The sequence below is a fragment of the Gemmatimonadaceae bacterium genome (genome assembly GCA_020852815.1).
Classification (GTDB): Bacteria; Gemmatimonadota; Gemmatimonadetes; order Gemmatimonadales; family Gemmatimonadaceae; genus SCN-70-22.
Genome location: JADZAN010000018.1, coordinates 1 through 57,671, shown reverse-complemented (window position 1 = coordinate 57,671; position 57,671 = coordinate 1). Strand labels below are relative to the sequence as shown.

The 57,671-nt window shown below is 69.3% G+C and carries 39 protein-coding genes and 2 pseudogenes (1 of these 41 running past the window's edge); 12 read left to right on the top strand and 29 right to left on the bottom strand.

What is annotated here, in order from left to right:
* The 5 genes from IT359_10270 to IT359_10250 all read right to left on the bottom strand — a co-directional run.
* Positions 1-106: the 5' portion of a cyanophycinase gene (locus IT359_10270; protein ID MCC6929362.1), read on the bottom strand. It extends 791 nt beyond the left edge of the window; the window shows 106 of its 897 coding nt (coding positions 1-106); its start codon is at positions 104-106; its stop codon lies beyond the left edge, outside the window.
* Positions 103-930 carry a peptidase E gene (locus tag IT359_10265; GenBank protein ID MCC6929361.1) on the bottom strand — a complete coding sequence of 276 codons (828 nt, stop codon included), beginning with the start codon at positions 928-930 and terminating at the stop codon, positions 103-105. Before IT359_10265 ends, IT359_10270 begins: the two co-directional genes overlap by 4 nt.
* A gap of 69 nt (positions 931-999) precedes the next feature.
* Positions 1,000-1,497: a MaoC family dehydratase gene (locus IT359_10260; protein ID MCC6929360.1), complete on the bottom strand. Its 498-nt coding sequence runs from the start codon at positions 1,495-1,497 to the stop codon at positions 1,000-1,002.
* On the bottom strand, positions 1,494-2,429 hold the full coding sequence (locus IT359_10255; protein MCC6929359.1) for a CoA ester lyase: 936 nt from the start codon (positions 2,427-2,429) through the stop codon (positions 1,494-1,496). Before IT359_10255 ends, IT359_10260 begins: the two co-directional genes overlap by 4 nt.
* Before the next feature lie 47 nt (positions 2,430-2,476).
* Positions 2,477-3,646, bottom strand: a complete 1,170-nt coding sequence (locus IT359_10250) for an acyl-CoA/acyl-ACP dehydrogenase (GenBank protein ID MCC6929358.1) — start codon at positions 3,644-3,646, stop codon at positions 2,477-2,479.
* 236 nt (positions 3,647-3,882) lie between these two features.
* Between IT359_10250 and IT359_10245 the strand changes: the two genes are divergently transcribed.
* Both IT359_10245 and IT359_10240 read left to right on the top strand, forming a co-directional pair.
* On the top strand, positions 3,883-4,404 hold the full coding sequence (locus IT359_10245; GenBank protein MCC6929357.1) for a MarR family transcriptional regulator: 522 nt from the start codon (positions 3,883-3,885) through the stop codon (positions 4,402-4,404).
* Positions 4,397-6,199 (top strand): chloride channel protein, encoded by a 1,803-nt coding sequence (locus IT359_10240; GenBank protein ID MCC6929356.1) that lies wholly within the window; start codon positions 4,397-4,399, stop codon positions 6,197-6,199. Before IT359_10245 ends, IT359_10240 begins: the two co-directional genes overlap by 8 nt.
* A gap of 60 nt (positions 6,200-6,259) precedes the next feature.
* Here the strand turns inward: IT359_10240 and IT359_10235 are convergent, their stop codons facing one another.
* From IT359_10235 to IT359_10225, 3 genes are all read right to left on the bottom strand, one after another.
* Positions 6,260-7,315: a multicopper oxidase domain-containing protein gene (locus tag IT359_10235; GenBank protein ID MCC6929355.1), complete on the bottom strand. Its 1,056-nt coding sequence runs from the start codon at positions 7,313-7,315 to the stop codon at positions 6,260-6,262.
* A 175-nt stretch (positions 7,316-7,490) separates the two neighbouring features.
* Complete coding sequence (locus IT359_10230) at positions 7,491-9,494, bottom strand: hypothetical protein (protein MCC6929354.1); 2,004 nt, start codon at positions 9,492-9,494, stop codon at positions 7,491-7,493.
* A 74-nt stretch (positions 9,495-9,568) separates the two neighbouring features.
* On the bottom strand, positions 9,569-10,240 hold the full coding sequence (locus IT359_10225) for a DUF305 domain-containing protein (protein MCC6929353.1): 672 nt from the start codon (positions 10,238-10,240) through the stop codon (positions 9,569-9,571).
* A 197-nt stretch (positions 10,241-10,437) separates the two neighbouring features.
* Here IT359_10225 and IT359_10220 point away from each other — a divergent pair, with 197 nt between their 5' ends.
* Positions 10,438-11,223 (top strand): peptidylprolyl isomerase, encoded by a 786-nt coding sequence (locus IT359_10220; protein ID MCC6929352.1) that lies wholly within the window; start codon positions 10,438-10,440, stop codon positions 11,221-11,223.
* 89 nt (positions 11,224-11,312) lie between these two features.
* Here the strand turns inward: IT359_10220 and IT359_10215 are convergent, their stop codons facing one another.
* Positions 11,313-13,886, bottom strand: coding sequence for a carbohydrate binding family 9 domain-containing protein (locus IT359_10215; GenBank protein MCC6929351.1), 2,574 nt, complete (start codon positions 13,884-13,886; stop codon positions 11,313-11,315).
* Positions 13,887-14,011: 125 nt separating this feature from the next.
* Here IT359_10215 and IT359_10210 point away from each other — a divergent pair, with 125 nt between their 5' ends.
* The gene (locus tag IT359_10210; protein ID MCC6929350.1) at positions 14,012-15,331 is read left to right on the top strand and encodes an aminotransferase class V-fold PLP-dependent enzyme; all 1,320 of its coding nucleotides are present in this window, start codon (positions 14,012-14,014) and stop codon (positions 15,329-15,331) included.
* Positions 15,332-15,402: 71 nt separating this feature from the next.
* Complete coding sequence (locus IT359_10205; protein ID MCC6929349.1) at positions 15,403-16,575, top strand: NAD-dependent epimerase/dehydratase family protein; 1,173 nt, start codon at positions 15,403-15,405, stop codon at positions 16,573-16,575.
* 22 nt (positions 16,576-16,597) lie between these two features.
* Here IT359_10205 and IT359_10200 read toward each other — a convergent pair whose 3' ends face one another.
* From IT359_10200 to IT359_10170, 7 genes and pseudogenes are all read right to left on the bottom strand, one after another.
* A complete protein-coding gene (locus tag IT359_10200) occupies positions 16,598-19,060 on the bottom strand; it encodes an ABC transporter permease (protein ID MCC6929348.1) in 2,463 nt (820 codons plus the stop codon).
* Between the two features lie 66 nt (positions 19,061-19,126).
* Positions 19,127-21,151, bottom strand: a complete 2,025-nt coding sequence (locus IT359_10195) for a DUF2961 domain-containing protein (protein MCC6929347.1) — start codon at positions 21,149-21,151, stop codon at positions 19,127-19,129.
* 48 nt (positions 21,152-21,199) lie between these two features.
* A complete protein-coding gene (locus IT359_10190; protein ID MCC6929346.1) occupies positions 21,200-21,946 on the bottom strand; it encodes an ankyrin repeat domain-containing protein in 747 nt (248 codons plus the stop codon).
* 49 nt (positions 21,947-21,995) lie between these two features.
* On the bottom strand, positions 21,996-22,796 hold the full coding sequence (locus IT359_10185; GenBank protein ID MCC6929345.1) for a hypothetical protein: 801 nt from the start codon (positions 22,794-22,796) through the stop codon (positions 21,996-21,998).
* A 94-nt stretch (positions 22,797-22,890) separates the two neighbouring features.
* A complete protein-coding gene (locus IT359_10180; GenBank protein MCC6929344.1) occupies positions 22,891-24,702 on the bottom strand; it encodes an amidohydrolase family protein in 1,812 nt (603 codons plus the stop codon).
* Positions 24,703-26,302: 1,600 nt separating this feature from the next.
* Positions 26,303-26,821 (bottom strand): annotated as a pseudogene (locus IT359_10175) (PD40 domain-containing protein).
* Positions 26,822-27,202: 381 nt separating this feature from the next.
* Positions 27,203-27,526 (bottom strand): annotated as a pseudogene (locus IT359_10170) (PD40 domain-containing protein).
* A gap of 296 nt (positions 27,527-27,822) precedes the next feature.
* Between IT359_10170 and IT359_10165 the strand changes: the two are divergent.
* Positions 27,823-29,265 carry a sulfatase-like hydrolase/transferase gene (locus tag IT359_10165; GenBank protein MCC6929343.1) on the top strand — a complete coding sequence of 481 codons (1,443 nt, stop codon included), beginning with the start codon at positions 27,823-27,825 and terminating at the stop codon, positions 29,263-29,265.
* 59 nt (positions 29,266-29,324) lie between these two features.
* Here IT359_10165 and IT359_10160 read toward each other — a convergent pair whose 3' ends face one another.
* From IT359_10160 to IT359_10140, 5 genes are all read right to left on the bottom strand, one after another.
* Positions 29,325-29,846: a hypothetical protein gene (locus IT359_10160; protein MCC6929342.1), complete on the bottom strand. Its 522-nt coding sequence runs from the start codon at positions 29,844-29,846 to the stop codon at positions 29,325-29,327.
* Between the two features lie 85 nt (positions 29,847-29,931).
* Positions 29,932-30,408 (bottom strand): hypothetical protein, encoded by a 477-nt coding sequence (locus tag IT359_10155; GenBank protein ID MCC6929341.1) that lies wholly within the window; start codon positions 30,406-30,408, stop codon positions 29,932-29,934.
* Between the two features lie 472 nt (positions 30,409-30,880).
* Positions 30,881-32,677, bottom strand: a complete 1,797-nt coding sequence (locus IT359_10150) for a hypothetical protein (protein MCC6929340.1) — start codon at positions 32,675-32,677, stop codon at positions 30,881-30,883.
* A gap of 47 nt (positions 32,678-32,724) precedes the next feature.
* Complete coding sequence (locus IT359_10145; protein MCC6929339.1) at positions 32,725-33,330, bottom strand: DUF305 domain-containing protein; 606 nt, start codon at positions 33,328-33,330, stop codon at positions 32,725-32,727.
* A 52-nt stretch (positions 33,331-33,382) separates the two neighbouring features.
* Positions 33,383-35,197, bottom strand: a complete 1,815-nt coding sequence (locus tag IT359_10140; protein ID MCC6929338.1) for a hypothetical protein — start codon at positions 35,195-35,197, stop codon at positions 33,383-33,385.
* A 295-nt stretch (positions 35,198-35,492) separates the two neighbouring features.
* Here IT359_10140 and katG point away from each other — a divergent pair, with 295 nt between their 5' ends.
* Positions 35,493-37,700: a catalase/peroxidase HPI gene (gene katG, locus IT359_10135; GenBank protein ID MCC6929337.1), complete on the top strand. Its 2,208-nt coding sequence runs from the start codon at positions 35,493-35,495 to the stop codon at positions 37,698-37,700.
* A gap of 99 nt (positions 37,701-37,799) precedes the next feature.
* On the opposite strand, the gene IT359_10130 is transcribed toward katG, so the two are convergent.
* Positions 37,800-38,912 (bottom strand): hypothetical protein, encoded by a 1,113-nt coding sequence (locus IT359_10130; GenBank protein ID MCC6929336.1) that lies wholly within the window; start codon positions 38,910-38,912, stop codon positions 37,800-37,802.
* A gap of 409 nt (positions 38,913-39,321) precedes the next feature.
* Here IT359_10130 and IT359_10125 point away from each other — a divergent pair, with 409 nt between their 5' ends.
* Positions 39,322-40,215 carry an alpha/beta hydrolase gene (locus IT359_10125; protein ID MCC6929335.1) on the top strand — a complete coding sequence of 298 codons (894 nt, stop codon included), beginning with the start codon at positions 39,322-39,324 and terminating at the stop codon, positions 40,213-40,215.
* Between the two features lie 273 nt (positions 40,216-40,488).
* Here the strand turns inward: IT359_10125 and IT359_10120 are convergent, their stop codons facing one another.
* A complete protein-coding gene (locus tag IT359_10120) occupies positions 40,489-41,742 on the bottom strand; it encodes a hypothetical protein (protein ID MCC6929334.1) in 1,254 nt (417 codons plus the stop codon).
* Positions 41,743-41,987: 245 nt separating this feature from the next.
* A complete protein-coding gene (locus IT359_10115; protein ID MCC6929333.1) occupies positions 41,988-42,944 on the bottom strand; it encodes a hypothetical protein in 957 nt (318 codons plus the stop codon).
* A gap of 191 nt (positions 42,945-43,135) precedes the next feature.
* On the opposite strand from IT359_10115, the gene IT359_10110 reads away from it, so the two are divergent.
* Positions 43,136-44,686, top strand: coding sequence for a DUF4173 domain-containing protein (locus IT359_10110; protein ID MCC6929332.1), 1,551 nt, complete (start codon positions 43,136-43,138; stop codon positions 44,684-44,686).
* On the opposite strand, the gene IT359_10105 is transcribed toward IT359_10110, so the two are convergent.
* From IT359_10105 to IT359_10095, 3 genes are all read right to left on the bottom strand, one after another.
* Entirely contained in the window at positions 44,658-45,605 is a 948-nt protein-coding gene (locus IT359_10105; GenBank protein MCC6929331.1) for an SDR family NAD(P)-dependent oxidoreductase, read from the bottom strand. The genes IT359_10110 and IT359_10105 overlap by 29 nt on opposite strands.
* 4 nt (positions 45,606-45,609) lie before the next feature.
* Positions 45,610-46,782, bottom strand: coding sequence for a membrane dipeptidase (locus IT359_10100; protein ID MCC6929330.1), 1,173 nt, complete (start codon positions 46,780-46,782; stop codon positions 45,610-45,612).
* Positions 46,783-46,987: 205 nt separating this feature from the next.
* Positions 46,988-48,181: an Ig-like domain-containing protein gene (locus IT359_10095; GenBank protein MCC6929329.1), complete on the bottom strand. Its 1,194-nt coding sequence runs from the start codon at positions 48,179-48,181 to the stop codon at positions 46,988-46,990.
* A gap of 221 nt (positions 48,182-48,402) precedes the next feature.
* On the opposite strand from IT359_10095, the gene IT359_10090 reads away from it, so the two are divergent.
* The 3 genes from IT359_10090 to IT359_10080 all read left to right on the top strand — a co-directional run bounded on the left by IT359_10090 (position 48,403) and on the right by IT359_10080 (position 53,755).
* Positions 48,403-49,716 carry an alpha/beta fold hydrolase gene (locus tag IT359_10090; protein ID MCC6929328.1) on the top strand — a complete coding sequence of 438 codons (1,314 nt, stop codon included), beginning with the start codon at positions 48,403-48,405 and terminating at the stop codon, positions 49,714-49,716.
* A gap of 22 nt (positions 49,717-49,738) precedes the next feature.
* Positions 49,739-50,281, top strand: coding sequence for a hypothetical protein (locus tag IT359_10085; protein MCC6929327.1), 543 nt, complete (start codon positions 49,739-49,741; stop codon positions 50,279-50,281).
* A gap of 165 nt (positions 50,282-50,446) precedes the next feature.
* The gene (locus tag IT359_10080; GenBank protein MCC6929326.1) at positions 50,447-53,755 is read left to right on the top strand and encodes a PD40 domain-containing protein; all 3,309 of its coding nucleotides are present in this window, start codon (positions 50,447-50,449) and stop codon (positions 53,753-53,755) included.
* A gap of 57 nt (positions 53,756-53,812) precedes the next feature.
* On the opposite strand, the gene IT359_10075 is transcribed toward IT359_10080, so the two are convergent.
* Together IT359_10075 and IT359_10070 are read right to left on the bottom strand one after the other, a co-directional pair.
* Positions 53,813-55,171: a serine hydrolase gene (locus tag IT359_10075; GenBank protein ID MCC6929325.1), complete on the bottom strand. Its 1,359-nt coding sequence runs from the start codon at positions 55,169-55,171 to the stop codon at positions 53,813-53,815.
* Positions 55,172-55,245: 74 nt separating this feature from the next.
* On the bottom strand, positions 55,246-57,120 hold the full coding sequence (locus IT359_10070) for a serine/threonine protein kinase (GenBank protein MCC6929324.1): 1,875 nt from the start codon (positions 57,118-57,120) through the stop codon (positions 55,246-55,248).
* Between the last annotated feature and the right edge of the window lie 551 nt (positions 57,121-57,671).

The following is a 57,671-nucleotide window of genomic DNA, read 5'->3' as shown; positions in this document are numbered from 1 at the left end:
TGAACAGCGCCCCGCGCGGCGCACCGTCGCCCTGCGCGCCGAGCATGCGCGCAGGAGGTGCAACGGCAACCGCCAGCGCGAGGACGAGCGCCAGACGCCACTTCACGAAATCATCTCCGGCTCCATGACTTTCTCCACGACCTTTCCGCCCACGACGCTCACGTAGTACACCTTGGCCGCGGCTCGCGTGTGCACCACGCGCTTGACCTCGTTGTCCTCGAAGTAGATCCCCGCGTCGTTGTCGCACGCGTAGCCCGGCTTCATCTGCCCCGAGCCAATCAGCTTCTGGTACAGCGGGCGCCGCCCGGGCTCGGCGTCATAGTGCGGCGAGTGGCTCCCCTTGAGAAAGCCAAGGCACTGGACGATGGTGAGTTCCCTGGGGCGCGAATCCGTGGTTCCTTCCTCGAACCAGCATAACGAGCCAGCGCTGGCGCCACCGAGGACGATCCCGCGGTCCCACGCCTGCTTGAGCACGAGGTCGATCCCCTGCGCCTTCCAGATGGCCTGCTGGTTGAGCGTGTTGCCGCCGGAGCAGACGATGCCATCGGCCGAGAGGAGGACTTCTTCCCAGCTCTTGTCCTGCCGCGTGCTGGCGATGAACGACGCCTGATGGAACGGTTCGACGTTGAGCGGGGCGCACGACTCGTAGAAGGAGATGATCCCCTGCGGCGAGTCGGCGGAGGCGGTGGGGAGGAAGCAGATGCGCGGCCGCGCCTTTCCCGTCAGCTGCGCCATGTAGCGGATGAAGGCCGTGCGGTAGCCACCGCCCGCAATGAGGATCTTGCGCGTGGCGGCGCGCGGAGCGGCCGTGCGCTCAAGCTCACTCGCCATGCGATCGAGTGGACCGCTCGCGGCGCCGAGCCCGAGGCGTCCAGCCGCGGCTCCCAACGTCCCCAGTGCCGACGATGCGACGAAGTTTCTCCGGTTCATGCTCAGTTCCTCCGCTCGTACTCCGTTGACGTTGTCCCGCGAAGTGATACGTAACGTCCGGCGACAGCGTTAGGCCGCCGGCGTCGGATTGGGGCGCACCGGCGCATGTCCGCGCTTGTAGACGAGGATGGTGCGGCGGTAGGTGATGACGACCGTGCCGTCCTGCTTGAAGCCGGTGGTGCGCACCTCGACGATCCCCATCGTGGGGCGCGACGCCGACTCGCGCATCGCCAGCACCTCGCTCTGGGCGTAGATCGTGTCGCCCGCCACCACCGGCGCGGGGAGCCGCACCTCGTCCCATCCCAGGTTCACGGCATTGCGCGAGATGTCGCTCACCGAGAGCCCGACGACGAGCGCCAGGGTGAAGGTCGAGTTCATCAGCGGCTGGCCGAATTCGGTCTGCGCGGCGTAGTGCTTGTCGAAGTGGATGGGGTTCGTGTTGGCGGTGAGGAGGGTGAACCAGGTGTTGTCCACCTCGCTCACCGTGCGCCCCAGCGGGTGGCGCATCACCAGCCCCACGTGGAAGTCCTCGTAGCAGCGCCCGCCCTGTTCGCTCGAGCCGCTCATCGTCCACGCTCCTGGTCGGCGCGCGCGCGCGCCTCGGCGGCGCGGAGCGTCACCTGCGCCATGCGCAGGTTGGCCGCGTCGATCATGATCCCGCCGGATGCAACGGCGCCCACGCCCGCTCCCGCCGACGCCTCGTAGCGCGCCACCACCTCGCGCGCGCGTTGCACCTCCTGCTCGCCGGGCGAGAAGGCGGCGTTCACGACCGACAGTTGCAGCGGGTGGATGCACTGCTTGCCGTCGAAGCCCATGGCCCGCGCCACGCCGCAGGCGCGCCGCAGCGCTTCCTCGTCCTTGTAGCTGGCGACAGGGCCATCCATGCACCGCAACCCGTGGGCGCGTGCCGCCGCCACGATCCCGTGCATCACCGCGTGCCAGCGGTGCGCCCCGTAGGCGGCGTCGTGCTCGTCCTCGACACCAATGTTGCCCAGCGGCATCTGCATCGACGCCGCATAGTCGCCCATCCCGAAAATCAGCGCCTCCAGGCGCGGCGAGCTGGCCGCGATGGCCGCCAGGTGCACGAACCCCGACGCCGTCTCCACCTGCGCCTCGATCCCGATGCGATGCGGAATGCCGCATCGAGCCTCCACCTGCGTCAGCAGCCGGTCGAGGAACTGCACGTCGGCGGCCCCCCCCGCCTTGGGGAGCATGATCACGTCCAGGTGCGCCCCTCCCCCCTCCACCACCTCGATCACGTCGCGGTACGTGTACATCGTGTCGAGCGCGTTCACGCGCACCATGCGCGTGCGATGGCCGAAGTCGAGCGTCGTCAGCGCCTCCACCACCAGCGCGCGGCTCGCCTCCTTCTGGTCAGGCGCAACGGCGTCCTCCAGGTCCAGGCAGACGGCGTCGGCGTCGCTGCGCGCGGCCTTGGCAACCATGTCCGGGCGCGAGGCCGGGACAAACAACATGCTGCGGGCAAGTCGGGAAACCATCGGCGGCATTGGGGAGAGCGACTCCGTTGGCCCGTTGGGGCCAGGCGCTAGAAGGACCGAGGGAGCCCAAGCACGTGCTCCCCAAGATAGGACAGGATGAGGTTGGTCGAGATTGGCGCCACCTGGTAGAGGCGCGTCTCCCGGAACTTGCGCTCCACATCATACTCGGCGGCAAAGCCAAAGCCACCGTGCACCTGCAGGCACGTGTTCGCCGCCTCCCACGAGGCCTCGGCGGCCAGGAGCTTTGCCATGTTCGCCTCGGCGCCGCACGGTGCGCCGGCGTCGAACAGGCGCGCACCCTCGTAACGCATCAGGTCCGCCGCACGCACGCGGGCGTAGCCCTGCGCGATCGGGAACTGCACCCCCTGGTTCTGCCCGATGGGACGATCGAAGACGACGCGCTCCGCTGCATAACGACGCGCGCGATCGATGAACCAGTAGCCGTCGCCAATGCACTCGGCGGCAATCAGGATGCGCTCGGCGTTCATCCCGTCCAGGATGTAGCGAAAGCCCATCCCTTCCTCGCCAATGAGGTTCTCCGCAGGAACCTCGAAATCCTCGAAGAACAGTTCGTTCGTCTCGTGGTTCACCATGTTCTCGATGGGGCGAACGCGCAGCCCCCGCGACTCGGCGCCGCGCAGGTCGACCAGGAAGACCGAGAGCCCGTGCGACTTCGTCTTCACCTGCTCCAGCGGCGTGGTGCGCGCCAGGAGGAGCATGAGGTCCGAGTGCTGCACGCGCGAGATCCAGACCTTCTGCCCGTTCACCACGTAGCGGTCGCCGCGGCGCACCGCCGTGGTGCGCGTCCGTGTCGTGTCGGTGCCGGTGACCGGCTCGGTGACGGCAAACGATTGCAGGCGCAGCTCGCCAGCCGCAATCGCTGGCAGGTAGCGCGCCTTCTGGTCGTCAGAGCCGTGCCGCAGCACCGTCCCCATCGTGTACATCTGCGCGTGGCAGGCCCCGGAGTTGGCCCCCGAGCGGTTGATTTCCTCGAGAATGACCGAGGCCTCGGTGAGCGAGAGTCCCCCGCCGCCATACGTCTCGGGGATCAGCGCCGAGAGCCACCCCGCCGCGGTGAGCGCCCGGACAAAGGCTTCCGGATAATCGCCGTCGCGCTCGACCTGCTGCCAATAGCGCGAGTCGAACGGCTCGCACACCGCGCGGACGGCGGCGCGGATCTCGGCGTGCTGGTGGGCGAGCGGGTTGATGTCGGGCATGGGGCGATAACATCGCGCGCCGCGCCCGGCGGTGGGAGAGGGAGGCGCCGGGGGGTGGCGGGAGGACGAGCACCGCCCCGGGGCAAGGGCAGCGACATTATATCGGTACCGATGTATCTTGAGGCATGCCGATTTCCAGACGGTCCCCCCGCCGAAGCGGGCTTCCGGCCACCCGCCGCCCTGTCGCGACCGCCGCCGAGTCGCCGGCGCCCGATGAGCAAGCCGGTCGCCGCGCCATGGACGCGCTCCGCCGCCTCGTGCGCGTGTTGAGTGCGTCGGCGCGTACGACGGCGCGGGGGGCGAGCATCAGCGGCGCCCAGCTCTTCCTGCTGCGGCAGATCGCCGCCGCTCCCGGCCTCTCCATCAGCGAACTGGCCGCCCGCACCCTGGCGGGGCAGAGCACCATCTCCGAGGTGATGGCTCGGCTGGTCGAGCGTCGCCTCGTGGTGCGCGCGACCCACGCGGACGACGCGCGGCGCAGCGCGCTGACGCTCACGCGCACCGGGCGCGCTCTCGTGGCGCGGCACTCCGCCACCGCCCAGGAGCGGCTGCTCCTGGGGCTGGCGGCGATGACCGACGCCGAGCGGTGGGCGGTGGCCGGGGCGCTGGAGCAGTGGTTGGAACGGGCGGGCTACGGTGACGTCCCCGCCGCGATGTTCTTCGAGGCGGACGGGAGGGCGCCACTGGCAGACAGGCGCGAGGACTCCCGGCCACGGAAACGGCGCCTTGCATCTGGCGGAGGGGGCGGGAATGACTGAGGAGTGGCGCACGCCGCCCGCCTACGAGCCGGTGCGCGGCCGCACGGTCTGGCTCTCGTGCCTGGCCCTCGTGCTCGCGGTGGCGGCGGCGGTGGCGGCTCAGGGGCTGACGGCCATCATCGCCCTCGTCACCAACGCCGCCTTCTACGGCCGCCTCTCGACCGCCTTCGTTGCGCCTGGCGGCGGCACGCATCGCCCGCTCGTCCTCCTCCTCACCCCGATGGCCGGGGCACTCGCCGTCGGGCTCATGGCGCGGTACGGGTCGAGCGCCATCCGCGGGCACGGCATTCCCGAGGTGATGGAGAAGGTGCTGTTCGGCGAGAGTCGTATCTCGGCGCGCGTCCTCTTCCTCAAGCCGCTGTCGGCCGCCATCGCCATCGGGACGGGAGGGCCGTTCGGCGCCGAGGGGCCGATCATTGCAACTGGCGGCGCCCTGGGGTCGCTCGCCGGTCAGTTCCTCCACGTCACCGCCGACGAGCGCAAGGTGCTTCTGGCCGCGGGGGCCGCCGCCGGGATGTCCGCCACCTTCGGGAGCCCCGTCAGCGCCGTCCTCCTCGCCGTGGAACTCCTGCTGTTCGAGTACCGTCCGCGGTCGATCATTCCCGTCGCGCTGGCCTCCGCCACCGCCACCGCGGTGCGCATCGCCTTTGTCGGTGCCGCTCCCGCCTTCCCCATCCCGCTGCTGGCCCAACCGCGCGGCAGCGCGCTCGCCGTCTACACCCTGCTGGGGCTCATCATGGGGGTCGTGGCCGCGGGGATCACGCGCGCCTCCTATGCCATCGAGGACGGCTACGAACGGCTTGGCCACCGCTTCGGCGTGCACTGGATGTGGTGGCCCATTGCCGGAGCGCTCGTCGTCGGGGTGGTGGGGCTCGTCGAGCCGCGCACGCTCGGCGTGGGCTATGACAACATCGTCGCAGCGCTCGCCGGGTCGCTGACGGGACGCGCGTTGCTCCTCCTGGCCATCCTCAAGTTCATCTCGTGGTCGTGCTACCTCGGGAGCGGGACGTCCGGCGGGACGCTGGCCCCGCTGTTCACGATCGGGAGCGGCATCGGCGCCACGGCGGGAGCGGCGATCGCATCCGTGGCGCCGGCGCTGGGCGTGGACGCGCGCATCGCCGGTCTCGTGGGCATGGCCGCCATCTTCGCTGGCGCGTCGCACGCCCTCCTGGCGTCCATCGTCTTCGCCTTCGAGACCACGCGTCAACCCGTCGGGCTCCTCCCGCTCCTGGGCGCCTGCACCGCCGCCTACCTGTCGTCGCTCCTCGTGAGCCGCAACTCGATCATGACGGAGAAGCTCGCCCGGCGCGGGGTGAGCGTGCAGACCGAGTACGCCGTGGACCACCTGTCGCAGGTGCGCGTGGGCGACGTGGCAACGCGCGCCGTCGTCACGTTGCCGGCGGAGGAGACGCTGGCCAGCGTGCGCGCGCGGCTGGCGGCGGGGGGCGACGGCGCGACGCACCAGGGGTTCCCGGTCGTCGACGCCAGCGGTGCCCTGGTGGGCGTGGTGACGCGGCGCGACCTCGTCGACGTTGCGTCTGGCGACGCCCTGGCTGTCCGCCAGGTGGTGCGCCGCGCACCGGTGGTCGTGCACGAGGACAACACGTTGCGCGACGTCGCTGACGTGATGGTGCTCGAGCACGTGGGGCGCGTGCCGGTGATTGCCAGCGACGGTTCGCGCCGCGTGGTGGGGATCGTCTCGCGCAGCGACCTCCTGGCGGCCCATGCCCCGCGGCTGCGGGCCGCGCACCGCGTAGCACGCAGCCGCCGCGTCTGGACGTTCGGTTCGCGTTAGGCGGTCAGCTCGCAATCGGCGTGACGGCGCCGCAGGGTCGAGACGTCGCACACGACGCAGTCACTCGGCCAGCAGCACCCCCACCGCCCCCTTGGTCGCATCGGCAAACGCGTGGGTGACGAACGGGTACTCCCCGGGCTGCTTGAGGCGGATCTCGAAGATCGATCCGCCTCCGACCGGAACCGCCACCGTCTGCACCCCCTCCAGCGGGGAGCGCTGCGAGCCATCCACGAAGACGCGTTCGAAGATCCCTCCAACGACGTGGAACGACGAGAAGCGGTTGGGACCTGCATTCACGAGGTAGATGCGCACCAGATCGTTCACCTTGACCCGGATGGGGTGCGTGGCGTACTGCGCGGCGCGCCCGTTGAACGTCACGTAGTCTGGCGCCAGCCCCAGCAGGCGATCCCACGCCAGCGACCGGGGACCGGTGGGATTGGCCGTCATGTAGAACTCGCTCTGCACGAAGACCAGTTCCTTCGCCGCGCGTCGCAGCCCCGGCGGGTCCACGATCAGCGCTCCGTACATGCCGTTCGCGATGTGTGCGGCCACCGGTGCGGTGCCGCAGTGGTACATGAAGGCGCCCGCTACCTCGGCCGTGAACCGATAGTGGATCGAGTCGCCCGGGAGGATGTTCACGTAGTACTTGCTGGGCGCGATCTGCGCGGCGTGGAAGTCCATGCTGTGCGCGATGCTCCCGCGGTTGACGAGGGTGAACTCGATCTCGTCGCCCTGCGTCACGCGCACCACCGGCCCCGGGACGCGCGACTGGAAGGTCCACGCGCGGTATTGCACCGACGGCGCGACCGCGATGATGGTGTCGACGATCTCGAAGCGCACGCGATGCAGGCGATCCGTCGAGCGCGGCGGAACGACGGGGTCCACGGGTGCCGAGTCAGCCGCCGTTCCCACCGGCGCCTCTCCATGCGAGATGTTCGCGGGAATGCGCGTAGGCGCCTGCGATGCGGACGACGCCGGTGACGTCGTCGATGACGGTGGCAACCCCGACGGCGTGCGCTCCTCGCCACGCTTCCCGCCCGGCGACTGCTGGCACGCAGCCATGGAGATGACCGCAATGAGCGCGGTCGCGACGAGCGCGAGATTCGGGCGGGACATGGCGTGCTCCGGGGCGAGGGGACGGACGACACGGCGCCATTGATACTTGCATATGCAACAACGTGACGCAAGCGTACGCGGCGCGCCCCTCACGCCCGACGGCCGGGCAAACGCACGTCGGGCGCGACGGCTCATCCCGTCGCGCCCGACTCGTTGTTCCGCTGACGGCGATGCCTTACGACACCGTCGCGTGCTGCAGGTCCTGCACCGCCTTGAGCAGAAGCTTGGCCCGGTTAGGGTCGCACGACGAACGGGCGTCGCTCTCCAACTGCCCGGCCAGCGTCCCCAACTGTGAGGAGCGTTGCATCGGTGCCGCCTTCTCCGCGTTCGAGAGCGCGGTGCGCACCTCGCTGATGCGAGCGGTCGAGAGGCACTTGTTGCGCTCGAGCTGGTCGACAAAGGCGCGGGCCAGGGCAAAGCTCGGCGGCCACGCAATCAGCGGCTGCCCCTGCGCATTGAGGTGCGTCCACTTCACCGTCTTGGCCGCGTCGATTTCGTTCTGCGAGATGTATTGCGACGGCACCAGGTCGGCGACGTCCATGCCGCGCGCAATCTCCGAACTCACGATCGAGCCGTTGTACCAGTACACCGACCACGACCCGCCCATGCGCATCTGCGTCGAATCGACGGGGCCGCGGTCGAAGTAGGCGATCTCCTTCGGGTTCTTGGCATCGGTCCAGTCGAAGACCGAGATCCCGCCCTGGTACCACGCCTGCACCATCACGTCGCGCCCGGGAATCGGGATGAGCGAGCCGTTGTGCGCCACGCAGTTCTCGGCCGAGGTCTGGATGGTCGGGATCTTGTAGTACGACTGGAACTTGAGCTTGCGATTCTCGATGGTGAAGATCGCGTCCGAGCCCCACTCCGCCTTGTCGGTGGCGCGGCACTTCGGGGCGCCGCCGCCGCCCCACTCGTCCGAAAAGAGAAGCTTGGTCCCGTCGTTGTTGAAGGTGGCCGAGTGCCAATAGGCAAAGTTCGAGTCGGCCACGGCGTCGAGACGCACGGGATGCACGGGGTCGGAGATGTCGAGCAGCAGGCCGTGCCCTTCGCAGGCACCGCCGGCCAGCCCTAACGCCGGATAGACGGTGATGTCGTGGCACTGCCGCCCCGGGTTGATCGGCGAACCGGGCTGCGGCGCCGAGCCGAACATGTGGTTCACGATCCCCTGCAGCCCGCTGCGCAGCGCCGCCGAGTCGGCGGCCGTGGGGGCACCGCTCCCGCCGCGCGCCTTCACGATGCTGTCCAGCTGCACCTTGATGAACTGCCCGCCCAGCACCATCTCCTGCCCCGACGACGGGACCTTGGCCGTGAAGCCACCCTTGGCGCGCGCCTCGGCGGCCGCCTTGGACGCCGCCGCGAGGTCTTCCTCACCCGGTGCGTGCGTGGGCGTGTAGGTCAGCCCGCTGAAGATGTCGGCGGCGTTGACCACTTCGGAACGCTCGGGCGCCGCCAGCGGAACCTTGATGATCTCGATCTTGAGCAACGCCGAGTTGGACTCCTTGTCCGGCGTCTCGCGCTTGCAGCGCGACAACTCGTTAGGGGAGCGCACGCCGGCCGAACCGGAGACGTAGATGTAGATGTTCTCCGGGTCCTTCGGGCTCTCGACTACCGTGTGCGTGTGCGAGCCGCGGCACGTCTGGACGTTGGCCACGAGCTTCGGCGTCTTGATGTCGCTGATGTCGAAGACGCGCACGCCGCGGAAGCGCTGCGCGCTCACCGTGTCGGCCACGCCGCCCGGCATGCAGTCCACTCGCCCGTTGTTGGCCTCAGCCGACATGAACATGAGGTTCTTGTAGACCGAGACGTCGTTCTGCGAGGCGGGGCACGGGTACGCCGTGACCAGTTGCGGGCGCGCCGGGTTGCTGATGTCCCAGATCACCGGCCCGTTGTAGTTCCCCTGGATCACGTAGTTCCCCGTGAACGCGAGGTCGGAGTTGGTGATGCCGAGGAAGCCCTCGGGGGAGACGGCCTTGGAGACGACCTTGAGGTTGGAGACCGCTTCGCCGGCATCCATGAGGCCGGCCTTGAGGCCGACGCGCGAGTCCAGGCGCGGATCGCGAACCGGCTCCGGCGTGGTCGCGGGCGGGTTGCTTGCGCACGACGCCATGGCGACGAGCGCCGCGGCGAGCACGAAGCGGGAGGTGAGGCGGGGAGCGTGCATTCGGGGCTTCTCTCTCATGAGGGGGTTGGTGAGCGAATGGGACGAAGCGAACCGTTGCGTGGTGGCCGCGCGGGCGCGGCCGACTGACTAACTCAGGGAAGTTCCAGGAGCATCTGCAGCATGCGGCGAATCTCTGTCGACTGGTCGACCTCGACGTCGGCGGCGAACTTGAAGACGGTCTCGTCCTGGCCGGCGCCGCGCGCGGCGAAGAGTTCCTTCACCATGGTCACGGCACCGCGGTGGTGCTGGATCATGAAGGTCAGGAACAGGCGGTCGAACTCGGTGCCGCGGGCCGCGTCGAGCTGCTTGAGCTGCTCATCGGTGAGCATCCCCGGCATCATCGGCGACGCGCCGTGCTGCATGCCGGCGTGCTGCATTCCCGCATGCGACATCCCGGTACCGAGCGTGTCGGCGGCCGGGGGGAGCTGGTTGCGATCGCGCAGCCAGCCCTGCATGAGGTTGATCTCGTCGCGCTGCGCGTTGATGATGCGCTCGGTGAGGCGGATGATGGATGGTGACCCCCCATGCGAGGGGGCCCACTTGGAGATCTGGATCGCCTGCGCGTGGTGGTGAATCATCCCCGACATGAAGTCGATGTCGGCCTTGGTGTAGGGGTAGCGCAGCGAGTCGGCGCGCGCCCGCTCCTTGGCAGCCTCGGGTCCCATGCGGGACAGGGCTGCCGTCTGCGGATGCTGGCGGCTGCACGCGGCGAGGTTCACCGCGGCGAGTGCGCCGAGTGCCATGAGGACGGCGGGTGCTTTCATCGGGCTGGGGACGTGCGTTCGCAACAGACGCCGGAACGCCGGTTCGAGCGTCGAACCGGAGATCGGGGGAAGCGGCAAATCTCGGACGCGGAGCGCCCGGAGGCGAGGGGGGAGTGATGAATCGTCCGTGAAGTTCTCGCGCTCCGGCGGCGACTCCCGCCTTGCGACGTGCGCGGCGCGATCGCTACTTCGGAGCCATGTCGAATCCCCGCGCACGGTTACTCTCCATCGTCCTCCTCCTGTCGACGACGGCGGCGCTCTCGCTCGCCCCGGCGGCGGCGATGGCCCAGTCCGCCTCGCCGGGGACGACCGGTCCGCAGGCTAAGGCGGCGCTCGAGCTTCCCGCGCCGCTCACGCCGGCGCAGCGGCGCACCGTCCTCATGACGCCCAGCCACGCGCACTGGCGCACACACGCCCCCGACACCGTGGCCCTGGAGATGGAGACGTCGAAGGGGACGCTAACGCTCGAGCTGATTCGTGAGTGGGCACCGCACGGCGTGGACCGCTTCTACAACCTGGTGCGCGCCGGCTTCTACGACGACACGCGTTTCTATCGCGTCCTTCCGTTCTACATCGCGCAGTTCGGGCAGCCGGCCTCCCCCGCGGTGGGCGCGCTCTGGCGCGAGCGCAAGATCCCGCGCGACTCGGTGCGGGCGCATAACGAGCGCGGGACCATCACCTACGCGCAGTTCAACCCGCGCGACCGCTCCACCACGCTCTTCATCAACCTCAACGACAACTTCGGTCTCGACTCGCTCCGCTTTGCCCCCATTGGGCGCGTGACCGCGGGGATGGAGTTCGCCGACCAGCTCTACGCCGGCTACGGCGAGATGCCGTCGTCGCCGGCGCCAATGGGGAACCCGCGCCGCTTCTACGGCGAGTCGAACCGCTTCCTGGACCAGGAGTATCCCAAGCTCGACCGCATCATCTCGATCAAGGTGAGAGCGCCGGCCGCGGCGCCCCCGGCGCCTCCACAGCCGTGACGCGTTAGGCGCCGGCGCGCTGGCGCCATGTGGAGGCGCCGCGCGCCGAGTGGCGGCGCCGCGCGCCATGTGCGGGCGCGAACTTCTGGTCAGAGCGGGTTCACCCAGTAGTTGACTTTGACGACGACGATGTTGTCGGGGCGCGTGTGGAAGAGCGCGCTCCGGTCGCGCGCGAAGTCGAAGTCGCCCACCGAGGCAATGTCGCTTCGCCGCTGCTGCCAGGCCACGTAGAGCGTGGACCCGCGCGTCCACTCCCAGCGGAGCACGGCGTTGCCGCGCAGCGAGCGCAGGTTGAAGTCGAGCTCGGGGATCGTTCCGCTGTAGGGGATGAAGTCATACGTCTGCGGCGCCGCGAACTGGCGCGCATTCCCGTAGTCCTGGCTGGAGAGGAGTGGCTGCAGGTACGTCTCCAGCGACAGGCGCGGCGAGAAGGTGGCGTTGAAGCGCGTCTCCATTCCCAGTGACACCTGGTGCAGCGGCGCAAAGACATAACGGCGCCCGAAAGTGGCGGTGTACGTGGGGTCGGCGACCGAGGTGACGAACTGCGCCGGCGTGTACAGGCGCGACAGGACCGGCCCGGCCGACAGGTTCCAGCGCGACGACGTCTTGATCCCGACGCGCCCTCCCGCCGACCAGCTCCACCCACCGGACTCGTAGTCTTGCAGCTGCAACGTCGAGGTGAGGGTCACCGGCTTGCGCACGTCGGAACTCGCGTTGACCTGGTACACCACCCACGCCGGGCGCGTGGCCACGGGCCCCCCGCGCGTGAGGCGGTCGTCGATGGCGCGGAAGTAGCGCTGGACCTGCGCCGTGAGCGTCCAGTAGTTGGCCGTGGTGGTTTGCAGCTGCCCGGCGGCGGTGGTGAGGATGGGCTGCCAGGCGTAGTTGTGCTCGGAGCGGACCGAGGCAGTCAGCGCCCAGCGGCGCAGGTGCTCGCCCGGGACGTTCTGCAGGTACGTGACCGCCCCCTGCACGTCGCGCCGGTCGGTGCGCACGGCGAAGCCCAGGTCGTTGACCTCGTACGTGGGGCTCGTGAGCGCGGCGCCGACCTGGCCGCGCCAGTGCATCCCCGCCTGGCGAAAGACGGCGAGGCTCATGGCGTATCCCAGCAGCGACGTCGCGCTGCTGTCGACCTCGAGGTGATCGGCGTCGGGGCGCTGGAAGAAGTGATTGGAGCGCCGCTGCGTGGCAGTGATCGCCCGCGCGTCGCCGGCCACACGGCTCAACTCGACGTCGCCAAGGGCGAGCCAGCTCCGCCGCCCCCACTCGTGCCGGAAGTCGATCCCGCCGGCCAAGGCCGAGCGGTGCAGCGACGCCTGCAACGCGTCGGTGGAGAGGTCGCGCTGCACGCTGGTGACGACGCCCCCCACGAAGCTTTGCCCCTGACGGAACTCCCGGCGCGCCCGCCCCACCACGTAGTTCGCCATCGGCTCGACCTCGAACGCATCGTCGGTCCCGTCGGGGCGACGATAGCGCGCCGTCTCGCGCGCCGTTACCGCTTCCAGCAGCCCCACCGACCATCCCCCCACCTGCCCCGACAGCTTCGCCGAGCCAAGAATCGTCGTCGCTTCCGGGACGTCGCTGGCCGCGGTCGGCGGCTGCAACGACGGCGCGCGCCCGATGCGGCGCGAGTAGAAGAGCTGCCCGCCGCTGATGCTGTTGGCGCCAAAGGCAAAGACGTCGCTCCCCTCGATGAAGAGCGGGCGCTTCTCCTCGAAGAACGTCTCGTATACGCCGAGGTTCACGATGGCAGGGTCGACCTCGACCTGCCCGAAGTCGGGGTTGATGGCCGCGTTGAGCGTGAGGTTGGACGTCGCGCGCAGCACCATGTCGAGCCCGGCCGAGGTGCCGAAGTCGGGGTTGTGCTTGAACGGGTCGGCGCCGGGATCGACGTACGAGCCGCGCTCCACGACATACGGAAGGAGTTCGATGCGCTTGCCCGGGCGCAGGTCGCGCAGCCCGTCGAGCAGCCCGTACTTCGGCACGCCCCCCACCTCCGACTTGGGCATCGGCGTGGACGTGGCATACTCGTGGCGACGCCCGATCACGCGCTCGAACTGGATCCCCCACACCTGCACGGGAGCCCCGGAGAAGCGCAGCTGCGAGAAGGGGATGCGGTACTCGGCCGTCCACCCCTGGCGATCGATCGACGTCGCGACGTCCCACACCGGGTCCCACGAGTTGTCGTCGGTGTTGATGATCTTGACCTCGTCGCGCCTAACGCCAAGCGGGTTCACGTCGAAGCCGAAGGCGGTACGGCGGTCGTGGTACGAGTCGATCATCACGCCGAACCAGTCGGAATCGCCGAGGTCCATGTCGCGGCGCCCGAGCCGCCCGGTGATCGCCCCCGTGTCGAAGAGGCGGACGCCCACGTAGAGGTACGTGTCGTCATACAGGACGCGGACCTCGGTGCGTTGCGACGCCGGCGCCCCTTCCTCGGGATCGACCTGTGTGAACGAGGTGGTGGGCTCGGCCGCGTCCCACGCCGGCTCGTCGAGATGCCCGTCGAGCTGGATGGTGGCCGTGGTGCGCGCCGCGTGCGACACGGGAAGCGTGCGCGTCGAATCGGCGGCCGGCGCCTGACGAGCCAACGGGCGGCCGCCCTGCCCGAGAGCCACGAGCGGATATGAGAGAACGAGTGCGAGCGACAGCATGATGCGCATCGACGCGAACTTAGTCGGTGAGAGTTGTCGAGGCGAGCGCTCGCCACCGGCCGCAACGCGCGACATGTTCATGCCGCACCGCCAACACCTTCAACGAACGTCCCGTCCCCGCACGCAGGACCCTCATGACCGACCAGCTTCCGCGCCGCGACTTCCTCACGCGTCTGGCCGCCACGTCGTTCGCGGCCGGCTTCGCCCCGCCGCTCACCGCCGCGGCGCTGCCATCACTGGAGGGACTGGTGTCCGCCCCCGCGGGTGGGCGCTTCACCCTCCCCGCCAGCGACGACGACGCCGCGGTCTTTGCCGCCGCGCGCAAGCGATTTCTCTTTCCCACCAGCGTCACCTACTGCAACACCGGGACGTTAGGCGCCATCCCCAAGGACGTGATGGACGTGGTGGTGCAGGGGCTGCAGCAGCTGGAGCACGACCTGCCGGACTGGCCCTACTTCCAGGCGGACGGCGAGCCGCTGACCGGCTACCAGCAATTGGCCGAGTATCGCGCCGAGGCTGGGGCGTTCATCAATGCGCCTGTCGAGGAGGTCGCATTTACGCAGAACGCGACGATGGGGATGAGCTTCCTCGCCAACGGCTGCGACCTTGCGGCTGGCGATGAGGTGCTCACGACGGACCAGGAGCATAGCGGGGGGATCGGCGGCTTTCGGCTGCGGGCCAAGCGACACGGTGTGGTGGTGAAGGAGTTGCCGCTGGCGAGTGCGCTGGAGCAGGGTCCCGACGGGATCGTGAAGCTCTTTGCCGACGCCATCACGCCGCGCACGAAGGTGATCATGTTCTCGCACATCACCTCGGGGCGCGGGGTGGTGATGCCGGCGCGCTCACTCTGCGACCTCGCGCACCAGCACGGCGCGCTCGCCCTCGTGGACGGGGCGCAGGCGGTGGGGCAGATCCGCGTCGACGTCAAGGCGCTCGACTGCGACGCGTACGCCGCCTCGCCGCACAAGTGGCTGCTCGCCCCCAAGGGAACTGGTGTGCTCTACATCAAGCGCGCGGTGCAGCCGCGCCTGTGGAACACGCTGGCCTCCGGCGAGATCGACGACAGCAGCAAGGGAGCGTTCCGCTTCATGCAGTACGGCACGGGGAGCCCGGCGGTGATCTGGGGGCTGCGCGCCGCCCTTCGGTTTGCCAACACGCTCGGCATCGACCGCATTGCCCGATGGGACGCGATGCTCACCCAGCGGCTGCGCGACGGACTGGCGACGATGCCGCACGTGAAGATGGTCTCGCCCAGCGACGCGCGCCTCGCCGCCGGTATCACCACCTTCGGCATCGGGGGAAGGAACGGCCGCGAGCTGCAAGACGCGCTCTGGGCGCGGAAGATCCGCGTCCGTTCGCAGGGCGACCCCGGCGTGCGCCTTTCGGCGCACTACTACGTGAGCCCCGCCGACATCGATCGCGTCCTCGAGGTCGTAGCCGGGCTGAAGGCGTGAGGTTGCCGCTCACGGCTTTGCCAGGTGACGACCACGCGAATCTCCCGAAGAATCCCCCCACGCATTCCCCCATGACCGACACACGCCGCGACTTCATCCGCTCCACCGCCCTGGCCGGCGCTGCCCTCGCCCTGCGCCCCGCCACTACGCTGGCCTCGGTGCCTAACGGTCACGACCTCACGGCACCCGCGCGCGCCCCCTCCACCACACCACGACCGGGCGCCGCCAAGAAGCTCCTCATCCTCGGCGGGACCGGCTTCATTGGCCCGCACACCGTGAAGTACGCCCTCGAGCGCGGGCACCAGGTCACCATCCTCACACGCGGGCGCAGCAGCACCAAGGTGGAAGGGGTCGAGCACATCATCGCCGATCGCGAGGGCGACCTGGCCGCGCTTTCCGGACGACGATGGGATGCGGTGCTCGACAACAACGCGCGCGACTACCGCTGGGTGCAACGGAGCACGCGAGCGCTCAAGGACTCGACAGACTACTACCTCTTCGTCTCCTCCATCTCGGCGTACAAGACGCCCGCGTTTTCCTACGCATCCGCCAGCGACGTGCGTACCACGCCGGTGCTGGAGAATGCCGAGCGCTTTGCCGCGACCGCCGATTTCAAGGATGGGCAGGAGGTGCCTTACGGGCTCACCAAGGCGCTCTCCGAGAACATCGTGAACGCCGCGTTCCCAGGGCACGCGGCAATCGTTCGCCCTGGACTCATCGTGGGACCCACCGACCCCACCGACCGCTGGACCTACTGGCCCGTGCGCATCGACGAAGGGGGCGAGGTGCTGGCGCCAGGCAACCCCGAGCACTCGTCGCAAGTCATCGACCAGCGCGACCTCACGGAGTTCATTGTGCGGCTGGCGGAGGGGGGCGTGACGGGCGCGTTCAACGCCACCGGCCCCGCGACACGACTGACGTTCGCCGAGATGCTTGCCGGGTGCCGCGCCGCGACGTCGGCGGCGGTCTCGTTCACCTGGGTCCCCGAGTCATTCCTCGCCGAGCAGAAGCTCGGAATCTGGAGCGACATCCCGGCGTGGGCGCCTGGCGACCCGATCATGTACGTGAGTGTGGCGCGCGCGGTGGCGGCCGGGCTCACCTATCGCCCGCTGGCGGTGACGGCGATGGACACCATCGCGTGGGACAAGGGGCGCCCTGCGGCCGAGCGCGAGAAGCGGCAGGCCGGGATGCCGCGCTCGCGGGAGCGCGAGGTCCTCGCGGCGTGGAAGGCGAGACGCCGCTAAGCGTTGGAAACCGGGAAGTGCGTCATCGCTTCCCGTCGATCGCCGAGCGCAGCGCATCGGCAGGCGCAATGCGCAGCGCCCGGCGGAGCGGGATGGCGGCCGCCACCCCCGAGGCGAGCAGCAGCGCGCCCCCTACCGCGGCGTAGCTGACCGGGTCGGTGGGCGGCACGTCGTGCAGGAGCGAGGAGAGGAGCGGGGTGGTGAGGCGCGCGGCCAGCGCGCCGATGACGAGGCCAAGCAGGACGAGCCAGGCGAGCCCTCCCAGCACCAGGCGCACGATGTCCCACGTCGAGGCGCCGATCGCGGCGCGTATTCCGATCTCGCGCGTGCGTCGTCCCACCACGTAGGTCAGGACACCGTACACCCCAACGATCGCCAGCAGGAGGCCGACGGCGGCAACGGCCAGCGCCTGTGACGCGTTGGCCCGCGCCCCGCCCACCTGGTCGTCGATGGTGTGCGCCGCCGGTTCCACCGAGAGCGGGCGGTCGGGGACGGCGCGCACGAGAATATCGCGCACCGGCGTCACCAGCGCCGCGGCATCGCCGCGCGCCATCACCACGAACGCGGGGTACGGGGTATGCGCCTGCAGCCACGGGCGATAGAGCTCCGGCCCCTGCTGCGCGAAGAGGAGCCCTGGGCTGGAGGCGCGACTGTCGGCCGCCACGCCGACCACCGTCAGCTGCACCGATAGCTGCGGCGCGGTGTCGATGCGCACCGTGCGACCGATGGGGTCGGTCCCCGGCCACCAGCGTCGCGCCGTCCATTCGCTCACGATGGCCACCGGCGCACCCCCCGCCACGTCGTGCGTGTCGAACGCGCGCCCGCGTCGCACCGCAATTCCGGTTGCGGCGAAGTAGTCGGGCCCCACTGCCGTCACGCTCGCCGGAACGAGCGCATCGGCCAGCGGGGCGCTCCCGCCATCGACGACGACCGCCGGTGCGCTCCCTGCTCCACGCAGCGGGACGCGGGCGCGCATGGCGACGGCGCGCGTCCCGGGAATCGCCGCCAGGTCGCGCACGATCGCCTCGGTGACCGGGAGGTACCTCTCGGGGACGCGCCAGGGATGGGGAAAGGAGGGCGAGGCGGTGATGACGTGCGCGGCGTCGAATCCCACGTCGACATCCGCCAGCCGCAACGCGGCGCGGGAGAGCAGCGCCCCGGCCGTGAGAAGAACGAAGGCCGCCGCCACCTGCGCCACCACGAAGATGCGCTGCGTCGTCGCCTGGCCGCCGCCCCCCAGCGCGCCATCGCGCAGCACCGCGCGCGGTTCGGTCGACAGCGCCACGCGCAACGGTGCCACGGCCAGCACCGCGCCCACGACGAGCGCCGCGACCACCGCGAACGCCACCGCTCTCGCGTCGAGCGCGAAGCTCATCCGCGTGGGACGCAGCGAGGCGAGCGCCGCCGCCTGCTGCAAGACTTCGAGCAACCACCCCGCCACCACCAGCCCCAGCACCGTCGACACCACCACCAGCACGGCGTGCTCGATCAGCAGGTGGCGCACCAATCGGCCGCGCCGCGCGCCGAGTGCGCTGCGCATCGCGAACTCGCGCTGCTGGTCGAGGGCACGTACCAGGGCAAGGTTGGCCAGGTTGGCGCAGGCGAGGAGCATGAGGCACCCCACCATTGCCGCGAAGATGGCGTCGTGCGACTGCGTCGCGGAGACGTAGCGCTCGCGCAGCGGTCGCGCCTCGAGCTGCATCGCCACGCGCGTCCCGCCGCTCGTCGCCAGCGGCAATTCGACCGCCGCAAGCTCGGCGCGCGCCTCGGCGATCGTGCGCCCAGGGGCCAGCCGCGCAAGGACGGTGAGCGAGCGAATCGACGGGCGCGTGCTGGGGTCGAGCGTGGGGACGGCGGGGAGCCAGAACTTCGATCCCGACTCGAAGTCGAAGCCCGGCGGCATCACGCCAACGACCGTGTACTGCGAGTCGCTGAGCTTCACCACCTTTCCGATGATGGCCGGATCGGCGCCGAGAAAGGTGGCCCACATGTCGTGGCTCAGCACGGTGACCAGCGGGACCCCGAGCTGGTCATCGGCGGCGGTGAGCGCGCGGCCGAGCTGCGGCACGGCGCCCATCAGCGCGAAGACGTTAGGCGAGATCACGCCCCCCGAGACGGGGACCGGTGCGCCGCCCGCCATGTAGACCTTGCCACCGCTGGTGAAGCCGGCCAGGGCCTCGATGGTCGAGAATGTCCGCGGCCGCAGCACCTGGCTGAACGTCGTGTACGATACATCGCAGCGAAGGGCGCAGTCGGGCGCACCCTTCCCCTGGCCGGCGGGAACCTCGGAGACGACGACGAGGCGCTCGGCCGCCGGGAATGGGAGCGCGCGCAGCCGGATGGCATCGAGGACGCCGAAGGCGGCCACGCTCCCGCCGATGCCTAACGCCAGCGACCCCACGACGGTGGCCACGTAGCCGGGGCGGCGCCGCAGGGCGCGGAGCGCCTGCCGCAAGTCAAAGGCAAAGGCGTCGAAGGGATGCATGTCCCAAGACTGCGGCGCGAAGGTGCGCCTCGCCAGTCTCCGCCCTGATCGGGGGCGTTGTCCGTGCTACCGCGGCACGCGTTCCAGCACCACCCGCACGAGGTCGAGCGCGGCGCGCCGTGAACCCGGCACCGAGGGCGTGATCCGCAGGTGCAAGACAGCGTCACCCGCCCCCAGCTCCAGCTCTCCCAGCGGCATGGGCGGCGCAACGCGCCGCGAGTCGGCGCGCGTGTCGACGGGCGAACCCGTGGGCTGGTCGTCGCGCAGCAGCTGCACCACCCCCTGCGCCGGCCCCGTCACCGGGATGATCGAGATGCGATAGCGCCCGGCAACGGCCACCGGGACACCGAGCGACAGGACGTGTCGCCCCAACTCCGGCGTGCTGTCGCCCACGAAGGAGAGGAAGCGCCCGACGCCCGTCTCCGATTCCTTGGAAATCCTGGCGAATCGCGTCGAGAAGAAGGTGATGCTCGACGACCAGCCGGCGTTGACGGTGATGCGGTCAGGTGCAACGCGCTGTCGCGAGGCCGCGGTCCACGGCGTCGAGCGCATGGTGAGCGGCGCCGTCGCGTAGAGGTACGTGACCGAGGCATAGTCGCCCGCGACCTCGTTGCGCACGGTCTCGCCGTGTTCGATCGTGAAGTCGATGCTGCGTGCCCAGGGATAGGCGTCGCCCAGGAAGAAGCGGTAGCCGCCAGTGCGCGCCAGCGCGTTGGAGTAGCCGAGTGCGCCGGAGAGCGGGAACGAGCGCCGCGCGTCCCATCGACCGGGAATGTCGTACCATCCGCCGTTGAACGAATCCTCGGACCCCGTCCCCTTCACGATCGTGTCGCCATCCACCACCACGCGGTCGTCGCCCTCGAAGAACGGCGTCCCGTCGGTCCCGATCCCTTGCACCTGCAGCGTCACGCCGACCACGTGCCCGCGCCCCTCGCTCCGCAGGAAGGTGAAGGGGCGCGCGGGGGTGGTGGGGTTCTCGTGCCGCCAGATGGCATGGAAGCGCCCCTCGCCCGCGCGCCGTGCCACGTCGCTCGTGAACACCTCGGCAAAGACGGTGCGCGGTGTGGCGTTAGGCGCCTGCACCAGCTCGATGCGTGCCGCGCGGTCGTACGGCATGGGGAACCAGAGGTAGGCGGTGTCGCGCACCGTGCCGGCGAGGAGTCCGGCCATCGCCGGCCTCCCCCACGCCCCGCCAAACAGGTCCTCCACCGGCGCCTCGATGGCGGGGGTGCTGGCGCCATCCCAGGTCACGCGCACCAGCGTCGCGCGGTCGTCGCCCATGAGCGCGGCGGCCGGCGCCAGGCGCAGGCCGACGATGCGCCCGCCGCGCGTGCCCTCGAAGACCGTCGTCGCGCGCCCCGGTTGCAACGTGCGCGTCGCCAGGTGCCGCGTGACCACGCTCCCCGGCGGGGCCACGCGGCGGCTGAGGTTCGTGCCGACAGCCGCAACGTTCCCCGCGGCAGCTACCAGCCCCGCCGACACGGTATCGCGAGGGGTCCAGCTCTCGATGGTCGAACCCGCCGGGTACGCAGCCCAGTTGATCTGGTGGAATTGCACCCGCGCCCCGCGCACGATCACCTTGAGCGAGCGGGCGTATGCAATCGGGACATAGCTGTAGTAGCCGCCAGCTCCAAAGCCCACCAGCGGCTCGCGAAACGGAGGAGCCCCGTCCACGAAGAGGCGACGGAAGGGGACCACCAGGCGAGGGGTCGGCTCGCCGTCGAAGTAGAACTCGACCGGGTCGTCCGTGGGCGTGGGCGTCCAGATGCGCGTCACGACTCCCGGACCGGTAAGGTCGGCGATCACGAACCCATCCCCCTCGCGGCGCAGGAACGAGTGCTTCCCGCTGAAGCCGTCGTCGTTCTCGCCCGACGGGTCGGCGCTGGAGAAGGCCCCCACGCGTGCCGCCGTGCGCGGAAGGGCCAGTTCGTCCAGGCGCGTGAGGGCACGCACCCCAATCCCCACCGCCTCAGCGCCGACACTGGCCCGCTGCGCCGCGAGCGGTATCGCGATGCAAACGAGCAACGGCGCGGCCAGCGACACCAGGGGGCGCCGGATGCCTAACGGGAACGAGCGCGGTGCACAAAGCATGGCGGTGCGTGCGTGGTGGGTGTGGGGGATGTCGACCGGTTCGCGGAGCTACAAATCCGCTGCGCGGCGCGCCCCGTGCGCGCGCAACCAGTCGATGAGCGCCGGATCATCGGCATCGTACGCCGCGTCGAGCGGCGTCTTGTGATCATGTCCGAGCCAGTTCACGTCGGCTCCGCGCGTCACCAGGTACTCCACGACTTCCCGTGCGCCGCCGCGACAGGCATGCCACAGCGCGTTGGTGCAGTCGCGCGCCGATGGCGGATCGTTGCCCTCGCAAGCCGCGCGCACGCGATCGAGCAGCGCGAGGTAGGCGGCCTGCCACAGCGTGGTGCGCGCCCCGCGTGCGAGCAACGCACGGGCCGATCGCCGCTGCGCGAAAACGACCGCGTCCGACATCGCCGTGCCGCCCGTCAGGATCGCCCCCGGCGCCTCGAGGTCGGCGCCTGCATCGAGGAGCGCCTCGAGTACGGCAACATCGCCGCTGCTAGCGGCCCAATGCAGCGGCGTCTCGGCAGCCATGGTGTCCGTCGGATGCGTGACCGCCGCGTTCACGTCGGCGCCGGCAGCGGCCAGCAATTCCACCAACGCTCCACCGCGCGCGAGATGCCCGGGCCAGTCGGCCACCACGTGCAGGAGCGATCGCGCCACGCCATGCATATCCACAATGCGCATCGTTGCCAGTTCCGGGCGCTCGTCGAGCCGCTCACGTAGCGTCTCCACCGCGCTTTCCCGAATCAGGCCGCAGATGCCGACCGCGACCACGTCATCGTGAGATACCCGCAACATTCGCTGCATGAAATGGGGACTATTGGGAACAACGCGCGCGCTTCCAACGACCACCCAACTACGTCAGCTGTTGCTTCATCGTGCGATCGCAATCGGGACACATCCCGTGTGTCAGGGTGTGATCGCCGCGCCGAGCGATGTAGCGATCGGGTGTCACCCATCCTTCCGCGTCGTCATGCACGCGCCGGCACCAGGCGCACACCGCAAGCATGGTGCGAAGCGTCCGCAGCTCGTGCTCCATTCGGCGCAACGCCACGCGATGCAGCGAGAGGAGCCCCGCCACGCTCAGGACAAACATCGCGTAGTCGATGATGGCGACGACCGAGACGCCATGGACCTTTGTGTCGGCGTGGTCGAAGTGCGCCGTCCACCCCAGGCGATTGGCGATCAGGATGAAGGCGGCGAGCACCAGGGCGAGGGCAGTGCCACCCCAGAGCGCCCGCATGGGCCGCTCGTCCTGGCGTTCGTTCTGCGGCGCATCGGCCAGAAGGAGCGCGATGAGCGGGAGGAGCGTGAGCCACTTGAGCGTACTCGGATCGAACTCGACGGTCTGCAGACTCTGCACCGTCAGAAAGCCCCCCACCAGGACCAGCGACGCCCTCCGCAACGTCGTCAGCCGACCGCCGGCGCGCGTCGCCACGAGCAACGCGGCACACCCGATGCCGAAGAGCACGATGACGGTGGGCGGAAAGTTGGTGTAGAAGGCGACGGTGACGAGCGCCGAGATCAAGGCGACGGCGAGCCCCAGCAACGCACCGCCGGCGAGCACCCGCAGCTGCAGCGCCTCGTGCGGCGAGAGCGGGCGCGGTGGGGTGAAGTAGTTGAACGCAGCGTGCAGCCGTACCGTCATGTTCGACATGAAGTCCGTTGCGTCGGTTCGTGGTTAGTCGAGAAGTAACACGTTGCAGCTCCTGCCCGTTCCTCCAGCACGCCGGGACGCTCGCGATCGTCGCTCACCGCCGACGCAGGAACTCCCCGGGGGTCGCTCCCGTCATCACTCCATCCTGCAGCACGATCACGCCATTCACCACCACCGCGTGGATCCCCGTGGGGTCATGGTGCGGATCGGTGTACGACCCGGCATCGCCGACCGTTTTCGGGTCGAGGAGCACCAGGTCCGCCCGCATCCCCGGGGCAATGCGCCCGCGATCCGCCACCCCCCACCAGTCGGCCGCCTGCGCCGTCATCTTGTGCACCGCCCCCTCGAGGGTGAGGACGCGCCGCTCGCGCACGTAGCGCCCCAGCACGCGCGGGAACGATCCGATGCTGCGCGGGTGCGGAACGCCGAGGCCGCGCGCCGTGAGGTCGCCGTCGCTCTCGAACATCGACAGCGGGTGGCGCATCACGCGCTCCACGTCTCCCTCGTCCATGCCGTGGAAGATCCCGATGAACCCTCCCGCCAGTTGCAACCGGATGAGCGCATCCACGGCCCCGGCGACGGTGACTGGCTCGCCACGCCCCCGCAGGTACTCGGCGAGCGTCTTTCCCTGCAGCGTGGTATCGCCCGGCACCTCGCGGAACTGGATGCTCTCCGGGCCGCGCCCCGCCTGCTCGGTGAAGCGCGGGATCATCTCGGCCACGAGCCGTGCGCGCGTCGTGGCATCGGCCACCCGCGCGGCGAACGCCGACGCGCCGTCGGCCAGCACCCAGGGCGGGAACATGATGTCGGAGTAGGTGCTGAAGGCGGTGTACGGATAGAGGTCGTGCGCCACGCGCTGTCCGGCGCGCACGGCGGCGTCGATGTGCGCGAGTGATTCGCGCGTCCGGCCAAACTGCGCCGCTCCCGTCACCTTGTGATGGTTGATGAGGACGCGCAGGCCGGCGCGCTTCCCGATCGCGATCGCCTCGTCCACCGATGCGAGCAGCTGCACCCCCTCGTCACGCATGTGCGTCACGTAGCCGCCGCCGTACGACGCCGCGACACTGGCCAGCGCCACCAGCTCGTCGGTCGTGGCGTAGGTGGCCGGGACGTACTCGAGCCCCGTCGCCAGCCCGAAGGCCCCGCCCCGCATCGTGGAGTCGACGAGCGCCTGCATGTGCGCCAGCTCGCCAGGCGTGGGGGGCCGGTCCGCCAGTCCCATCACGCGCTTGCGAATCCAGGTGTGTCCCGCGAACAGGCCCACGTTAGGCGCCATGTGCACGCGCCCCACGTACGCGTCCATGGGCCAGGGCTGCTCCTGCGAGTGCAGCGACGCCATGATCGTCGTAATCCCCTGCCGCACGAAGTTCTCGGCCAGGGGGTGCTGCTCGAGGGTGACCATGTGCGCGTGGTTGTCGATGAAGCCAGGCGCCACCACCAGAGCACGCGCGTCGATCGTGCGCGCCCCGTTGGGCGCGATCGCTGGTGCCACCTTCACGATCTCAGTCCCGGCGACCGCCACGTCGGCGCGGTAGCGCGCCGCACCCGTGCCATCGACCACCGTCCCGCCGCGAATGACGAGGTCGTACGGGACCGGCGCTGCCTGACGAGCCTCCCCCCCGATGCCCCCCACACGCCACCACATGGACGGTGCCGGGCGTGCCGCGGGCCAGACCGTGGCCAGCGTTGCCGCGTCGTACAGCGTCCCGTTCTGCATCACCCAGCGCACCGAGGCGCTGTTGCGGATGTCGGCGAGCGGGTTGCGGTCGAGGATCACCACGTCGGCGAGCTTTCCCGGTTCGAGCGACCCCAGGGCACCCTCCAGCCCCAGCGCGCGCGCGCCGTTGATCGTTGCCACACGCAGCACCTCGTGCGGTGTCATCCCGCCGGCCGCCAGGAGGCGCATCTCCCAGTGTACCTGGAGCCCCTGCATCTCGCCGTGGCCGCCTAACGCCACCAGCCCGCCGGCGCGCAGCACGCTGGTCGCCCCAGCCGCCGTCTCGCGATCGTTGTAGTCCTCGTCGGCAAAGGCCAGCAACCGCGTGGCCGTGCGCGTGTACAGCTCGTCCGGCGGGAAGAAGTGCTGCAGGCGAGGATCGCGATACGGGCGCTCGTCGTGCAACAGGCGGAAGATCGGGAGCGCGCCGCCGAACGACACCAGCAAGGTCGGCGTGTAGGCAATCCCGCTTTGTGCCAGCAACTGCGTCGCGGTACAGCGGTGCCGTGGGGAGCGCGTGCTCGTTCCCGGCAAAGCCGTCCAGCGCATGCGTCAGGTCCATCCTGGTGTCGGCGCCCCCCTCGGTGGTGGGGAGCATCCCCAGCTCGCGGCTCGCCTGCACCACCCATTGCCGCTGCGCGCGGTTCCCCACCATGTACGACTTGAGGTAGCGCGTCCCGTAGTCGTCGCGATAGCGCCGCAGCTCCTCCCGCGTTTCCGCCAGCGACTGGAAGTTGCGCTCGGCGAACAGTCCCGGGCCGGCGGAAAGGATCCGCGGGCTGGGCATTGCCCCCGTCTCGGCCAGGTCGGCATAGGCAAAGATGTCGGCCGTCGTTTGGGGATCGCGGATCGTCGTCACACCGTACGCCAGGTTGGCCAGCACCGACGGCGCCTCCGGCTCCAGCAGCTCGTGTCGCAGCTGCCAGTGCGCGTGCACGTCGACATACCCGGGGACGATCGTCTTTCCCGTGACGTCCACGATGCGTGCAGCTGGCGGGATCGCGACCGTCCCGCGCTTCCCCACCGCGACGATCCGGTTGTCGGTCACGACGAGGTCGGCGTTCGTCACCACCTGGTCGCCCTTCATCGTGATCGCGCGCGCCCCCCGCAGCACCACCGTCCCTGTCGCGCGTGCGCGAGGGACGGCGACCTCGAGCGTCACGTCGCGCGGCGCGGTGCCGTCGGCGCCGGCCCGGAACCAGCGCCGCCCCTCGAACCAATGCACCGCCCCGTCGCTCCCCCACGCGAATCCTGCCGGCGCGCGGCGCGACAGCTCTCGCGCGCTCGCCGGTGCCAGCGCTGGGGGCGCGCCAACGTCGGGAAGGGGATACACGGCGAGGCGGTCACCCTGCAGGACGAGGACCGCGCGAGCGTCGGGCGACACGCGGTAGTCGGCGGCGAGCGGGAAGCCGCCCGGGCCCGGCATCGACGGTAGCTGCGCCGCCACGCGGCGCCCCGTGCCGTCGAGCGGGAGGCGGACAAGGCCGTCAGGCGCAACGAGCCACACGCTCGCCGTGTCGCCGGCGAACTGCGGATGCCGCCCCCCACTCGCCTCCGCCACCACGCGCGGCGCGCCCCCGTCGCCGGGGATGCGAATCACCTCTCCCCCCACGGGAACCGGGACCGGCTGCGCGCGCGCCACGCCAAGCGGGGCGCGAATCGCCACCACGTCGCGACCATCGAGGGTCCACACCGGATCGATGTAGTAGCCCGGCATCGTGGTCAGTCGCTGCGGCACCCCACCCCCCGCCGCCACCTTCCACACCGCGCCCCCTGTCGAATCCCACGTCACGAAGGCGAGCCACCGCCCGTCGGGCGACCAGGCCGGCATGAACTCGCGCGGGTGCGCCGCCGGCGTCACCCGCCGCACCGTGCGCCCGTCGGCCGACGACACGTACAGCGCCGCCAGCGTGGAGAAGGCCAGCTCCCCGGCCGCGCTCACCGCCGGCTGCAACAGGATGCGCGACCGCACGGCACCGCTGTCCACGGCGACCGCCAGGCGCAGCGGCGCCGGCACCGTCATCGCCACATCGGCCTCGAACGGGATGACGTCATCGCGCCCCGAGGCCACGTCGAGTCGATGGATCTTCCCCCCGAACGCGGCCATCACCGCACGTCCGTCCGGCGTGAACGCCACGTTAGGCAGCACGTCGCGCGAGGCGCGCGCCTCCAGCTCGGAACGTTGCGTCGGCCAGGCCAGCCAGCGCTCCTCGCCCGACGCCAGGTCGCGCAGCCGCAACCCGGCGCGCCCGCGCGAGTCGGCACCATACAGGAGCCAGCGCCCATCCGGCGACGTGAGCGGCTTCATTGCCGTCGCCAGGTCCGTCGCCACGGGAGCGTCGCGCCCCGAGCCCAGGTCGCGCCTGACGAGTCGGCTCGACGCCCCGCTCCGGCTCCCATAGGGGCGCGGCGTCACGCTCGCATAGTACAGCCAGCGCCCGTCGCGCGTCGCGTGTGCCCCGTACACGCCTGGCGCCGGGCTCGACACGAGCGGCGACGGCGCACCCGCGCCGTTCGCCACCACGCGGCTCCCCTCGCCGGTGGTCGCATCGAATCGCCACAACTCCGCCACCCGAGCGTCGATCACCGTGGCGAAAATCGACCGGCCGTCGCTCGACCACTCCGGCGACAGCACCGTCGCGCGCGCAAGTCGCGTCAGCGCGCGTGCGCCACTGCCGTCGCCCGCCGCAACCCAGATGTTGTCGGAGCCGGAGCCATCGCTCACATAGGCCAGGCGATTCCCGTCAGGCGCAAACCGCGGTTGCGACTGAAATGCCGCGCCATCGGCCACGCGCCGTGCGCGCCCCCCGAGCGAGGGAATCGCCCACAGGTCGCCGAGCAACTCGAAGACGATCGTCCCACCATCGCGCGAGACGTCGAGTGAGATCCACGTCCCCTCGTTGGTGGTGAAGCGCACGTCGCGCGTGGGAACGTCCTGCGCGCGAGGCGCACCGTGCGGGACGGCCACGGCAAGGAGGACGAGCGAGAGGAGCTGGGTCGGGCGAGGAGGCATGCGGGGCGCTGTGGGGCGGACGAGTGCAGAGCGAGCGGAGCGGAGCGAGCGAACGCGGGCAGAGCGAGCGGAGCGAGCAGATGAAATCGGACGCGCGCGCGCCGACAGGCGCAGTACCCGCACGACGGCGCGCCGCGAACGGCTGCACGCTGCGGAAAAGAGAGCCGGGGCGCAACCGGCGAAGCGGTCGCCATGGCGGGGCGCAGCGCCGATGCGTCCGGGGTCGGCGCAACTGGCGTGACAACCCCCGTCATCGACGCTAAGCTTGCCGCGCCTCACCTCCCGAGCCCCCAACCATGCGCCTGCGCCCACCGCCGCTGCCGCCGCTGCCGCCGCTGCTGTCGCTCGCCACCTTGCTCGTCCCGCTCGTGGCGGTCACCCCCCTCGGTGCCCAGCGCGCCAGCCGGCAGCCGCAACGCCCCAACATCGTCCTCATCTTTCCCGACAACCTGGGGTGGGGCGAGGTCGGGGCCTACGGGAGCGTGCGCGGTGTCCCCACCCCGCATATCGACAGCATCGCCGCGCAGGGAGCTCGCCTCGACAACTTCAACGTGGAGTTCTCCTGCACCGTCTCGCGCGCCGCGCTCATGACGGGACGGTATGCGATTCGCACCGGCGCCACCCAGGGCGCCGGCTTCACGCTCTGGGAAGTCACGATCGCCGAGGCGCTCAAGGGACTCGGCTACGCCACCGCACTCTTCGGCAAGTGGCACCTGGGTGGGACCGACTGGGTACGCGGACGCACACCGGTCGACCAGGGCTTCGACGAATGGTACGGGATCCCCAATACCTCCAACGAAGCGCAGTGGATGCAGGCCCCCGAACTGCGCCCCGCGCCCAACGACTCGTCGTTCATCTGGGAGCAGAAGACGGGCGAGGCGCCGCGCCGCGTCTCGATCTTCGACACGCAGACCAGGCGCCTGGTCGATCGTGAGGCAGCGCGGCGCGGCGTTGCCTTCATCGAGAAGAACGCGCGCGCCGGGAAGCCGTTCTTCCTGTATTACCCCATGACGCAGATCCACTTCCCCACCCTGGCGCATCCCGACTTCGCGGGGAAGACCGGGGCCGGCGACATCGGCGACTCGATGGCCGACGTCGACTTCAACGTGGGGCTCATCACTGGCGCACTTCACCGCCTGGGGCTGGATCGCAACACGCTCCTCTTCTGGTGCACCGACAACGGCGCCGAGGGGCGGCGCCCGTGGCGCGGGACCTCGGGGCCATGGCGCGGCTTCTACAACACGGTGATGGAAGGCGGCGTGCGCACGCCATGCGTGGTGCGCTGGGTGGGGCGCATCCCGCGTGGACAAACGCTGGATGGCATCATCCACGAACTCGACCTCTTTCCGACCATCGCCGCCGCGGTGGGCGGCGCCATCGTCCCCACCGACCGCCCGTTCGATGGCATCAACCAGCTGGCGTACCTCACGCGACAGCAACCGCGCTCCGCGCGCGAGTCGGTCCTCATGTTCACCGGCAACCAGGTGCGCGCGGTGAAGTGGCACGACTGGAAGTTCCACTACGCCTTCCAGCCCGAGCCGCGCGTCACCGAGCCGCCGCTGATGCGCCTGTTCAATCTGCGCTCCGACCCGCGCGAGGAGACCGACATCAAGGACGTGAACCCGTGGGCCATCGCGCGCTTCGACTCGCTGGTCGGGATCTTTGACGAGAGCGTCCAGCGCTTCCCCAACGTCCCCATCGGCGCGCGCGACCCGTACCAGCCGCCAGCACGGAAGTAGCAACAGAGCGCCGCGCCGTACGCCCGCATGGTACGCCGGCGCCTGACGCACGCGCCCCGTCAGCGCCTGGCGTAGCTGGTGCGCACCACGTTCGCCCCGCGAAAGCCGGGACGCGTGGTCTCCACGACCAGGTGCCCGCTCGCGTCAAGCGACAGCACCTGCTGCACCTGGGTTGGGGTGGACGACACGTCGGCCGGCGCCGGATGCAGCGTGGTGATCACGAGTTCGCTCCCGCGCCACGTGGCCCGCGCGCGCTGGAGGGACTCGGCGTGCCCCACGATCACGCGGTTGCGCGTCTCGCTCCCGTCAAGTGCAAAGGCAAGGCGCTGCCGCGGCTGCAAGTCGTAGGTGGAGAACTGCACGTACTCGACAACCAGCGAGTCGTGCGTCTGCCGGATCGTGATCGGCGCCCCCCAGCCGCTCCCCATGTCGCCGGTCCGGAAGGCGGCGTCGCCCGTGGCAGCAACGGTGGGCCTGGCGGGGGCGCTATCCACGCGCACCCACTCGCCGGCAAAGCTGGGGGGCGACTGCGCACCGGCCGTGACGGCGCAAATGCAGATGAGGGCGAGGGTGCAGCGCATGGTTGGTCCAGGAATCGAGCGCGATGCAGCGCGCTCCGGAATCATGCGGCACCAGGCACGCCCTGCGCCAGAGCGCACCGCCGGCTCACAGCAGGTGGCGCAACTCCGCGAGGTCGGCGACGCGTCCCATGCGCGTCTTGTAGGCGATGAGGTCGCGCAGTGGGATGGCCCAGATCGAGAAATCGCTCCAGTCGTGGAGTTCGCGCCGGCTCGGGTCGGCGTCGAGGGCGACCCATGCGCCGTCCTCCTGCACATAGGCATCCTCCAACTGCGCGATGTCGACGCTCACCCCCTCGATGATCGCATTCGCCAGGACCACCCGGCATTCGCCATCCTCGTATGGCCGCGGCGCCGTCTCGACAAAATCGCCCACCGCCGAGAGCACGAGCGGCCAATCGTCCTTGCGGACGTCCACGTCGATGTCGTGCAACGGCCAACGCGATCCGTGGACATTCCCCGCCAATCCTCCGGTCGCGCGATACCAGACGCCTGCGTCGTCGAGGCAGGCCAGCAGGATCGAGAGGGCGTCGTGTTGCGACTGTGAGAGCGCAGGCGAGCGCATGATGGGAGGGCTACGCGGAGAGGTGAGTCGCGCGGGACTGCAGCGCGGCGGTCGGTCGGGGGGCGTCAGGCGCGTCTGCGCTCAGGACGAACCCGATGGGCACACGAGTGAGACACGCCCATCGCACTCAGGGAGGGCGACACCTCCTCGCGATCACCGCGGGCGACACCCAAATCGTGCGTGGCGTTTCGCTCGGGTTGCACCTGGACCGTATCACCACTCCACACCTCCCCCCTCAGCGTAAGCCCTCCCGAATTGCGGCTGCAAGGCGGTCAGTGCCCCGAGCCGTCGTCTTCTCCTCCACAGGAATCTGCACCGTCTGGATGGTGACGGAAGGGGGGCAGCCCAACGACGCGACGCGCATCTGCCCACCGCTGTCGCGCTCGCTTGCACCTGAAGGCCGAGCTGACGACTTCAGCGCCTCGTTATGGAGCCCTCACGTCCCGCGCCATTCCCGGCGTACAGTCGACGGCTATCGCGTGACCCGTGCCAGCGCCTTGATCGCGTCCGCCAGCAGCTTCACGCGCGCCGAGTCCTTCGCGCCGGCAACGTCGCGCTCCACCTGCTTCGCCAGCGCGCCCAACGCCGCGCGGCGCGCCCCCCCTTGCTGTGCTTCCGCGGCGTCGAGCGCGCTCCCGATCGCCGTCGTGCGCGTCGCGTCGAGCCCCTGCCACCGCACCAACTGGTCGAGATACGACCGCACCACCGGGAAGGCGGCCGGCCATTCGAGTCTGGGTTGGCTCTGCGGGTTGTACTCGCGGAACTGCACCAGCTTTGCCGCTTCGATCTCGTTCTTCGACAGCTGGTCGCTCGGCGTGAGTTCGAGAATGTCGAAGCCGCGGTCGAGTTCCGACGAGTAGATGTAGCCGTTCCAGTAGTACGCCCCCCACGACCCGCCAATCGTCCCGCGCTGGCCGCGACGTGCCCCCTCGGGCTGCGGCGTCACCGGGACGTCGACACCCGGCGGGTTGTCGATCGGGCCGCGGTCGAAATAGGCGAGTTCCTTCGGGTGATCGGGGTCGGTGAACTCCATCACGCTCACCCCGCCCTGGTACCATCCCTGCACCATGATGTCGCGCCCCGGCACGGGAATCAGCCCGCCGTTGTGCGACACGCAATTCTCCTCGGCCGTCTGTGCGGTGTTGATCTTGAAGTACGCGTGCGGGGTGAACCTCTTCTTCGCGTCGAGCGTGAGGATCGTGTTTCCTCCCATCTCCATCGGCGAGTTGGCCTGGCACATGGGCGATGTCCCGCCCCCCCACTCGTCGGTGAAGACGACCTTCTTTCCGTCGTTGGAGAAGACGGCGGTATGCCAGATGGAGAAGTTGGTGTCGGTGCGCGCGTCGAGCCGGATCGGCTTTTCCGGGTTGGAGATGTCGACGAGGATCCCGTGCGAGCCGCACGCCCCCGCCAGCAGCTTCGCCGCCGGGTACACCGTCACGTCGTGGCAGTTGCGCGGCCCCGAATTCCCGAAGAACGACTCGCGCCCCTGCACCGCCGGCGCCGCATCGAGTCCCGTGAAGACGCGCGCCCCGGTGATCACCTCCGACCGTTCGGGGTGCGCCAGCGGGACCTTGATGATGTCGAGGCGATAGAGCGAGTTCGTCTCGTCCGCGGCGTCCGTCCCCTCGCGGCATCCCGGCATCTCCGCCTCCGGGCGTGCCCCCTGGAAGCCCGAGACGTAGAGATAGATGATCCCCTTGTCCTTCGTGCTGGGGACGATCGTGTGCGTGTGCGACCCCTTGCACGTCTGCACGTTCTTGATCAGCCGCGGCTGCGCCGGGTTGGAGACGTCGTAGATGCGGACCCCGGCCATGTGGTCCTTGGGGTCCTTCCATCCGCCCTTCGCGCAGTCATTGCGGTTCCCCGCCCCCTCGGCCGACAGGAAGAGCAGGTTGCCATGGATGGACGGATCGCCCTGCGAGGTCACGCACGCCACCGCCGAGACGATCGTCGGCTTTGCCGCGTCGCTCACGTCCCAGATCGTGAAGCCGGAGAAGTTCCCCTGGTAGACGTACTTTCCCGCGAAGGCCAGGTCCGAGCTGATGAAGGTGAGGCCGCGCGTGGAGTCCAGGATCCCCGGCTTGGGTGTGGTGGAGATGAGGCGCATGTTGCTGGCCGCCTCGCCGGCGTCGAAGCGCCCGGGCTTGAGCCGGGAGCGCGGGTCGGTCTTGCTCGGGTACGTTTGGGCCGCCAGCCGCAACGGGAGGAGCGGCGACGCGAGGAGGAGCATCGCAGCCAGGGCGAGCGAGCGTCGGGCGTTAGGCATCGAGTCCTTCGGTTGAGGGGGGCGCGAACGCCCGGCGAGAGCGTCGGTCACTTCGCGGGGAGCTGCGACAGCATCTGCCGCATCGCCCCGATCTCGGCCGTCTGCACGCTCACCACGTCATTGGCAAAGACGTTCACGTCGACTTCCTGCGCCGCCCCCGGGCTGGCCAGCAGCTCCTTCACCATCTGCAGCGCCCCTTCGTGGTGCATGATCATGTAGCGCAGGTACAGGCGGTCGAACTGCACCCCCGCGGCCGCGTCCAGCTCCGCGAGCTGCTCCGTGGTCAGCATCCCCGCCATCCGCATCGTGCGCCACGACGACGTGTCGGGCGCCACCTGCCCGTTGGACTTGAGCCACTCCTGCATGATCCGAATCTCCGACACCTGCGACTGGTCGATCTTGATCGCCAGCCGCAACAAGCGCGGGCTCGCCTTGTGCGACTCGGCCATGCGCGACATGTGGATCGCCTGCGCGTGATGCGCAATCATCCCCTGCATGAATTGCACGTCGGCCACCGTGTACGCGGCGCCGGGCGGGACCTTGATCTCCGCCATGTGATGCCCCTCGTGCTGGGCGGCGAGCGATCGCGGTTGCCCCGCCAGGCTGGCGACGACGACAAGCGTTGCGATGACTAAACTGCGAATGGTGCACATGGCCGGTGCCCTGATGGAATCGGTATGAGATCGGTGTGGTAGTCGCGCCCTGCTAGCTGGCCTTCGCCAGCGCCTTGATGGCGTCGGACATCGCCTTCACGCGCGCGGAGTCTTTCGCGCCGGCAACGTCCTTGTCCACCTGCTTCGCCAGCGCGTCGAGCGCGTCGCGGCGCCCCTTCCCCTGCTGCGCCTCGGCCGCGTCGAGCGCGCTGCCGATCGCCGTCGTGCGATCGGCGGCGAGCCCCTGTGCGCGCACCAACTGGTCGAGGTATGATCGCACCACCGGGAAGGCCGCCGGCCACACGATCCTTGGCTGGCTCTGCGGGTTGTACTGCACGAAGCGCACGAGCTTGGCCGCTTCCAGTTCGTTTTTCGACAACTGGTCACTCGGCTCCAACTCGAGAATGTCGAAGCCGCGGTCGATTTCCGACGAGTACACGAGTCCATTCCAGTAGTATGCCCCCCACGACCCGCCAATCGTCCCGCGCTGGCCGCGACGCGCCCCTTCCGGCTGCGGCGTCACCGGGACGTCTACACCCGGCGGGTTGTCGATCGGGCCGCGGTCGAAGAAGGCGAGTTCCTTCGGGTGATCGGGGTCGGTGAACTCCATCACGCTCACCCCGCCCTGGTACCACCCCTGCACCATGATGTCGCGCCCCGGCACCGGAATCAGCCCGCCGTTGTGCGATACGCAGTTCTCCTGCTCCGTCTGCGCCGTGGGAATCTTGAAGTAGGCGCGCTGCTTGAACGACTTCTTCCCGTCGACCGTGAGGATCGTGTTCCCCCCCATCTCCATCATCGAGTTGGCCTGGCACATGGGCGACGTCCCGCCCCCCCACTCGTCGGTGAACACCACCTTCTTGCCGTCGTTGCTGAAGACCGCGGTGTGCCAGAGCGAGAAGTTGGTGTCGGCCTTCGCATCCAGGCGCACCGGCTTTTCCGGGTTGGAGATGTCGACGAGGAGTCCGTAGCTGGCGCAGGCGCCCGCCAGCAGCTTGGCTTCCGGATAGGCCGTCACGTCGTGGCAGTTCCACGGCCCCGTCGGCACGGGGGCCTGGGTGGTGTCACCCGCCGCGCGCGGACGCATGCGTGCCGGCCGGCCGGCCGCGCGAGGCGCGGCGCCGAGCCCGGTGAAGATGCGCGCCCCCGTCACCACTTCTGCCTTCTCCGGCGCGCGGAGGTCCACCTTGATCACGTCGAGGCGGAACATCGCGTTCGACTCGTCGGCCGGGTCGGTCCCCGCCTTGCACCCGGCGAGGTCGCTCTCCTGCCGCGCCCCCTGGCTCCCCGACACGTACACGTAGAGGATGTTCTCGTCCTTGTAGCTGGGGACCAGTGTGTGCGTGTGCGACCCCTTGCACGTCTGCACGTTCTTCACGAGGCGCGGCGCCGCCGGATTGGACACGTCGAAGATGCGAACTCCCGCCATGTGGTCCTTGGGATCCTTCACCCCGCCGTTGCCGCAATCGTTGCGGTTCCCCATTCCCTCGGCGGAAATGAAGAGCAGGTTGCGGTAGATCGACGGATCGCCCTGTGAGGTGATGCACTGCACCGTGGAGACCAGCTTCGGCTTTGTCGGCTCGCTGATGTCCCAGATGGAGAAGCCGGCGAAGTTCCCCTGGTAGACGTACTTGTCACCGAACGCCAGGTCCGAGTTGGCGAAGGTGAGGCCGCGCGTGGTGTCGAGCCCCGCGGGGCGCGGCGTGTTGGAGACGAGCCGCATGTTGCGCGCCGCGACGCCGGCGTCGGTCTTGCCCGGCCTGAGGTTGTTGCGCGGGTCGGTCTTGCTCGGGTAGGTCTGGGCCGCGAGCAGCGAGGGGAGGAGCAGCGTCGCGGCAAGCGCGAGCGTCCGGCTGACGTTAGGCATCGACGAGGAGGGGTGACGGAGGAGGGCGGGCGCGTCGGCGCCCCCCGGTGTACGCGCTGGGGGCAGGGGATGTTGCAGCACCGTACGCCAGGAGGAAAGGTGGGCGCGTGGCGCACGGGAGCTTTACCCGCGCGATTCCCGTTCGCCATTTGCCGCGTTTCCCCGGGAAACTCACCATCGCGTCGATCGCTTTATCATCCGGTTGTCGCGCACGCGTGCTGTGCCCCCGAGCGCGACATCCCCTACCGAACCCACCGACCGAACACCCTCCGGTCGATTCCGAAGGAGCAATCCCATGGAAGGACACAACGGCAGCAGCACCGGCAAGTGCCCGGTCATGCACGGTGCCCACACGACGGCTGGCGGCCGTTCCAATCGCGACTGGTGGCCCAAACAGCTCAACCTCTCGATGCTGCACCAGAACGGCCCCCTGGGCGATCCCATGGGCGCCGGTTACGACTACGCCGCCGAGTTCCAGAAGCTCGATCTCGACGCCGTGGTGAAGGATCTCCACGCGCTGATGACCGATTCGCAGGACTGGTGGCCCGCCGACTTCGGCCACTACGGTCCGCTCTTCATCCGCATGGCGTGGCACTCCGCCGGGACGTATCGCACGGCCGACGGGCGCGGCGGCGCCAGCACCGGCACGCAACGTTTTGCCCCGCTCAACTCCTGGCCCGATAACGGGAACCTGGACAAGGCGCGCCGCCTCCTCTGGCCCATCAAGCAGAAGTACGGCAAGTCACTCTCCTGGGCCGACCTCTTCATCCTCGCCGGCAACGCCGCCCTCGAGTCGATGGGGCTCAAGCCCTTCGGCTTCGCCGGTGGGAGAGCCGACGTGTGGGAGCCGGAGCAGGACATCTACTGGGGCGCGGAAGCCGAATGGTTAGGCGACAAGCGCTACTCCGGCGAGCGCCAGTTGGAGAACCCGCTCGCCGCCGTGCAGATGGGGCTCATCTACGTGAATCCGGAAGGGCCTAACGGGAAGCCCGATCCCCTCGCCTCGGCGCGCGACATCCGCGAGACGTTCAAGCGCATGGCGATGAACGACGAGGAGACCGTCGCACTCACCGCCGGCGGCCACACATTCGGCAAGATGCACGGCGCGGGCGATCCATCGCTCGTGGGCCCCGAGCCCGAAGGCGCCCCCATCGAGGCGATGGGACTCGGCTGGATCAACGCACTCGGCACGGGCAAGGGTGAGTACACCACCACCTCCGGGCTCGAGGGGGCGTGGACGCCGACGCCGACCACGTGGGACAACGGCTACTTCGACACGCTGTTCGGCTGGGAGTGGGAGTGCGTCAAGTCGCCGGCCGGCGCGTGGATCTGGGAACCGACCGACAAGGAGAATGCGCGCACCGTTCCCGATGCGCACGTCGCGGGGAAGAAGGTCCTTCCCGCCATGTGCATCGCCGATATCGCGATGCGCATGGACCCGGAGTACGAGAAGATCTCGCGCCGCTTCCATGCGCACCGGGAGCAGTTCGCTGATGCGTTTGCGCGGGCGTGGTTCAAGCTCACGCATCGCGACATGGGACCGCGTTCGCGCTACCTCGGCAAGCTCGTCCCGTCGGAGGTGCTCATCTGGCAGGATCCCATCCCCGACGTCGATCATCCGTTGATCGATGCACGCGACGTCGCCACGCTCAAGGGCAAGCTCCTCGCCTCGGGGCTTTCCGTCGCGGAGCTCGTCTCCACCGCATGGGCATCGGCGTCGACCTTCCGCGGTTCGGACAAGCGCGGCGGTGCCAACGGGGCGCGCATCCGCCTAACGCCGCAGGTTGGCTGGGAGGTCAACCAGCCCGACCAGCTCGAGCATGCCCTGAGGATCTTCGAGACCATCCAGCGGGAGTTCAACGCGAGCGTGGGCGGGGGGAAGAAGGTCTCGCTCGCCGACCTCATCGTCCTCGGCGGCTGCGCGGCCGTCGAGGCGGCGGCGAAGAAGGCGGGCGTCGACGTCCAGGTCCCCTTCACCCCGGGGCGCATGGACGCCACGCAGGACCAGACCGACGTGGAGTCGTTCGACCTGCTGGAGCCCATCGCCGACGGTTTCCGCAACTACCAGCGGCAGGCCTACAGCGTCACAGCAGAGGAACTGCTCGTCGACAAGGCGCAGCTCCTCACCCTCACCGCGCCGGAGATGACCGTCCTCGTCGGCGGGTTGCGCGTGCTGGGTGCCAACCACGCCGGCGCGGCGCACGGCGTCTTCACCACCACGCCGGGAACGCTCACCAACGACTTCTTCGTCAACGTCCTCGACATGAGGACGGCGTGGAAGCCGCTCAGCGAGGGGCTCGGCCTTTACGAGGGTCGCGACCGCACCACCGGCGAGGTGAAGTGGACGGCGACGCGCGTGGACCTGATCTTCGGCTCCAACTCGCAGCTGCGGGCGCTGGCCGAGGTGTACGCCGGCAATGATGCGAAGGAGAAGTTCGTCGGCGACTTTGTGCGTGCGTGGGCGAAGGTGATGGACCTGGATCGGTTCGCGGTGAAGCGGTAGCGGTTCGCCAGTCGCATGACGTGAACGGAAAGGGCGGCCCGCGGGTGGGTCGCCCTTTGTCCTTGTGATCGATCGCGGCGCGCGCTAACGCTTCGCGCGCTATCGCATCGCGCGCAGCACGATCACGGTATTGGCACCGGTGTCGGCATCGATGCCAATGGCGGCGACGCGCGTCAGGGAAAGGACTGGTGTCGGTTGGACGACGATCGGTCGCGGGAGGATCACGACGTGTCGAAGCGTGCCGTCGCTCGCGAAGACGTCGAAGACGCTCTCCCGCGGATTGAGCGACCAGCGTCGGATCCAGAGCATCCCGTCAGCGGCAGCGTGCACGGCCATGAATGCGGGAAAGCGTTCGGGTATGCGTCCCTCGCGAACGTCTGGCGGCATCCCTTGCACGCGCTCCAGCGGGACGGGGACAGAGTCCAGGCGTTGTCGCAGCGCCGCGAGGCTGTCGCGCCGGAGGGGAGGCGGTATCGGTTCCGGCGGGAGGGCGCGCGTATACCGGCGCACGAGCGCCCCGCGCGCATCGGTTTCCTGCACCTCGTAGCGGTTCCCCATTCCCGACACGAGTGTCCCGCGTGGGGTGACGTCCCAGCTGGGGAGCGGGGCGAACGGCGCATGACTCAGCCCGCGAAGCATGCGACCGCCCGTCGCGCTCGTCTGCACGCGTGCCGTCGGGGCGGGGGCGCCTGGGAAGGGTGGAACGACGAGCGAGTCGGTAAGGCGGCCGTCGGGTGCAAAGATGTAGAACACACCGCTTCGCTTGGTCCGGTTGGCGACATTGAATGCCGGATAGTACAGGCGGCGCTGCGCGTCGAAGCGCGTGGCGAACGTTGAGCGCCAATCGGCCATCGACGGACCGGCAAACGCGCCCTCGTACTTCGCGAGGCGCCCTGTGGCCGGGTCAGGCGCGAAGGTCGTGACGCGATTGATGTCGCGCACCACGAGGTTACCGTCAGGCGCAACTGCAATGCCCGTGGGGGCCTCGAACTCGCCCGGGCCTCGCCCCTTTCGCCCCACGCGCCCCACCGAGCGCCCCCCGGCGTCGAGGATCCAGACCGTTGTCGCGCTGAAGTCGGAGACGTAGACGTTACCACGCGCGTCCAGCGCGATTCCCGACAGCTCGCCGAGGGAATCGGCAAGCGGATGCCTCCCCTCGACCACCTCCCACTCCACGCGAAAGCGGAGCGTGTCGACGCGCTGTGCCTGCACAGAGGTGGGCCGCGATGCAAGGACAAGGGCGACGCCTACGCGAATGCAGGCGGCGCGCGAGGGCCGTCGAAGAAGGCGCCGTTTCGGTGGCGCTCCGGCAATCCGGCGCTGGACCTCCGCGCCATTGTCGCCGGTGGCGCACACGTGATGTTGTCGGTCCCGCATATGCAGCTCCGCGTCGTGGTTCGTCTTCGAGCCCTCGGCGCGTCCCTTCCCGAACGCCGTCCGTTGCGCCGATGCGTCGGAATCTCATCAGCGTCTCGCACACGTCCAGTGCCGACAGTAGCCATTGACGCCCTGAGACGTCACGGCGATGCTGAGGTAACCTGCGTCGCCAACTCCTCGCCCACCTCGCCAGGAAGGTACGATCTCCGTGACATCGTCCCGAAGCGGAGCCCTGCACGCCGGCGTGCTTGCGCCGCCTCATCGCGTCATCGTCGACAGCATCGACGCCCCCATCGGCATCGCGGTGCGCACCTCGCGGGCCGGCCGCCCCCCGCTCCTCCTCCTCCACGGCCATCCGCAGACCAGCGCCATCTGGCACCGGGTGTGGGATCGCCTGGCTGAGCGTTTCACCCTCGTCGCGCCGGACCTGCGCGGATATGGCGCGTCGGACAAGCCCGCTGGTCGCCCCGATCACACCAACTATTCAAAGCGCACCATGGCGCACGACCAGGTGGCGCTCATGCGGCAGCTGGGCTACGAACGATGGAGCGTCGTGGGGCACGACCGCGGCGGACGCGTCGCGCACCGGTTGACCGCCGATCATCCGCAGTGCGTCGACCGCCTCGCCGTGCTCGACATCGCCCCCACCCTCGCGATGTACGAGCAGACCGACGAGCGCTTCGCGCGCACATACTGGCACTGGTTCTTCCTCATCCAGCCTGCGCCGCTCCCGGAACGACTCATCGGGAACGACGGCGCCTTCTACGCGCGCAGCATCCTCGCCGGGCGCCATGCCGCTCTCGCGCCCTTTGCGCCGGAGGCGCTGGCCGAATATGAGCGCTGCGCCAGCGACCCGGCGACAATACATGGCTTCTGCGAGGACTACCGCGCCGCGGCGACGATTGACCTCGAACACGACCGCGCCGATCGCGACACCGCGGCGCGGCTCACGGCGCCGCTCCTCGCCCTGTGGGGGGCGCATGGGTGGGTGGGGCGCGGCTACGACGTGCTGGCGGAGTGGCGCCGCGTCGCCGCCAAGGTGCACGGCGCAGCGCTCGATTGCGGTCACTACCTCCCCGAGGAAGCGCCCCAGGCGCTATGCGACGCGCTGCTCCCCTTTCTCACGGGTGAGGAGTAGGGCGGGCGGGCGCCGTCCGATGTGTCATTTTGCCACGAAACACAAATTGGGGTCAGAGTCAGCGAACCAAATTCTCGGTGACTCTGACCCCAATTCTGCCAGGCGCTATGCGACGCGCTGCTCCCCTTCCTCACGGGTGAGGAGTAGGGCGGGCGGGCGCCGTCCGGTGTGTCATTTTGCCACGAAACACAAATTGGGGTCAGAGTCAGCGAACCAAATTCTCGCTGACTCTGACCCCAATTTGCCGACCTGACCCCAGGCGCCCCCCCAGACCTACGGGTTGGCCTTCAGCCAATCGATCGACTTCTGCAGCAGCTGCATCGCGTACACCGGGTTGTGCACCCCCATCGAGAGCTCGCTGTTGATGTAGCCGTAGTTATACGCCGCCCCCAGCTCGCCCATCTTCCACGGCCGCCCGATGCGATACTGCCAGTTCGCGTCCGTCGCCATGGTCACGGTGTTCCCGTACACCACCAGCCCGGTGGTCGGCGACACGGTGTTGGCACCGGCGAGCGCCGTCGCATAGCGCGTGCTGCTCTGCGTCGTCGGGAAGAGCGTTCCGTAGAAGTCGTGCGTCTGCATGGCGGAGTACGACGCCACGCCGCTCGCGTTCACGGTTTTGCGGAAGACCTTGCGGGCACTCAACAGCTCGGCCAGCTCGATGCGCTTCGCGTCGATCTTGGCCCGCGTCGGCGCAATGTGTTCGTCGGTGTGGCACTTCTCGCACTCGACTTCGTTCGGCTTGAGCGAATGACCACCGACCTTGGCCACCGGATCCCACTTGTTCATGTGGCACGTGGTGCAGTTGGCGGCGGAGTGCTGCCACACGCGGGTATACGTCTGCCCGTTGTACTCGTAGCCGTTGATTCCCTTGAACAGGTTGGACTGGTTCCCATCATGGACCGAGAAGCTCCGACCCACCGGATACGTCACCGCGGCGTTGTCGTCCTTCGTCTTCGAGAACGGGAAGTACGGCATCTGGTCATACGTCTTCACCGCGCCGAGCGAGTCGGTGTAGTTGATCGACGTCACGCCGCGAATCTGGTGACAGTTCACGCACAGGTTGTTCATCTTCCCGAAATCCGTCGCGACGGCGTTCTTGTCGTAGTTGAGCATGACGGGATCGGTGGCGCGCAGGATACGGAGGTTGGTGTCGACGGCGAACTCGAAGCCCGAGTGCTTGTGGCACGTGGTGCAGTTGATGCGCGTGGCATTCGGCATGTCGTTCGACACGACGTACTTGTTGGCGCCGGTCACCTCGAGGAAGCCCTCACTGGTATGACAACGCGCACAGTACTTCGTATTGCGCGCGCTGGTGTTGCCGGTGAAGTGCTTGGACAGTTCGTACTCGGTCGTGCGGGCCAGCATGGTCGCATTGCTGTGGCACGTCATGCAGACCGAGTTGGCGTCCTTGCCGTTGGTGCCGTTGGTTCCGTTCGTGCCATCGGCGCCGGCAGGACCGGCCGGCCCTTCGCACGCGGCGAGCAGGGCGGCGGAGAACAGAATCGCGAATTGGAGTTGTTTCATGGGGCGAACCCGCTGTTGGGCAGGGGGAGCACGCGCGGCGGATCCGCGTGCCGTGGGGAAGTTGCGTACCCAAGGTTCGGCCCAAACGATGTCCGTTGGCGTCAAGGACTCGCCTGTCCCTACGTAGGTGAAGTCAGCGCGAACTTTGCGCCTGGCGAGACTTGACGTCGCGCGGTGCGCGACATGTCAGGGGATCCCCGCCCACTGGTGAAGAAATGCCGTGGAATCCGTCGGGGAAGGCCGCATCACGGCCGAACGGTGGCGAAGGCGCGCAGCACGCGCATGGCGCGCAGGGTGATCCATCGGCTGGGCGCCCCGACACCGTCGTCGAGCGCCACCAGCATGTTCCCCGCATGCTGCACGCCGGTCACCCAGCGTCCATCGGCGCCGCGTTGCCCCGCCACGCGCGCCACCGCTTCCTCCAGCCGCCCGTCAGACGCAACACCAGCCATGCGCAGGACGTCGAGCCCGCGCAGGATGTCGTAGTGCCACCAGGTCGGAAAGGCAAAGCGCTGCCAGTCGGCGCCGTTGCGCTTGCGGTCGACGACGAGCTCCCCCGTCGACCGACGGCGCATCAGGCGCCGCTCCAGCAGGTATTCCGTCGCCCGCTGCCGCGACTCGCCGACATCCGCCCGAGCCCCCGCTGACCGCTCGAACTCGAGCAGCGCCTCGAGGACACAGCTCGTCGTGTGGAACGACGACCGCGTCGACCCGCGCTCGGCGTCGCAGTTCCATCCCCCGTCGGCGAGCTGCTCACCCAGCAGGCGATCGATGAGCGGTGCCACGTCCTCGCCGAAATACGCCCCCACCATCGCGACCTGCGCGTTGATGCACGGCTCCACCTCGCCCTCGAAGAAGCGATGGTGTTCCGTCTCCCCGGGGCCGCACCCGCGCCACGTCACCTGCGTGCGCACGCGCGCAAGCGCACGCTGCGCCGACTCGCTCGCCGGGTCGAGCCCCAGCTCGCGCAGCAGTATGAGGACGTGCATGGTCGAGTCGAAGCCGCGGTTCCAGGCGACCCCGCCCCACGTCCCATCGTCGCGCTGCGCCGCGAGGAGCTGCACGCCCCATCCGTCAGTTGCAACCCTGGCCCGCGTGGCGGCAAGGAGCGACGCCGGCGCGTCCAGCAGGTCGCGTTGCACCTGCCAACGGATCGACGGATCGGAATCGAGGAGCCAGTCGAGGACTGTCGTCGCGGACATCGTCACGGCATCTCGGGAGAACGCCCTGGCCGCTCGAGCGGCGGTCGTGCCAATGTATGCGCTCGCCACCCCGTCCAAGCGGGAACGGCACTCACGCCTCGCCCCTCCCAGCCAAGCGGCAACTACTCCCCCTTGCGCCTTCGCACTTTACAGAATAAAGTGCTTTCCAGCCACCACCCCACGGTCCCCGAATGGCCACCACCGTCACCGCCGATCACGACACCACCCGAGACCTCGCCGAAGAACGCCCCCGACTCGCACGGCGCATCCTGGTCGAGGCGCTCTCGCTCGGTTTCCTCGCCGACGTCGCCATGCGCACCGCGCCCGGCGGGCTCGGATGGACGCTCTGGGTCGCGGCACTCGCCCTCGCCGCGCTCAACGTCGCTCGCCATCGCGGGCTCCGCATCACCAGCGAACAGGTCACCTGGCTCACGGTCGCCGTCCTCTGCGCGGCCGCCTTCTCCTGGCGCGATGCGGAGGCGCTGCGCGTCGCCAACGTCCTCGGCACGTTGGTCGCCATCGCCATGTTCGCCATGGCCGCGGCCGGTGCGCCGGCCGCGACGATCCTCGTCGCACGCCTGCGCGACGTCATGGTCGGCGGCGTCTATACGGTCCGCGATCTCGTGGTCGGCGCGCCGCTGCTCGTGACGCGCGACGCGCAGTTGGGAGCGCTCCCCGCGGTTCGCGGCGGCGCCTCCTGGCCGGCGCTTCGGGCGGTGCTGGTCACGGCACCGATCGCCTTCGTCTTCGCGCTCCTCCTGTCTCGTGCCGACCCGGTCTTCGCCTCGCTCTTTCGCCTTCCGCAGGTCGACCTCGCGCGGATCATGCCGCACGTCGTGGTCTCGGGTGCCTTTGCCTGGTGGTCGGCTGGATGGTTGCGCGGTGCGCTGCTCGGCGTCTCGCGCCGCCCCGCGCTGCCGGCGCGCCTCCCGATGCAGCTGGGCATGACCGAGGTCACCGCGTCGTTAGGCGTGGTGATCGCACTGTTCGCCATCTTCGTCACGTTGCAGCTGCGGTGGCTCTTTGCCGGCGCCGATGTGGTCCTCGCCACCACGGGACTTACGGTCGCCGAATATGCGCGTCGCGGCTTCTTCGAACTCGTCGCCGTCTCGGCGCTCGTCCTCCCGCTCATCCTGGGGACGCGCGCCCTCACCGAGGACCGCGCGGTCGTACAGCGCCACCGCTCGCTCTCGACGGCGCTCCTTGCGCTCGTGGCGGCGATCATGGCCTCGGCGCTGCTGCGCATGTCGCTCTACGTCGGCTACTTCGGCCTCTCCGAGGACCGGTTGTACGCGACGGCGATCATGGTGTGGCTGGCGATGGTGTGCGGGGCGTTGGCGCTCACCGTGCTGCGCGGCCGTCCGCGCACCTTCGCCGCGCTCACCGCGCTTTCGGGGTTCGTCACGCTGGGCACCCTCAACGTGCTCAACCCCGAGGTGCTGATCGCGCGCGTGAACCTCGCGCGGGACACCGACGCGCGCACCGTCGACCTTCCCTACCTCTCGCACCTCAGCGGCGACGCCATGCCCACGCTGGTGAAGGCGTTGCAGGTGGCGGAGCCGTCGGAGGAGGCGTGCATCGCCGCGACCACCATGCGCACGCGCTGGATGGTCGAGCAGGGCGACCCGTCGTGGAACATCGGGGCCTGGCGGGGGCGCACCGCGGTGATCGGCCGTCTGCGCCCCGCCGACGTGGTGCGCCTCTGCGGCGGCGCTAGCGACCGCCCGTCAGCTGCTCACTGATCGCGCGCAGCCGTGCGCGCGCCGCCGCGTCGTAGGCCTGCGGATGCGCGCGGATGGGGGCGAGCTGGTTGAAGTAGGTCCCCGTGGGTTCCGTGGTGCTGATGGCGTTGACGACCGACTCCACCCCTTCGGCGATGGTGGAACGCGGCGTGACATGGAGGGCGCGCGCCATCGTCGTGGCCATCGTCGTCGCCGGGTGCAACGAGTAGGTCAGCACCCCCTGCCGTTCCAGGGCAGGGGCCATGTCGATCGTCATCATCACCTGCGCCAGCTTGCTCTGCGCGTAGCCGCGACCGCCGTTGTACCCCTTGGCCATCATCACATCGTCGAAGTCGATGGCGACCTGCGAGCCGGAGGCCACGTTGATGATGCGCGACGGCGCGCTGGCCACGAGGAGCGGAACGAGGCGCTTGGTGAGGAGGTAATGCGCGAGGTAGTTCACCGCGAAGTGCATCTCGTACCCTTCGGCGCTGAACTTCCGCGTGCTGTCGAAGACGAAGCCGACGCCGGCGTTGTTGATCAGGTAGTCGAGCCGCGGGTTGTCGCGCGTGACCTCGTCGGCCAGGCGGCGGACCTCGTCGAGCGAGGCCAGGTCGGCGCGATAGAACCTCGCGCTCCCCTTCCCGCTGCGCGAAATCTCCTCGACCAGCGAATCGCCGCGCGGCGCGCTGCGCCCGGTAATCAGGACGCGCGCCCCGGCCGCCGCCATCCGCCGCGCCACGTCGCGCCCCAGGCCATCGGTCGAGCCGGTGATGAGCGCCACCTTCCCCGACAGGTCGGGGAGTGGCGGCGCCTTGGCGTAGGGCTTGGTTTCGTACTGCGCGGCGGCGGCTGACGGCAGGAGCATCGCCAGCGCCACAAGGACGCGGCGGGCGCGTGAACCTAACGAGCGTCCGCTGGCGGCGTTGGCGAGCTGCATCGTCCTATCGCCCGGGCATCCCGGCCCAGATGTCGGCCAGCACGCGCTGGAAGTTCCCCCCCAGCACGCCGATGATCTGGTCGTCGGTGTACTTGCGACGGATGAGCCCTTCCGTGACGTCGAACATGCGCTTGGGATGGTCGATCCCCTCGATGTCGATCTTGTCGCGAAAGCCGTAACTCCCCTTGTAGCTGTCCTTGAGGCGCTTGTACTCGTCAGGCGGCATGTCGTCGTAGCCCTGCAGGTCGCTGTCGCTCCCGATCCCGACGTGCTCGATCCCGATCATCTTCGCCACGTAGTCGATGTGGTTGAAGAAGTCCTCGACGGTGGTGGGCTCGTTCCCCTTCACGAACATGCGCACGCCGGTGATCCCCATCACGCTCCCCGCCTTGCCCACGGCGCGGATCACCTCGTCCGGCTTGCAGCGCGGGTGATTGTTGGCCAGCGCGCGCGCATTGGAGTGCGTGACGAGCGCCGGCTTCTTCGACAGCGCCAGCGCATCGAGCGTGGTGCGGTCGCCGCAGTGCGACGTGTCGACCGCCATCCCGACCTTGTTCATTCGCTCGATGAGCGCCGCCCCCAGGTCGGAGATCCCGCCGTCCACGCGCTCGGTGGAGCCGCTCGCGAACCAGTTCTGCGAGTTGTACGTGAGCTGCGAGACGCGCTGCCCGTACGTGAAGAACTCGTCCACGGTGCCGAGCATGTCGCCGCGGGAGTCCGGGCGCACGAAGTGATCCGAGTTCTGCGCGCCGAGCAGGATTCCGATGCGCCCAGACCCCTTGATCTTCGCGAAGTCGTCGGCCGAGTCGATGCGGAGGAACAGGTCCGGACGCTCGGCGATCATCGAGTTCTGCCGGTGGAAGAACTGCTGCCCGCCGATGTACGCGTTAGGCCCGCCGAAGCCGACCGCAGTGTGAAAGACGTTGATCCCCGACGCGAGGAACGGGGCAAAATCGTCGGCGGTGATCGACGACGGCTTCTGCAGCCACTTGTTCCCGTTGGAGCCGATGTGCAGCGGCGCGAGCATGTCGATCACCACGGCGCGCTTCATGAGGTCGATGGCGCGCGTGGAGTATTGCTGCTGCGGGATGTGCGGAAGCGTGAAGCGCCCGCGGTTGATCATCGGCGCGAAAACGGCGGCGGCGCCGAGCTTGATGACGGAGCGACGGGAGGTCATGAGTCGGGAGGGATGGAGCGGCAGGCCAGCGGACCCCACCATATTCCGCCTCGGAAAGGCGCGGCGCTACCCCGGGAATGGGGGAGGGGTGATACCGTGTTCCATCCCACGCCTCGTCATCGGTCCACACGGCGCCCGGGGCACGGTCGCAGGCGCCGCGCCGCCGGTTGGCGCGGGGATGCGTCGGTCGTGCGCGCGGCGGCGGCTAGTGACAGTTCGCGCTCCCGCTGTCGGCAAACGTCCCTCCGGCCGCGCCGATGAACGCCCAGCGGTACGTCCCCACGCCTAACGTCAGTTGCAGGACGCCGAAGGTGTCGTTGTTGCGCACCTCCGAATTCGGTTGCGGCGCGCCGATCGAGTAGAGCGCGCGCCCCCCCGTCCCCACCACGAACTCGCGGACCCCGCGGGCCGAGTCGGCCGCGCCGGAGGGCGCCTGCGGGGCGAAGCGTTCGTACAGGTGCTCGTGCCCGTTCAGCACCACCTCTGCGCCGTGTTGATAGAGCGCCTCCCAGAAGGCCCCCACGTCGCCGTCGTTGCCGTGCCGATTCCCGGAGTTGAAGCGCGGATGGTGCCAGTAGGCGAGGGTGCAGCGCCTGGTGCTCGCCGCGAGGTCGGCGCGCAGCCAACGCTCCTGCGGCGATCCCGCGGCGCAGGAGACAAACGAGCAATTGCTGTTGAGGACGACGATGTGCCAGTCGGCGACGTCATACGAATAGTAGCCCTTGCCGCGCTCACCGGCGGCGGCGCCGAAGTAGTCGAAGTAGCCGCGCGCCGCGGCCGTCTGGTACTCGTGATTGCCGACCGCCGGCATCGTGCGCCCCTTGAAGGCCCCCCACGACTGGGCGTAGCAGTTGGCGTAGTCGCGCGCGCTCCCGCTCTCATAGGCGTTGTCGCCCAGGACGATGACTGTCCCGGCCAGTCGCTTCACCACCGCCGCCGTCGCTTCATCGTTTGGGTTGTCGCACTGGGCGATGTCGCCCGCGGCGATGAGGACCGTCCCGTCCGGCGGCGCTCCCCCGGTCACCGTGACGGCGGCATCGCCGTGCGTGGTGCCGGCGGAGGCGGAAACGGTCGCCACTCCCCCAGCAACGCCGGTGACCAACCCGCTGGCCGTCACCCTGGCCACGGCGGCGTTGCGGCTCGCCCACAGCAGGGGCACGTCGACGTCCGCTCCCGCGCCATCGAGCGCCGACGCCGTCAGCTGCACGGAGTCGCCGGCGGCGATGGTTGCGCCCGCCGGCGACACGGTGATGGCGCGAATCGTCGCGCCCGGCGAGTCCGCCAGCGACGAATCCGCCTGGACCGATCGGCCACCCTCCTTCGCCTCTCGAGCGCAACCCACGCCGGTGGCGCACACGGTGATGCAGGCGATCGTCGGCAATCGCCGCCAGTTCAGCATCTCGAACTCCCTCGTGAGTACTTGGCGCCTCATCGACTGCGCCGCACGGCGTCGCCCGGGAATCGACTACGGGACCAGGGGTGTGGGAAGGGCCTTCAACACGGCGACTCGTGTCGGGGAAATCCCGCATGGCGTATGCCGCGCAACGCGGCGCATGTTATCGGCGACCGTGCATGCCGCGCCGCAACGGCGCACCTCACGCCCGCGACTCCCCCGCGCCGATGCCCACGCTCATTCGCCGCCTCGTTGCGCTGCTTGGTGCGCTGCTCTGCGCCATCGCCGTCTTTGTTCTCGCCTCGGCGTTAGGCATCGGCTTCTGGCCGCTCGCCCTCGCGGCGCTCGCGGCGTTCCTCGCGTCCGGCTGGTTCCTCCTCCGCCTGGCCGGCGGCAGCGGCGCCGAAGCCGGGCGCTGGCTGGTGGCCGGCGGGGTCGCGTACGTCGTCGTCGCCCAGCTCCTCGTCGGGCGCCCGCCGGCGCGCACCCTCGCCGAGGTCACCGCTCCCCCCGACACGCGGTATTGGTCGTTAGGCAACGGCACCCGCATCGCCTACCAGCTCGTCGAGCCGCGCGCCGACTCGCAGGGCGCCACCGCGCCACGTCCCCCCGTCGTCGTCCTGCACGACGGCCCCGGCACCCCCCAGCTCCCCTTCCTGCTCGCGCTCGGCAAGCGCCCCTACGATTTCCTGGCCTCAGAGGGGCGTGCCGTGTACTACTACGATCAGTTAGGGAGCGGCTTCTCGAGTCGTCTCGACCTCGCGCACGACGCCCCGTACACCGTGGCGCGACACGTCGCCGACCTCGAGGCCATTCGCGCTCAGATCGGCGCCCCGCGCCTCGTCCTCGCCGGCACCGGGTGGGGAGCCACGCTCGCCGTCCAGTACTTGCTCCAGCACCCCGACCACGTCGAGCGACTCATCCTGGAATCGCCCGCCGCGATCTGGGCCCCCGCATGGCCGGAGACGATCAACCCCGCCGCGCGCGCCAGGATGAGCGACGTGCAGGCTTCCACCATGGCGGCGCTCGAGCGCCCACCGCTACGCCTGGTGCTGGGGCGCATGATGTCCGACTTCAGCGCCCCGGTCGCGCACCGATGGATCGCCGAGTGGGAGGGCGACCAGTGGTGGACGCAACGCACCGAGGAGGCGATGCGCCTGGGGCAACCCAACCTCACCTGCAAGAGTGACCCCGCCGAGTCCGGGCTCCCCGCTCCCGCCGGTTTGGGCTTCTTTGCCAACAGCTACACCCTGGCCAACGCCCTCGAGCTCCCCGATCCGCGCCCCGCACTGCGCAAGCTCCACATGGAGACGCTCATCATCCGCGGAACGTGCGACTACTTCAACTGGGACGTCTCCGCCGAGTACCTGCAGGTGATCAAGGGGGCGCACTACGTGGCGATTCCCGCCGCCGGCCACAACATCTGGCTGGAGCAGTCGCTCATGTTCTCCGAGGTCGTGGGCGCCTTCCTGCGTGGGGAGAAGCTCCCGTTGGAGGCGTACGACCCGCAGAGCGTGAGCCAGGCGCCGGCGAGTCGTTAGGCACCTCACTCGGCGAACCCACGTGACAGGAGGACCGGTGCAATCGTGGTTGCGGCGCGCACGCGGCGTGCTGGGCATGGGCGTGCTCTGGGGCGTGGCGGGCGCGGCGATCGGTGGCGTGCTGGAACTCATCGACAACGTGCTGCCGGGCGCCCTCCCCTTCATCTCGCGCGTCGACATGTGGCCGCAGACGCTGGCCATCCCCGGCTTCATGGGGGGCGTCATCTTCGCCCTCGTCCTGATGATCGCCGGCGGGCGCCGGCGCTTTGACGAACTGTCGGTCCCGCGCTTCGCGACGTGGGGGGCGCTGGCCGGCCTGCTGCTGGGGACCATCGGCGTCGCCAACGGGCTCCCGCTCTACGTGCTTGGCATCACGGGGTTGGGTGGCGCACTTGCCGCCTCGGGAGCACTCACACTGGCCCGGCGCGCCGGCGATCGAGAGCGCCTGATGGCCGAGCGTGACGCGCACGAGCTGCCGCCAGCGCCTAACGCTTATCGCGCGGCCGCCGACACGGCGCCGCCAGCCAATCTCCCACCGGCAGGTAGCGACACGCACGATCGGTGAACGCCTGGTCCCCGCCGCTCGGCGTTGCGTGCGGACCGAGGTAACGCGCGACGATTGCCGCTTCGCGCGCCTGCAGCCAACACTCGACGAGTGCGCGTGACCGTTCCGCGCCGGGGCTCCGCGCGCCATGTTCCGGGCATCGAACCACCGTCCAGAGGCACTCGCATGCGAACTTCCCTCATCGCCGCCTGGCTCGTCGGCGCCCTCCTCGTCCCCATCACCGCGTTCGCCCAGGCAGCGGCGGGGGGCGCCCGCGGCTTCTACCGATTCCCAGCCGTCAGCGGCAACACGGTCGTCTTCGCGGCAGAGGGTGACCTGTGGTCGGTGCCGCTCGGCGGAGGAGTGGCCCACCGCCTGACGAGCCACGCCGCCGAGGAGACCGATCCGACGATCTCGCCGGACGGGAAGACGCTGGCGTTCACCGCGCGCTACGAGGGACCGGCGGCGCTTTACACGATGCCGCTGACCGGGGGCGCGCCCACGCGCTGGACCTACGACGGCGACGCCGCGATCGCCACGTCATGGACGCCGGACGGCAAGCTCCTCTACCGCACCATGCAATACACGGGCATCCCCAAGCAGGCCATGGTCCAACTCGATGTTGCCAGCGGTGCGCGCTCGCTCGTCCCGCTCGCCGGCGCCTCCGAGGGGTCGTACGACGCCAGCGGGCGCACGCTCTACTTCGCCCGCCCCGGCTTCCATGGCAACGTGACCAAGCGCTACACCGGCGGCACGGCGCGCCAGATCTGGAAGTACACCACCGGCTCGGCGGAGGCGGTGCAGCTGACGGGCAACGACTATCAGGGGGAATCGCATTCCCCGATGTGGTTCAATGCTCGCGTCTACTTCGTGACCGACCGCGACGGCCAGATGAACCTCTGGTCGATGAAGGAGGACGGGAGCGACCGGCGACAGCTCACGCACCACGAGGGGTGGGACGTGCGCGACCCATCGCTCGGCGGCGGCCATATCGTCTACCAGCTCAAGGCCGACTTGTGGGACCTGGACTTGGCGAGCGGCCAGTCGAAGATGATCGACATCGCGCTCGCCTCGGACCTGGACCAGCTGCGCGACAACTGGGTGAAGGACCCCATGACGTTCCTCTCGGCGGCGCACCTTTCGCCCGACGGCGACCGCGTCGTGCTCACGTCGCGCGGGCGCGTCTTCGTGGCCCCGGTCAAGGGCGGGCGCTTCGTGCGCGCCACGCGCAAGGACAGCGTGCGCTATCGCGACGCCGTGTTTGCGGCTGACGGTAAGTCACTCCTCGCCTTCAGCGACGAGAGCGGGGAGCTGGAGTGGGTGCGACTCCCCGTGAATGGCGTCGGGAACGACGAAGCATTGACGAAGAAGGGGCGCATCCTGCGTTTCCGCGGCTATCCCTCACCCGACGGCAAGTGGCTCGCCTGGGACGACAACAACCGCGACCTCTGGGTGATGAACGTCGCCAGCGGAGAGATGCGAAAGGTCTCCGAGAACCGCCAGGGGATCGGCTCGATGGCCTGGTCGCCCGACGGGCGGTGGCTCGCCTACCAGATGTCGGCCCCAAACTCCTTCCAGCAACTCAAGCTGTACAGCGTGGAGAGCGCGCGCAGCACCGCGCTCACCACCGATCGCACCAACTCCTTCTCGCCGGCGTGGGACCCCAAGGGGGAGTTTCTGTACTTCCTCTCCGACCGCAACCTGCGGACCCTGGTCTCCGCGCCGTGGGGGAACCGCCGCCCCGAGCCGTACTTCGACAAGGAGGTCGAGATCTACCAGCTCGCGCTGCGCCCAGGGCTGCGCTCGCCCTTCGTGGCCGATGACGAGCTGCGCAAGGCGGCAGGCGCAACGCCGCCCGCCCGCGGCGCCAATCCTTCGCCCGCCGCGACGCCGGGGGCGGCGGCGCCACAAACCGCGCGCAGCGACAGCGCTCCCCGGCCGGTTGTTATCGCCCTCGACGGGCTCCCGCTGCGCATCCGCCGCGTTCCCCTCCCCTCAGGCAACTACGACGCACTCTTCGCCAACGGCGAAGCACTCTTCGTCACCTCACGCGGCTCCGGCGCCGAGGCGAAGACCGACCTCGTGGCCCTCAAGATCGGCAACGACAAGCCGGAAGGCGTGGTGGTGGTCGACGACATCCGGTCGGCGGAGCTGTCCGGCAACGGACGGAAGCTCCTCGTGCGCAAGGGAAACGCGCTGCACGTCGTCGATGCGCGCGCGGCGAAGGTGGCCAACATCGCCGACGCGCGACTCGACCTGGCGGGTTGGTCGTTCGACATTGACGTGCGCGACGACTTCCGCCAGCTCTTCGTCGATGCCTGGCGCCTCGAGCGCGACTGGTTCTACGACCCCAACATGCACGGCGTGGACTACCAGGGCACGCTCGACAAGTACGCCCCGCTCGTCCAGCGCATCACCACGCGCGCCGAGCTGAGTGACCTGATCGGATGGGCCGTTGGCGAGCTGTCGGCGCTGCACACCTCCGTTGGCGGCGGCGCCATGCGCCGCGGCGATGACCAGGTGCAAGTCGCCTCCCTCGGCGCGCGTCTCTTCCGCGACCCTGCCAAGGGTGGCTATCGCATCGACTACATCTACCGCAACGATCCCGAGTATCCCGCCGAGCGTTCACCGCTCGCCGACCCCGACCTGGGCGTCAAGGCGGGCGACGTCATCACCGCGGTGAACGGGCAGCGCACCCTCGAGGCACGCGACATCGGCGAACTGCTGCGCAACCAGGTGGGGAAGCAGGTCCTGTTGACGGTGGCGACCGCCGGCGGGAGCAAGGAGGTCGTCGTCGAGCCCATCGGCAACGAGCAGAACCTGCGCTACACCGACTGGGAGTACACGCGCCGCCTGACGACCGAACAAAAGGGAGAAAACCGCATCGGCTACCTGCACCTGCGCGCCATGGGCGAGGGCGACATCAACCAGTTCTACCGCGAGTTCACCCCGCTGGTGGACAAGCAGGGACTCATCCTCGACATGCGCCAGAACCGCGGCGGCAACATCGACTCGTGGGTGCTGGAGATGCTGATGCGCAAGCCATGGATGTACTGGCAGGATCGCGTGGGAGAGCCGTACTGGAACATGCAGGGGGCCTTTCGCGGGCACATGGTGATGCTTGTGGACCAGGAGACGGCCTCTGACGGCGAGGCGGTCGCCGAGGGTTTCCGTCGTTTGGGGTTGGGCGTGGTGATCGGGACGCGCACCTGGGGCGGGGAGATCTGGCTCAGCGGAACGAACACGCTGAGCGACGGCGGCGTGGCGCGCGCCCCGATGAGTGGCGTCTACGGCCCCGAGGGGAAGTGGCTCATCGAACAGGAAGGGGTGATCCCCGACATGGTCGTCGACAACCTCCCGCATGCCACGTTCAACGGCGAGGATGCGCAGCTCGACGCGGCCATCGCCTACCTGAAGAAGAAGATCGCCGAGGATCCGCGCGCGGTCCCCAAGCCGCCGCCCTACCCTAACAAGGCGAGGAAGATCGTGCCCTGACGCCGGACGGCACCACCCGTCGCCAGGTGGTGCCGTCGAGCCCAGTGCTCACCTCACTCACGGCACCCGCGTCGCCGTCGCCGCGTTCCCACCCTGCGTGCGGGTGAAGCTCGGCGCCGGCGTGCCGGCCGCGAAGTCGAACTGGATGTCGTCGTTGTCCGCCATGACAAATCGCCCGTTGCCGACGTGCTTGAGCGCGAATGCCGGCTGCGGTCCATTCTGCATCGTCAGGCGCCCGTTCTCCACCGAGACGCGCACCTTGCCGCGCCCCAGTGTGTACTCTCCCGTGAGGCGCCCCAGCGCCGCGGCATCGATGGCAACCGTCGGGAGGTCCTTGATCCCCAGCGTGGTTCGCGCCACCACACGCTCCAGTTGCGGCGCCACCAGCCCTTCCACGTTGGTCAGCACCACGGTGATCACCGAGTCATCGGGATAGTAGTGCAGCTCGGAGATGAAGCCGTTGATTCCCCCGTTGTGTGATATCTGCCGGTGCCCGCCAAGCGTCCCCGTCCCGAGCCCGAAGCCATAGGTCATCGGCTTTCCGTTGTTGAGCGTGTCGGGGGTCGTCATGCGCCGGAACGACTCGGCGCTCACCACCTTGCCGCTGGAGAGCGCGATGGTCCACGCCGCCAGGTCGTTCACCGTGGAGCAGAGCGAACCCGCGGCATACGGCTGCGTCATGCTCAGCGGCGCCGCGTTGGCGAAGCCACCGGGAGGCTTGGGCACGTAGCCCTGGGCACGCCGCTTGATGATGGGCGCCTGGTCGCAGTAGCTCGTCCCCTTTAGCCCTAACGGGGTGAAGAACTCGTCCTGCAGGTACTGCCCATACGTCTTCCCGCTCACCTTCTCGATGATCATGCCGAGCAGGAAGTAGCCCGAGTTGTTGTACATGTACGCATCGCCCGGCTTGAAGTCGCCCGGTTCGCCGGCAAAGAGCGCCACCAGCGAGTCGGGAGCCAGGTCGAGGCGCATCACGCGCTGCCACTTGGGCCCAAGATTGGTGTAGCTCTTGATTCCCGACGTGTGGTTGAGCAGGTGACGTACCGTGACGCGGTTCCCCTGCGACGGAACGTTGGGGACGAACTTCTGCAGCGTGTCATCGAGCGTGAGTTTCCCCTGCTCCACGAGCCGCATGATGGCGGCGGAGGTGAACTGCTTGGTGACGGAGCCGATGCGGTAGACCGTCTCTGGCGTGGCGGGGACGTCATTCTCGAGGTCCGCATAGCCGTATCCCTTGGCGAGAATCGTCCGCCCGTTTCTGACGATCGCGATCGAGACGCCGGGCGTGCGATGCTCGCTGACGGCGGCGTTGGCGACGGAGTCGACATAGCGGGTGAGGGCGCGCGTGTCCTGCGCGGGAGCTATCGCGGGAGCGAGCGCCGTGAGGAAGAGCGTGGGGAGTGAACGGATGCGCATGGGCGGTAGGGTGTCGTGTTGCGTCGTGGAGTTGCGAGTCGTTCCGTGCATTCGTCGGTGAGGGAAGCGCCGGCCTAACGACCGCCGGGCAACCGGTTGTGTGCAGCTGACGGAAGCGCCGGTTCACCGAACGGGTCGCCGAACGTCAGTTCGCGCGTGAACTGCCGGTCGATCTCTCCCAGCGCCTTCCCAAGCTCCTCACGCGCCACGCGCAGCGCCCACTGGTACAGCAAGCGGTTGCCGATGGCGCCGAGCGCGAATCCTCCTGCGAGGAGCGGGACCGCGGCGGGCAGTCCGAGCAGCGCGACCAGGATCGCCTTCTTGGCGAGGATCAGGCCCGTCACGCCACCCACGACGCCACCGCCAGCACCAAAGCCGATGCTCTCCCACACCGACGAGGAGTGCCCCTCCGGCGGTTCGATGGTGAGCGTCACCTCGCAACGCGACGAATCGCCGGGAACGGCGGCGAGCTGCGCGCGCAGCGTCTTGACCCACAATTGGTAGCGCGTCCACGTCCACAGGTAATTGCCGTAGGCTATCCCCGAGCCGTCCATCGAGTACTCCGCGATGGCCGGGATGTCGAAGACCAGCACCCCGCCGTGCAGCGCGTGGCCGCCGATGGTTTCCCGCAGCTTGAGTCCGGCCGGCGGATGCTGCAGCGCGGCCCCCATCGCCGCGAGCACGCGCTTGGGCGAGTAGTTGAAGGTGCGCGACACGGTGATTGCCCGCGGGTGCCGTCCGAGGAACGCGCGGACCATGCGCGACGCCTCGGCGCCGCGGGCCACGAGCCCGCGCCCCGCGCCGCGATCGGCCTGCAGCTCGGCCACGGCGATCTGGACAAACTGCCGAGAGATCCCGGCTTCCTCCGCCGCCGCCTGCACCGCCGTGAGATTGAAGCCGGTCGGCTCATCGCCAGCCGCAACGTGCGACGACTGCCCCGCCTGCCCCGCGGTCCCCAGTGCCGCCCGCTCGCGCGTCTTCGACTCCAACCGCGCCGCCGCCTCTGCTTGCAGCTGGGCGGCTCGGCGCCAGACCACGTTCGCCTCCTGCTCGCTCAGCTTCGCGTGCGGCTGCGACGTCTCGTCGGCGCTCGCCACTTCCTGCACCGTGCGCAGCAGCATGTCGGCCAGCGCCTCGCCCGTGGGGGGGCGCATCGCCGGGTCGCGCGCCAGGCAGCGGTCGATGACATCGGCCAGCGACGGCGGGATGTTGGGCGCCACCGAACGCAGCGGCGGCGCCTCGCGCGTGGCGCGCTGCACCAGGATCGCCGCCGCCTGCTGATGCTCGAACGGAAGCCGCCCGCTGAGCAGGAGGTAGCCCACCGTCCCCAGCGAGTACAGGTCGCTGCGCCCGTCGAGCCCGTCGCCCGCCCCCTGCTCCGGACTCATGAAGTGCACCGATCCCATCACGTGCCCAGTCATCGTCAGGCGCGAGGCGTCCGGCGCGTGGGCGATGCCGAAGTCGGTCACCACCAGGCGCTCCGTCCCGCGTTCGAGCAGGAGGTTGTCGGGCTTCACGTCGCGATGCACCACGCCGCGCGCGTGCGCGTAGGCCAGCGCCCACGCCGCGTCGCGCAGCAGTCGCACCGCCTCCGCCGGCGGCAGCGGGCCTAACGACTTTGCCCGCTCGCCGAGCGACTCGCCGTCGACGAACGCCATCGCGAAGTAGGCCCACCCGCCAGCCTCGTCGGCGGAGTAGACCGGGACGATGTTGGGATGGGAGAGCTGTGCCGCCGTCCGCGCCTCGCGCACGAAGCGTTCACGCACCGCCGGGTCGCCGGCGAGCGCCGTCGGGAGGACCTTGAGCGCCACCGCGCGCTCGAGCCGGACGTCCTGGGCGAGGAATACGACTCCCATCCCACCGCGCCCGAGTTCGCGCACGATGCTGTAGTCGCCGGCCAGCGCGGCGGCCAGCCCGGGGAACTCCGTGTCGATCGATGTCTGGTTCATGCCTCGTGCTCTACGTCCTCAGCCGGCGATTCGTGCCAGTCTGCGGGAGGCCGGGCAGGCTGGCAAGGGCGACGGCGAGGCGGGGCGTGTTTCGAGGGCGAAGATCAGAAGCACGACACGGAGGGTCACGGAGGAGACGCGGAGGGTCACGGAGGAAGCGCGGAGGGTCACGGAGGAGACACGGAGGGCCACGGAGGAGACACGGAGGGCCACGGAGGACCACGGAGGGCCACGGAGGAGACACGGAGGTAAACCATGGAGTGCCGCGACGCGCCGAACCCAGCCCCCCACGCCCACCTTCCCAGCGAAAGCTGGGATCCATATGTCCTCGGCACACTCGCGATCGACTGCCTCGGGCGTTAGAACCGCAACAACACAAGCTCGACACGGAGGCTCACGGAGGAGACACGGAGGCTCACGGAGGTGTAGTGCTTCAGCGCTTTTCGCACTTGGCCAAGACCTGAGCGAGTTACACCCCTCCGGTAGTCATGCGGCTGCGCGCCGTTGCTCGTCGTTGCGCCGCCGTCGGTCCAGCCGTGCCTGTTCCAGCT

Excerpts from the sequence above, each read along its gene's own strand:
- IT359_10265 (MCC6929361.1), bottom strand. The coding sequence starts at position 930 with ATGAACCGGAGAAACTTCGTCGCATCGTCGGCACTGGGGACGTTGGGA.
- IT359_10260 (MCC6929360.1), bottom strand. The coding sequence starts at position 1,497 with ATGAGCGGCTCGAGCGAACAGGGCGGGCGCTGCTACGAGGACTTCCAC.
- IT359_10255 (MCC6929359.1), bottom strand. The coding sequence starts at position 2,429 with ATGGTTTCCCGACTTGCCCGCAGCATGTTGTTTGTCCCGGCCTCGCGC.
- IT359_10250 (MCC6929358.1), bottom strand. The coding sequence starts at position 3,646 with ATGCCCGACATCAACCCGCTCGCCCACCAGCACGCCGAGATCCGCGCC.
- IT359_10245 (MCC6929357.1), top strand. The coding sequence starts at position 3,883 with ATGGACGCGCTCCGCCGCCTCGTGCGCGTGTTGAGTGCGTCGGCGCGT.
- IT359_10240 (MCC6929356.1), top strand. The coding sequence starts at position 4,397 with ATGACTGAGGAGTGGCGCACGCCGCCCGCCTACGAGCCGGTGCGCGGC.
- IT359_10235 (MCC6929355.1), bottom strand. The coding sequence starts at position 7,315 with ATGTCCCGCCCGAATCTCGCGCTCGTCGCGACCGCGCTCATTGCGGTC.
- IT359_10230 (MCC6929354.1), bottom strand. The coding sequence starts at position 9,494 with ATGAGAGAGAAGCCCCGAATGCACGCTCCCCGCCTCACCTCCCGCTTC.
- IT359_10225 (MCC6929353.1), bottom strand. The coding sequence starts at position 10,240 with ATGAAAGCACCCGCCGTCCTCATGGCACTCGGCGCACTCGCCGCGGTG.
- IT359_10220 (MCC6929352.1), top strand. The coding sequence starts at position 10,438 with ATGTCGAATCCCCGCGCACGGTTACTCTCCATCGTCCTCCTCCTGTCG.
- IT359_10215 (MCC6929351.1), bottom strand. The coding sequence starts at position 13,886 with ATGCGCATCATGCTGTCGCTCGCACTCGTTCTCTCATATCCGCTCGTG.
- IT359_10210 (MCC6929350.1), top strand. The coding sequence starts at position 14,012 with ATGACCGACCAGCTTCCGCGCCGCGACTTCCTCACGCGTCTGGCCGCC.
- IT359_10205 (MCC6929349.1), top strand. The coding sequence starts at position 15,403 with ATGACCGACACACGCCGCGACTTCATCCGCTCCACCGCCCTGGCCGGC.
- IT359_10200 (MCC6929348.1), bottom strand. The coding sequence starts at position 19,060 with ATGCATCCCTTCGACGCCTTTGCCTTTGACTTGCGGCAGGCGCTCCGC.
- IT359_10195 (MCC6929347.1), bottom strand. The coding sequence starts at position 21,151 with ATGCTTTGTGCACCGCGCTCGTTCCCGTTAGGCATCCGGCGCCCCCTG.
- IT359_10190 (MCC6929346.1), bottom strand. The coding sequence starts at position 21,946 with ATGCAGCGAATGTTGCGGGTATCTCACGATGACGTGGTCGCGGTCGGC.
- IT359_10185 (MCC6929345.1), bottom strand. The coding sequence starts at position 22,796 with ATGTCGAACATGACGGTACGGCTGCACGCTGCGTTCAACTACTTCACC.
- IT359_10180 (MCC6929344.1), bottom strand. The coding sequence starts at position 24,702 with ATGCGCCTCCTGGCGGCCGGCGGGATGACACCGCACGAGGTGCTGCGT.
- IT359_10165 (MCC6929343.1), top strand. The coding sequence starts at position 27,823 with ATGCGCCTGCGCCCACCGCCGCTGCCGCCGCTGCCGCCGCTGCTGTCG.
- IT359_10160 (MCC6929342.1), bottom strand. The coding sequence starts at position 29,846 with ATGCGCTGCACCCTCGCCCTCATCTGCATTTGCGCCGTCACGGCCGGT.
- IT359_10155 (MCC6929341.1), bottom strand. The coding sequence starts at position 30,408 with ATGCGCTCGCCTGCGCTCTCACAGTCGCAACACGACGCCCTCTCGATC.
- IT359_10150 (MCC6929340.1), bottom strand. The coding sequence starts at position 32,677 with ATGCCTAACGCCCGACGCTCGCTCGCCCTGGCTGCGATGCTCCTCCTC.
- IT359_10145 (MCC6929339.1), bottom strand. The coding sequence starts at position 33,330 with ATGTGCACCATTCGCAGTTTAGTCATCGCAACGCTTGTCGTCGTCGCC.
- IT359_10140 (MCC6929338.1), bottom strand. The coding sequence starts at position 35,197 with ATGCCTAACGTCAGCCGGACGCTCGCGCTTGCCGCGACGCTGCTCCTC.
- katG (MCC6929337.1), top strand. The coding sequence starts at position 35,493 with ATGGAAGGACACAACGGCAGCAGCACCGGCAAGTGCCCGGTCATGCAC.
- IT359_10120 (MCC6929334.1), bottom strand. The coding sequence starts at position 41,742 with ATGAAACAACTCCAATTCGCGATTCTGTTCTCCGCCGCCCTGCTCGCC.
- IT359_10115 (MCC6929333.1), bottom strand. The coding sequence starts at position 42,944 with ATGTCCGCGACGACAGTCCTCGACTGGCTCCTCGATTCCGATCCGTCG.
- IT359_10110 (MCC6929332.1), top strand. The coding sequence starts at position 43,136 with ATGGCCACCACCGTCACCGCCGATCACGACACCACCCGAGACCTCGCC.
- IT359_10105 (MCC6929331.1), bottom strand. The coding sequence starts at position 45,605 with ATGCAGCTCGCCAACGCCGCCAGCGGACGCTCGTTAGGTTCACGCGCC.
- IT359_10100 (MCC6929330.1), bottom strand. The coding sequence starts at position 46,782 with ATGACCTCCCGTCGCTCCGTCATCAAGCTCGGCGCCGCCGCCGTTTTC.
- IT359_10095 (MCC6929329.1), bottom strand. The coding sequence starts at position 48,181 with ATGCTGAACTGGCGGCGATTGCCGACGATCGCCTGCATCACCGTGTGC.
- IT359_10090 (MCC6929328.1), top strand. The coding sequence starts at position 48,403 with ATGCCCACGCTCATTCGCCGCCTCGTTGCGCTGCTTGGTGCGCTGCTC.
- IT359_10080 (MCC6929326.1), top strand. The coding sequence starts at position 50,447 with ATGCGAACTTCCCTCATCGCCGCCTGGCTCGTCGGCGCCCTCCTCGTC.
- IT359_10075 (MCC6929325.1), bottom strand. The coding sequence starts at position 55,171 with ATGCGCATCCGTTCACTCCCCACGCTCTTCCTCACGGCGCTCGCTCCC.
- IT359_10070 (MCC6929324.1), bottom strand. The coding sequence starts at position 57,120 with ATGAACCAGACATCGATCGACACGGAGTTCCCCGGGCTGGCCGCCGCG.